The 54,695-nt window shown below is 69.4% G+C and carries 60 protein-coding genes (2 of these 60 only partly in view); 40 read left to right on the forward strand and 20 right to left on the reverse strand.

Going from position 1 to position 54,695, the window contains the following annotated elements; translation table 11 throughout:
* Both AB0I81_RS11305 and AB0I81_RS11310 read right to left on the reverse strand, forming a co-directional pair.
* Nucleotides 1-2,623, reverse strand: partial view of a LamG-like jellyroll fold domain-containing protein gene (locus AB0I81_RS11305; protein ID WP_360653729.1) — the 5' portion only. It extends 209 nt beyond the left edge of the window; the window shows 2,623 of its 2,832 coding nt (coding positions 1-2,623); its start codon is at nt 2,621-2,623; its stop codon lies beyond the left edge, outside the window.
* 162 nt (nt 2,624-2,785) lie between these two features.
* The gene (locus AB0I81_RS11310; protein WP_360653732.1) at nt 2,786-3,232 is read right to left on the reverse strand and encodes a hypothetical protein; all 447 of its coding nucleotides are present in this window, start codon (nt 3,230-3,232) and stop codon (nt 2,786-2,788) included.
* A 62-nt stretch (nt 3,233-3,294) separates the two neighbouring features.
* Here AB0I81_RS11310 and AB0I81_RS11315 point away from each other — a divergent pair, with 62 nt between their 5' ends.
* Both AB0I81_RS11315 and proC read left to right on the forward strand, forming a co-directional pair.
* Nucleotides 3,295-4,176 (forward strand): proline dehydrogenase family protein, encoded by an 882-nt coding sequence (locus tag AB0I81_RS11315; protein WP_360653735.1) that lies wholly within the window; start codon nt 3,295-3,297, stop codon nt 4,174-4,176.
* A gap of 60 nt (nt 4,177-4,236) precedes the next feature.
* Entirely contained in the window at nt 4,237-5,031 is a 795-nt protein-coding gene (proC, locus tag AB0I81_RS11320; protein WP_360653738.1) for a pyrroline-5-carboxylate reductase, read from the forward strand.
* Nucleotides 5,032-5,226: 195 nt separating this feature from the next.
* Here proC and AB0I81_RS11325 read toward each other — a convergent pair whose 3' ends face one another.
* Nucleotides 5,227-5,871, reverse strand: coding sequence for a hypothetical protein (locus AB0I81_RS11325; RefSeq protein ID WP_360653741.1), 645 nt, complete (start codon nt 5,869-5,871; stop codon nt 5,227-5,229).
* Nucleotides 5,868-6,515: an ATP-binding protein gene (locus AB0I81_RS11330; protein WP_360653744.1), complete on the reverse strand. Its 648-nt coding sequence runs from the start codon at nt 6,513-6,515 to the stop codon at nt 5,868-5,870. Before AB0I81_RS11330 ends, AB0I81_RS11325 begins: the two co-directional genes overlap by 4 nt.
* Before the next feature lie 213 nt (nt 6,516-6,728).
* Between AB0I81_RS11330 and AB0I81_RS11335 the strand changes: the two genes are divergently transcribed.
* The 3 genes from AB0I81_RS11335 to AB0I81_RS11345 are packed head-to-tail and all read left to right on the forward strand — an operon-like array spanning nt 6,729 to nt 8,570.
* Nucleotides 6,729-7,475 (forward strand): GntR family transcriptional regulator, encoded by a 747-nt coding sequence (locus AB0I81_RS11335; protein WP_360653747.1) that lies wholly within the window; start codon nt 6,729-6,731, stop codon nt 7,473-7,475.
* A gap of 10 nt (nt 7,476-7,485) precedes the next feature.
* Nucleotides 7,486-8,322 carry a phosphoribosylaminoimidazolesuccinocarboxamide synthase gene (locus AB0I81_RS11340; protein ID WP_360653750.1) on the forward strand — a complete coding sequence of 279 codons (837 nt, stop codon included), beginning with the start codon at nt 7,486-7,488 and terminating at the stop codon, nt 8,320-8,322.
* Entirely contained in the window at nt 8,319-8,570 is a 252-nt protein-coding gene (locus AB0I81_RS11345; protein WP_360653753.1) for a hypothetical protein, read from the forward strand. The genes AB0I81_RS11340 and AB0I81_RS11345 overlap by 4 nt, the downstream gene beginning before the upstream one ends.
* Before the next feature lie 184 nt (nt 8,571-8,754).
* Here the strand turns inward: AB0I81_RS11345 and AB0I81_RS11350 are convergent, their stop codons facing one another.
* From AB0I81_RS11350 to AB0I81_RS11370, 5 genes are all read right to left on the reverse strand, one after another.
* Nucleotides 8,755-9,003, reverse strand: a complete 249-nt coding sequence (locus tag AB0I81_RS11350; protein WP_360653756.1) for a hypothetical protein — start codon at nt 9,001-9,003, stop codon at nt 8,755-8,757.
* Nucleotides 9,004-9,041: 38 nt separating this feature from the next.
* Nucleotides 9,042-9,785 (reverse strand): ABC transporter permease subunit, encoded by a 744-nt coding sequence (locus AB0I81_RS11355; protein WP_360653759.1) that lies wholly within the window; start codon nt 9,783-9,785, stop codon nt 9,042-9,044.
* Nucleotides 9,782-10,672: an ABC transporter ATP-binding protein gene (locus tag AB0I81_RS11360; protein ID WP_360653762.1), complete on the reverse strand. Its 891-nt coding sequence runs from the start codon at nt 10,670-10,672 to the stop codon at nt 9,782-9,784. Before AB0I81_RS11360 ends, AB0I81_RS11355 begins: the two co-directional genes overlap by 4 nt.
* Nucleotides 10,673-10,752: 80 nt before the next feature.
* A complete protein-coding gene (locus AB0I81_RS11365) occupies nt 10,753-11,415 on the reverse strand; it encodes a response regulator transcription factor (protein WP_360653765.1) in 663 nt (220 codons plus the stop codon).
* Entirely contained in the window at nt 11,412-12,548 is a 1,137-nt protein-coding gene (locus AB0I81_RS11370) for a histidine kinase (RefSeq protein ID WP_360653768.1), read from the reverse strand. Before AB0I81_RS11370 ends, AB0I81_RS11365 begins: the two co-directional genes overlap by 4 nt.
* Nucleotides 12,549-12,675: 127 nt before the next feature.
* On the opposite strand from AB0I81_RS11370, the gene AB0I81_RS11375 reads away from it, so the two are divergent.
* From AB0I81_RS11375 to AB0I81_RS11415, 9 genes are all read left to right on the forward strand, one after another.
* Nucleotides 12,676-13,839: an acetoin utilization protein AcuC gene (locus AB0I81_RS11375; RefSeq protein WP_360653771.1), complete on the forward strand. Its 1,164-nt coding sequence runs from the start codon at nt 12,676-12,678 to the stop codon at nt 13,837-13,839.
* 13 nt (nt 13,840-13,852) lie between these two features.
* Nucleotides 13,853-14,641 carry a phosphatase gene (locus AB0I81_RS11380; protein WP_360653774.1) on the forward strand — a complete coding sequence of 263 codons (789 nt, stop codon included), beginning with the start codon at nt 13,853-13,855 and terminating at the stop codon, nt 14,639-14,641.
* 306 nt (nt 14,642-14,947) lie between these two features.
* Entirely contained in the window at nt 14,948-15,151 is a 204-nt protein-coding gene (locus tag AB0I81_RS11385; RefSeq protein WP_026214222.1) for a helix-turn-helix domain-containing protein, read from the forward strand.
* Nucleotides 15,152-15,322: 171 nt separating this feature from the next.
* Nucleotides 15,323-15,421 carry an AURKAIP1/COX24 domain-containing protein gene (locus AB0I81_RS11390; RefSeq protein ID WP_018654693.1) on the forward strand — a complete coding sequence of 33 codons (99 nt, stop codon included), beginning with the start codon at nt 15,323-15,325 and terminating at the stop codon, nt 15,419-15,421.
* 22 nt (nt 15,422-15,443) lie between these two features.
* Nucleotides 15,444-16,439: an NAD-dependent epimerase/dehydratase family protein gene (locus tag AB0I81_RS11395; protein ID WP_360653780.1), complete on the forward strand. Its 996-nt coding sequence runs from the start codon at nt 15,444-15,446 to the stop codon at nt 16,437-16,439.
* A 29-nt stretch (nt 16,440-16,468) separates the two neighbouring features.
* On the forward strand, nt 16,469-17,353 hold the full coding sequence (locus AB0I81_RS11400) for a lysophospholipid acyltransferase family protein (RefSeq protein ID WP_360653933.1): 885 nt from the start codon (nt 16,469-16,471) through the stop codon (nt 17,351-17,353).
* 70 nt (nt 17,354-17,423) lie between these two features.
* Nucleotides 17,424-18,218, forward strand: coding sequence for an SDR family NAD(P)-dependent oxidoreductase (locus tag AB0I81_RS11405; RefSeq protein ID WP_360653783.1), 795 nt, complete (start codon nt 17,424-17,426; stop codon nt 18,216-18,218).
* 59 nt (nt 18,219-18,277) lie between these two features.
* Nucleotides 18,278-18,856 (forward strand): RNA polymerase sigma factor, encoded by a 579-nt coding sequence (locus AB0I81_RS11410; protein ID WP_360653786.1) that lies wholly within the window; start codon nt 18,278-18,280, stop codon nt 18,854-18,856.
* A gap of 2 nt (nt 18,857-18,858) precedes the next feature.
* On the forward strand, nt 18,859-19,857 hold the full coding sequence (locus AB0I81_RS11415; RefSeq protein WP_360653789.1) for an LCP family protein: 999 nt from the start codon (nt 18,859-18,861) through the stop codon (nt 19,855-19,857).
* 129 nt (nt 19,858-19,986) lie between these two features.
* Here the strand turns inward: AB0I81_RS11415 and AB0I81_RS11420 are convergent, their stop codons facing one another.
* From AB0I81_RS11420 to AB0I81_RS11430, 3 genes are read right to left on the reverse strand one after another with little or no spacing between them, the layout of a single operon-like run.
* Complete coding sequence (locus AB0I81_RS11420) at nt 19,987-20,850, reverse strand: HAD-IB family hydrolase (RefSeq protein ID WP_360653792.1); 864 nt, start codon at nt 20,848-20,850, stop codon at nt 19,987-19,989.
* Nucleotides 20,851-20,880: 30 nt separating this feature from the next.
* Complete coding sequence (locus AB0I81_RS11425; protein WP_360653795.1) at nt 20,881-21,564, reverse strand: DUF5667 domain-containing protein; 684 nt, start codon at nt 21,562-21,564, stop codon at nt 20,881-20,883.
* A gap of 59 nt (nt 21,565-21,623) precedes the next feature.
* Entirely contained in the window at nt 21,624-22,262 is a 639-nt protein-coding gene (locus AB0I81_RS11430; protein ID WP_360653798.1) for a sigma-70 family RNA polymerase sigma factor, read from the reverse strand.
* Nucleotides 22,263-22,441: 179 nt separating this feature from the next.
* On the opposite strand from AB0I81_RS11430, the gene AB0I81_RS11435 reads away from it, so the two are divergent.
* Nucleotides 22,442-23,905, forward strand: coding sequence for an antibiotic biosynthesis monooxygenase (locus AB0I81_RS11435; RefSeq protein ID WP_360653801.1), 1,464 nt, complete (start codon nt 22,442-22,444; stop codon nt 23,903-23,905).
* Between the two features lie 21 nt (nt 23,906-23,926).
* Here AB0I81_RS11435 and AB0I81_RS11440 read toward each other — a convergent pair whose 3' ends face one another.
* A complete protein-coding gene (locus AB0I81_RS11440; protein WP_360653804.1) occupies nt 23,927-24,163 on the reverse strand; it encodes a glutaredoxin family protein in 237 nt (78 codons plus the stop codon).
* A 115-nt stretch (nt 24,164-24,278) separates the two neighbouring features.
* Here AB0I81_RS11440 and AB0I81_RS11445 point away from each other — a divergent pair, with 115 nt between their 5' ends.
* The 6 genes from AB0I81_RS11445 to AB0I81_RS11470 all read left to right on the forward strand — a co-directional run bounded on the left by AB0I81_RS11445 (nt 24,279) and on the right by AB0I81_RS11470 (nt 30,450).
* Entirely contained in the window at nt 24,279-24,956 is a 678-nt protein-coding gene (locus AB0I81_RS11445) for a redox-sensing transcriptional repressor Rex (RefSeq protein ID WP_360653807.1), read from the forward strand.
* Nucleotides 24,953-26,209 carry a glutamyl-tRNA reductase gene (locus tag AB0I81_RS11450; protein ID WP_360653809.1) on the forward strand — a complete coding sequence of 419 codons (1,257 nt, stop codon included), beginning with the start codon at nt 24,953-24,955 and terminating at the stop codon, nt 26,207-26,209. Before AB0I81_RS11445 ends, AB0I81_RS11450 begins: the two co-directional genes overlap by 4 nt.
* Entirely contained in the window at nt 26,209-27,126 is a 918-nt protein-coding gene (gene hemC, locus AB0I81_RS11455; protein WP_360653813.1) for a hydroxymethylbilane synthase, read from the forward strand. The genes AB0I81_RS11450 and hemC overlap by 1 nt, the downstream gene beginning before the upstream one ends.
* Nucleotides 27,123-28,679 (forward strand): bifunctional uroporphyrinogen-III C-methyltransferase/uroporphyrinogen-III synthase, encoded by a 1,557-nt coding sequence (locus AB0I81_RS11460; protein ID WP_360653815.1) that lies wholly within the window; start codon nt 27,123-27,125, stop codon nt 28,677-28,679. The genes hemC and AB0I81_RS11460 overlap by 4 nt, the downstream gene beginning before the upstream one ends.
* Nucleotides 28,680-28,707: 28 nt before the next feature.
* Complete coding sequence (hemB, locus tag AB0I81_RS11465) at nt 28,708-29,691, forward strand: porphobilinogen synthase (protein ID WP_360653818.1); 984 nt, start codon at nt 28,708-28,710, stop codon at nt 29,689-29,691.
* 129 nt (nt 29,692-29,820) lie between these two features.
* Nucleotides 29,821-30,450 carry a bifunctional DNA primase/polymerase gene (locus tag AB0I81_RS11470; protein ID WP_360653821.1) on the forward strand — a complete coding sequence of 210 codons (630 nt, stop codon included), beginning with the start codon at nt 29,821-29,823 and terminating at the stop codon, nt 30,448-30,450.
* Between the two features lie 2 nt (nt 30,451-30,452).
* Here AB0I81_RS11470 and AB0I81_RS11475 read toward each other — a convergent pair whose 3' ends face one another.
* Both AB0I81_RS11475 and AB0I81_RS11480 read right to left on the reverse strand, forming a co-directional pair.
* Complete coding sequence (locus tag AB0I81_RS11475) at nt 30,453-30,860, reverse strand: PIN domain nuclease (RefSeq protein WP_360653823.1); 408 nt, start codon at nt 30,858-30,860, stop codon at nt 30,453-30,455.
* Nucleotides 30,860-31,093 carry a type II toxin-antitoxin system VapB family antitoxin gene (locus tag AB0I81_RS11480; RefSeq protein ID WP_360653825.1) on the reverse strand — a complete coding sequence of 78 codons (234 nt, stop codon included), beginning with the start codon at nt 31,091-31,093 and terminating at the stop codon, nt 30,860-30,862. Before AB0I81_RS11480 ends, AB0I81_RS11475 begins: the two co-directional genes overlap by 1 nt.
* Before the next feature lie 264 nt (nt 31,094-31,357).
* Here AB0I81_RS11480 and hemL point away from each other — a divergent pair, with 264 nt between their 5' ends.
* On the forward strand, nt 31,358-32,647 hold the full coding sequence (hemL, locus tag AB0I81_RS11485; protein ID WP_360653828.1) for a glutamate-1-semialdehyde 2,1-aminomutase: 1,290 nt from the start codon (nt 31,358-31,360) through the stop codon (nt 32,645-32,647).
* Nucleotides 32,648-32,650: 3 nt separating this feature from the next.
* Here hemL and AB0I81_RS11490 read toward each other — a convergent pair whose 3' ends face one another.
* Nucleotides 32,651-33,937: an ATP-binding protein gene (locus AB0I81_RS11490; protein WP_360653831.1), complete on the reverse strand. Its 1,287-nt coding sequence runs from the start codon at nt 33,935-33,937 to the stop codon at nt 32,651-32,653.
* A 144-nt stretch (nt 33,938-34,081) separates the two neighbouring features.
* On the reverse strand, nt 34,082-34,960 hold the full coding sequence (locus AB0I81_RS11495; RefSeq protein ID WP_360653834.1) for an EamA family transporter: 879 nt from the start codon (nt 34,958-34,960) through the stop codon (nt 34,082-34,084).
* 197 nt (nt 34,961-35,157) lie between these two features.
* Between AB0I81_RS11495 and AB0I81_RS11500 the strand changes: the two genes are divergently transcribed.
* The 6 genes from AB0I81_RS11500 (at nt 35,158) to ccsB (ending at nt 40,808) form a co-directional block, all read left to right on the forward strand.
* Nucleotides 35,158-36,078 carry a LysR family transcriptional regulator gene (locus AB0I81_RS11500; protein ID WP_360653837.1) on the forward strand — a complete coding sequence of 307 codons (921 nt, stop codon included), beginning with the start codon at nt 35,158-35,160 and terminating at the stop codon, nt 36,076-36,078.
* Nucleotides 36,079-36,182: 104 nt separating this feature from the next.
* Nucleotides 36,183-36,821 carry a histidine phosphatase family protein gene (locus AB0I81_RS11505; RefSeq protein ID WP_360653840.1) on the forward strand — a complete coding sequence of 213 codons (639 nt, stop codon included), beginning with the start codon at nt 36,183-36,185 and terminating at the stop codon, nt 36,819-36,821.
* 71 nt (nt 36,822-36,892) lie between these two features.
* Nucleotides 36,893-37,459 carry a TlpA disulfide reductase family protein gene (locus AB0I81_RS11510; protein WP_360653843.1) on the forward strand — a complete coding sequence of 189 codons (567 nt, stop codon included), beginning with the start codon at nt 36,893-36,895 and terminating at the stop codon, nt 37,457-37,459.
* Nucleotides 37,452-38,174, forward strand: a complete 723-nt coding sequence (locus tag AB0I81_RS11515; protein WP_360653846.1) for a cytochrome c biogenesis protein CcdA — start codon at nt 37,452-37,454, stop codon at nt 38,172-38,174. The genes AB0I81_RS11510 and AB0I81_RS11515 overlap by 8 nt, the downstream gene beginning before the upstream one ends.
* A complete protein-coding gene (locus AB0I81_RS11520; RefSeq protein WP_360653849.1) occupies nt 38,174-39,736 on the forward strand; it encodes a cytochrome c biogenesis protein ResB in 1,563 nt (520 codons plus the stop codon). Before AB0I81_RS11515 ends, AB0I81_RS11520 begins: the two co-directional genes overlap by 1 nt.
* Nucleotides 39,726-40,808, forward strand: a complete 1,083-nt coding sequence (ccsB, locus tag AB0I81_RS11525; RefSeq protein WP_360653852.1) for a c-type cytochrome biogenesis protein CcsB — start codon at nt 39,726-39,728, stop codon at nt 40,806-40,808. The genes AB0I81_RS11520 and ccsB overlap by 11 nt, the downstream gene beginning before the upstream one ends.
* On the opposite strand, the gene AB0I81_RS11530 is transcribed toward ccsB, so the two are convergent.
* Nucleotides 40,805-41,110, reverse strand: a complete 306-nt coding sequence (locus AB0I81_RS11530; RefSeq protein WP_360653855.1) for a PLD nuclease N-terminal domain-containing protein — start codon at nt 41,108-41,110, stop codon at nt 40,805-40,807. The genes ccsB and AB0I81_RS11530 overlap by 4 nt on opposite strands.
* 564 nt (nt 41,111-41,674) lie before the next feature.
* Between AB0I81_RS11530 and AB0I81_RS11535 the strand changes: the two genes are divergently transcribed.
* Together AB0I81_RS11535 and AB0I81_RS11540 are read left to right on the forward strand one after the other, a co-directional pair.
* The gene (locus AB0I81_RS11535) at nt 41,675-42,463 is read left to right on the forward strand and encodes a hypothetical protein (RefSeq protein ID WP_360653858.1); all 789 of its coding nucleotides are present in this window, start codon (nt 41,675-41,677) and stop codon (nt 42,461-42,463) included.
* Nucleotides 42,464-42,473: 10 nt separating this feature from the next.
* Nucleotides 42,474-42,716: a hypothetical protein gene (locus AB0I81_RS11540; RefSeq protein ID WP_360653860.1), complete on the forward strand. Its 243-nt coding sequence runs from the start codon at nt 42,474-42,476 to the stop codon at nt 42,714-42,716.
* A 412-nt stretch (nt 42,717-43,128) separates the two neighbouring features.
* On the opposite strand, the gene AB0I81_RS11545 is transcribed toward AB0I81_RS11540, so the two are convergent.
* A complete protein-coding gene (locus AB0I81_RS11545; RefSeq protein ID WP_026214226.1) occupies nt 43,129-43,350 on the reverse strand; it encodes a BldC family transcriptional regulator in 222 nt (73 codons plus the stop codon).
* 257 nt (nt 43,351-43,607) lie between these two features.
* Here AB0I81_RS11545 and AB0I81_RS11550 point away from each other — a divergent pair, with 257 nt between their 5' ends.
* The gene (locus AB0I81_RS11550) at nt 43,608-43,826 is read left to right on the forward strand and encodes a DUF4229 domain-containing protein (protein ID WP_360653864.1); all 219 of its coding nucleotides are present in this window, start codon (nt 43,608-43,610) and stop codon (nt 43,824-43,826) included.
* Here the strand turns inward: AB0I81_RS11550 and AB0I81_RS11555 are convergent.
* Nucleotides 43,823-44,932, reverse strand: a complete 1,110-nt coding sequence (locus tag AB0I81_RS11555) for a hypothetical protein (RefSeq protein ID WP_360653867.1) — start codon at nt 44,930-44,932, stop codon at nt 43,823-43,825. The two genes, AB0I81_RS11550 and AB0I81_RS11555, sit on opposite strands and share 4 nt — an antisense overlap.
* A gap of 202 nt (nt 44,933-45,134) precedes the next feature.
* Here AB0I81_RS11555 and AB0I81_RS11560 point away from each other — a divergent pair, with 202 nt between their 5' ends.
* From AB0I81_RS11560 to AB0I81_RS11600, 9 genes are all read left to right on the forward strand, one after another.
* Complete coding sequence (locus AB0I81_RS11560) at nt 45,135-45,851, forward strand: demethylmenaquinone methyltransferase (protein ID WP_360653870.1); 717 nt, start codon at nt 45,135-45,137, stop codon at nt 45,849-45,851.
* 326 nt (nt 45,852-46,177) lie between these two features.
* Entirely contained in the window at nt 46,178-47,434 is a 1,257-nt protein-coding gene (locus AB0I81_RS11565; RefSeq protein ID WP_360653873.1) for a geranylgeranyl reductase family protein, read from the forward strand.
* 64 nt (nt 47,435-47,498) lie between these two features.
* Nucleotides 47,499-47,894: an NADH-quinone oxidoreductase subunit A gene (locus tag AB0I81_RS11570; protein ID WP_360653876.1), complete on the forward strand. Its 396-nt coding sequence runs from the start codon at nt 47,499-47,501 to the stop codon at nt 47,892-47,894.
* A 2-nt stretch (nt 47,895-47,896) separates the two neighbouring features.
* Entirely contained in the window at nt 47,897-48,448 is a 552-nt protein-coding gene (locus tag AB0I81_RS11575) for an NADH-quinone oxidoreductase subunit B family protein (RefSeq protein ID WP_360653879.1), read from the forward strand.
* A gap of 95 nt (nt 48,449-48,543) precedes the next feature.
* Nucleotides 48,544-49,149 carry an NADH-quinone oxidoreductase subunit C gene (locus tag AB0I81_RS11580; RefSeq protein WP_360653936.1) on the forward strand — a complete coding sequence of 202 codons (606 nt, stop codon included), beginning with the start codon at nt 48,544-48,546 and terminating at the stop codon, nt 49,147-49,149.
* A complete protein-coding gene (locus AB0I81_RS11585) occupies nt 49,146-50,471 on the forward strand; it encodes an NADH-quinone oxidoreductase subunit D (protein WP_360653881.1) in 1,326 nt (441 codons plus the stop codon). The genes AB0I81_RS11580 and AB0I81_RS11585 overlap by 4 nt, the downstream gene beginning before the upstream one ends.
* A complete protein-coding gene (gene nuoE, locus AB0I81_RS11590; protein WP_360653884.1) occupies nt 50,468-51,124 on the forward strand; it encodes an NADH-quinone oxidoreductase subunit NuoE in 657 nt (218 codons plus the stop codon). Before AB0I81_RS11585 ends, nuoE begins: the two co-directional genes overlap by 4 nt.
* Complete coding sequence (gene nuoF / locus AB0I81_RS11595; protein ID WP_360653887.1) at nt 51,121-52,410, forward strand: NADH-quinone oxidoreductase subunit NuoF; 1,290 nt, start codon at nt 51,121-51,123, stop codon at nt 52,408-52,410. The genes nuoE and nuoF overlap by 4 nt, the downstream gene beginning before the upstream one ends.
* A 17-nt stretch (nt 52,411-52,427) precedes the next feature.
* Nucleotides 52,428-54,695 carry the 5' portion of an NADH-quinone oxidoreductase subunit G gene (locus tag AB0I81_RS11600; protein ID WP_360653890.1) on the forward strand. It continues 87 nt past the right edge of the window, so only the first 2,268 of its 2,355 coding nucleotides appear in the window; the start codon lies at nt 52,428-52,430; its stop codon lies beyond the right edge, outside the window.

Consider the following 54,695-nt stretch of genomic DNA (forward strand, 5'->3'; position numbering starts at 1 on the left):
CGTAGGTGGCGGCCAGATGGCTCCAGGTGTTGAGCGGCAGCGAGGCGGTGCCGCCGATGTCGGCGTCGCCGGTGGTGTGGATGGCGGTGTGCGGGCGGTTGCTGTCGCTGCCGGCGGTCAGGACGTAGGCCAGGCCGTCCTCGTGTTGTTTCATGACGACGGTCCGCCAGCTCGTGACGGCGGCGGGCCTGACCCAGGCTTCCACGGTCATGCCGGTGGTCAGGCGGAGGGCGGCGGCGTCGGGGACGGTGACCCAGCTCGATGAGCCGTTGAAGGACAGCGCCGGGCCGTACCTGCCGGTGGCCGACCAGGTGGTGTCGGTGAGCGTGCCGGTGTTGCCGTCGACGGAGTCGGCAGTGGTGGTGCCGGTGTTCTCGTTCATGGGGTAGGCGGCCACCAGGCCGGGCGGATGCGGCGACTGCTCGAACGTCGCCGTGTACGTCGTGGCCGTCGCCGGCGCGTGGAAGTTGTGCGTCGCCGCGCCGCCGTCCGACCAGGAGCCGAACGCGTAGGTGTCCTGCGGGGACGGCGCCGTGATCGCGTTGCTGGAGTTGGCGATCACCGTCCTGGTGAACGGCGTCTGCGTCACCTCCTGGTTGAACCCGAGTTGCAGACCCGGCGGATCGCTCTGGAAGGTGAGGTTCACGGTCTTCGGCTGCAGCAGCACGCTCGCGGTGTCGCTCAGCCCGAACTCGTCCGTCACGGTCAGGCGCAGCTCCAGATGCGAGGGGTACTCGTGGTCGGGCGCCTGGAAGGAGCCGGACGCGCCGGTGTACCTGGTGATCTCGTGCGTGTGGCAGGCGCCGGGGCAGTGGTGCATGATCAGGGTCCACTCCATGCGGGACCCCGGGACCGTGCCCTCCTCCGGGTCGGCGCCCGTGCCGGAGAAGTTGATCGTGTCTCCCACCGCCCAGGTGAGGGTGGCCGCGGGGGAGCCGATCGTCGCCGTCGGCGCGGTGTTGCCCACGTTGATGGTGACCGTGGTGTCGTCCTGGCCGCCCTTGTCGTCGCGTACGCGCAGCGTGACGACGTACGAGCCGATCTGCGTGTACGTGCGCGAAGGAGTCGCCGAGGCGGAGTCGTCGAGTTCGCCGTCGCCGTCGAGGTCCCAGGCGTAGGTCATCGGGTCGCCGTCGGCGTCGGTCGAGCCGGTGGCCGAGAAGTCCACGCTCAGCGGGACGCCGCCGGACGTGGGCGTGGCATCGATCACGGCGTTGGGCGGGGCGTTGTTGTAGATGTAGCGGACGATCGTGCCGTTGTCGTAGTCCACCGCGAACAGGTCGCCGTTCGGGCCGGTCTCCAGCTCCACCGTGCCGATGCCGGTGTCGAACGTGCTCAGCGTGGCCGGGTCCGGCTGGCCGTTCGCGCCCTCGGTCATCACCCAGACGCACCTGCGGCTGTAGTCGGAGAAGAACAGGGCCCCGTCGTAGGACTCCGGGTAGGTGCCTTCCTCGTAGAAGGCGACGCCGCTGGAGGAGGACTGGTTGCCGGGGGCGCAGGTGTCGCCGGTGTAGAGGCGCCGGCCGTGGTTCCAGGCGTAGAACGGCTGCGTGTGCGCCGAGGCGCCGGCGGCGTAGAGGTTCTCGCAGATCGTCAGGTTCAGGGCGTCGTAGCTGACGTCCCTGCCCTGGCCCTCGTAGCAGGGCCAGCCGAAGTTGGCCACGCCGGCGGTGGGGTCGGCGATCCGGTTGATCTCCTCGTACGCGCCCCAGCCGACATCGCCGGACCAGATCTCGTCCGTGCCGGGACGGGTGGCGAAGCGGAACGGGTTGCGCAGGCCGTTGGCGACGATCCTGGCCACGTTGGGATCTGAGCTGCCGGCGTTCGGGTTCCCGGCCGCAGCCGCCCCCGTATCCGGATTTATCCGGATGATGGTGCCGTCGAGGCCGGCCGGGTCGCCGCTCGTCCGCACGTCCTGGGACCGCAGCGCCCCGCCCTCGGCGTTCGGCGGGCTCAGCGCCGTGCCCACCGCGTTCGGCGGGTCGCCGCACGGATTGTCCGGCACCACGTCCGAGCTGGTCAGGTGGTCCTGGCCGTAGTCGGGGAACTCGAAGCTGGCGCCGTCACCGGCGGAGGCGTACAACATGCCGTCGCGGCCGAAGCGCAGGTCGCCGACCGAGTGGCTGGGGTACTGCTGGCACCAGTCGGTGATCAGCGGCGTCTCAGCGCCGGTGGGGGAGATGACGGACAGGCGGCCGGTGATGCGGCAGCCGTCCTCGGTCGGCCCGGGAGGGGAGGCGCAGCCGTCGAAGTCGTCGTCCGGCAGACCCCAGCGGGGCGCGCCGCCGCCGGGCTCGGCGTCGTGCGAGTAGAGCACGTAGACGCGCTGGTCGGCGGGGAAGTTCGGATGCAGCGCCAGGCCCAGCAGGCCGCGGTCCCAGAAGTCGTGCACGCGGGTGCGCAGGTCGGCGTACACGGTGGGGGTGGTGTCCGTGAGTGAGTCGAAGACCTTGATGTAGCCGCCCTTCTCCGCCACGAAGACCCGCCCGTCGGGGGCGAACTCGACGTTGGTCGGGGCGACCAGGCCGCTGAAGACGGTCTGTTTCTGGAAACGTTGCGGCAGCGCCGCCGCCTGCGGGGCGAGCACCGCGAGGCCGGTCAGGATCAGGGCAGCAGAAACCAAGCAGCGTAAGAGCCGTCTCAAGGGTTCCCCCATTGGAGCGTGACATCACCTTCGGCGCCCCCACGCCACGGTGTCTTGATCGATGTATCGCAAGCAATCGATCATTTGTCACTGGGGTTGTCCGCAAGTGGACAGATCACGTCTTGACGCTCGGCAGACGGCTCAGGTCTTGGCGCCATCCACGATCTTCCGCTTGCCCAGGGCCTTCTTGAGCTTGACCGTCGTGGTCTTCTCGACCGCGATCATGATGCACGACATGTTCTTCGCCTTGGGCGCGGTGCCTTCGTACAGGGTGACCGTGACCTTCTTGCCGGTCTCCTTCACCTTGACCCGGTCGAGCACCGTGCACGGCTCCACCCCCGACCACCAGGTGAGCTGGAGCTTCTTGCCCTTCGAGACGGCCTTGGCCTTCTCGAAGCGGATCTTGCGCACGTTGATCGCGTTGCCCGTCGCCTTGACGTGCTTGGGGCCCTTGGGAGGCTCGCTGGTGACCGGGTTCGATACGACCGGAGGCTTCGCCGGGGTCACGGAGGAGGCCTGCTGCACGGGTTGGGCCGTACCGCAGCCCGTGGCGAGGGCCAGGCATCCGGCCACGAGAGTCGCTGTCATAGTCCGCATATCCCTACGACGGATCACGCCCGCCGATGGTTCAGTTGTTTAGTGTGGGTCACGTGCTCCGTCAGGCCATGCTCGCCCTCTCCAGGAGTCCGCGCGCCGAGCGGCTCGTCACCATCTCGCCGCTGACGGCGGACGTGGTCAGGCGCTACGTCGCCGACGACATCGGCGCGGTGATCGGCGAGCTGACCCGGGGCGGTCTGCTCGTCAGCGTCGACCACCTCGGCGAGGAGGTCGCGGACGCGGCGCAGGCCGAGGCCGCCGTCGCCACCTACCTGTCGCTGCTCGACCTGCTGCCCGCCGGCGCCGACGTGTCGGTCAAGCTCACCGCGCTCGGGTTGCGGCAGTCGCAGCGGCTCGCGCTCGGCAACGCCGCCGCCATCTGCGCCGCCGCCGCGGACAGGGGTGTCACGGTGACGCTCGACGCCGAGGAGCACGACACGATCCCCGGGCTGCACGCCGTGCACGCCGCGCTGCGCAGGGATCATCCCGACGTGGGGGTGGTGGTGCAGGCGTACCTGCCGGACTCGCTGGAGCGCTGCGAGCGGCTCGGCGGTGCCCGGGTACGGCTGTGCAAGGGCGCCTACACCGCTCCCGGCGCCTACACCAGGCCGGTCGACATCGATCGTGCCTTCGTACGGTGCCTGAAGATCCTCATGGCCGGCACCGGCTACCCCATGGTCGCCACGCACGACCCCAGGCTGCTGCGCATCGCCGCCACGCTCGCCGTGCTCGACGGCCGCGACGTGACCGGCCTGGAATACCAGATGTTGTATGGCGTGCGCCCCGACGAACAGGCCCGCCTGGCCGGACTCGGCTCACGCATGCGCGTCTACGTCCCCTACGGCGCCGACTGGTACGCCTACCTCATGCGCCGCCTGGCGGAACGCCCCCGCAACCTGGCCTTCTTCCTGCGCTCCCTGCTCTCGCGCCGATAACGGGCGCAGGTGCCGCGATAAGCTGCAGGGTCAGCGTCTGTCTTTCTTTGAGGGGTCGAAATGATCGCGATTCTGGGCACGGGCAAGATGGGCGAGGCCCTGCTGTCCGGGTTGTTGCGGGCCGGGTTCAAGCCCGGCGACATCATGGCGACCACCCGCAGGGCCGAACGGGCCCAGGCGCTGCGCGAGACCTATGGCGTGCGGACCGTGTCCAACGCCGAGGCCGCCAAGTCCGCCGACACCCTCATCCTGGCCGTCAAGCCGCAGGACATGGGCACGCTGCTGGCCGAGATCGCCTCCTACGTGCCCGCCGAGCGCCTGGTGATCAGCGCCGCGGCCGGCATCACCACCGCTTTCGTGGAGCAGCGGCTCGGCGTCGAGGTGCCGGTGGTGCGGGTGATGTCCAACACGCCGATCAGGTTCGACGAGGCGATGAGCGTGATCTCGGCCGGGGCGTACGCGGGCGAGGAACACCTCAAACTCGCCGAGGGCCTGCTGCAGCCGGTCGGCAAGGTCCTGCGCATCCCCGAGTCGCAACAGGACGCCGCCACGGCCCTGTCCGGCAGCGGCCCCGCCTACTTCTTCTACCTGGTCGAGGCCATGGTGGACGCGGGCATCCTGCTCGGCATGCCCCGCGCCGCCGCCCTCGACATGGTCACCCAGTCGATCGTCGGGGCCGCCGTGATGCTGCGCGACTCGGGCGAACACCCGGTGATCCTCCGCGAGGCCGTCACCTCCCCGGGCGGCACCACGATCGCGGCCATCGCGGAGCTGGAACGCCACAGCGTGCGCGCGGCTTTCCTGGCCGCCATCGAGGCCGCCCGCGACCGCGGCCGCCAACTCGCCTCCGGCTGAAAGACATCCATCCTTTACGGCACAGCCAACGACACCGCCACCCACCGCACGTGGCTGATGGCCTCCAGGAAAACGCCCGCTGACCCCGCACGGGGCCGGCCGCCGCCACGTGCGCACACTTGACCACCTAAGTGGTTCGAGGGCGCTGTGGTGTCATGCGCCTTGGCAGGAGCCGCCCCAACACCTCGCTCCGGGCTAAGGGATCTTCACCGGCCCTCGTGGAAGGGGACGAGGGGCGGGTTCCAGATCATCCAGCGTGACGAGAAGCTGCACGGCGAGCGCGTACTCCAGGCGGTGGAAGGCATCCAGCGGGATCACGGACTGGCTCTCCGTGGTGATGATCGTGCCGTGGGACGGGCGCAGGAGGTTGCCGAGGACGCCGTAGGGCTCCGTGTGGCCAACCATGTGGACACTCGCACCTCGCCGCAGGCGCGGGCAGGTGGACACCGCCTCCGGGATGCAGTCGGCGCACGTCGGTGGGGCGTTGGTGTACCCCTTGCGGGCAGGATCGTTGTCCGGATCGTCAGCCGGCAACCACGAGACGCGGCCGTCCGGCCCCGTCGCCGACCGGGCGCACACCTGGCACAACAAGCGAGTCATGCAGCGGCGCTGCCTGAAGCAGTTGACCGCCTTCCACTCCGGCCGGCCACCCCGTTGCTGTCCCTGACGTGCCCACAGCACGCCAAAGTGGAAGTCCTCCGGTATGGCGTCGGCGTAGCTGAGCCGCATCCCGTCCGTAGCGCCCGGATCCGGGACGAACGCCAGTGGCAGCGACACCGTTTCCTCGCTGCACGCGGTGATGTACGGTACCCGCAGCCGGGGCGGCGCGACACCGGTCATGACGTCCCGTCATCCGACTGACGGCGGCGTGCGGCGGCACACAAAACCTCATACAGGGACACTGCGGGGGCTCTTCCATTCGTTCCGGCCACGGCATCCGCCATATGTCCACCACTCCCGGCGCTCCTCCGTTCCCGGCCAGGTCGATCCTTCGTCGTCCTATACCTGAGGCCTCCCGTGTCTGCCTTCTCCGATGCGGGCAACTCTATGAGCGCCCACACCACGCAACCCCGTCCGGGCCAGCGCACGCCCCACTCCTTGGCGAGGCTCCCGACCAGATGGAGCCCACGCCCGTCGTTCTGGATTGCCGCTGTCGGTGTCCGCGGATGGGGCACCTTCGCCGATCCCTGATCGATCACCTTGACGAGCAGCCTCGTGGGACCGTCCAACTCGAACTCCACCCGCACCCGACCGCCCGGCAAGCCGGACCGGGTGTGTGTGATCGCATTCGCTGTCAACTCGGTGAGCACCAGCAACACGTCGTCGATTTCATCGCCGACCGGCACGCGCAACACGACGCGCGCGCAATGCCGCGCCACCGGCACCGACGCCGGAAGGCCTGGCAACCAGAAGCCGCCCACGGCCTGCTTGGCGTCCCAGACAGGAACCCCAGTCCAGGCGGCCAAGTCGGTGGGAACCGACATCCCTCCTCCTCTCGCTGCAAGGCTTGCACTAGTTCAAAGTTAGCTACGCACTAGTTCAATGTCCAGAGCTTCGGCCGTACAACATGAGGCGCGGCATCGTGGCCTTGGTCTTCCGCCGACTTCTCGGCATGCGGGGGCGATGCTGGGACATTTGGACTAGTGCATTACAATGCGTTGCACTAGTCCAAATGTTGTCGCTTGGAGTATGCACTCATGGCACCCGAGTTGAACCGCCCTGACCCTCCTTACCTCCAGATCGTGAAGCACTACCGCGACAAGATCATGTCGGGGTCGCTGCGTGAGGGTGACCGGCTGCCCACTGGGCGCCAGATCTCGGAGGAGTGGGGCGTCGCGATCGCCACCGCCACCAAGGTCATCACCACGTTGCGCGGTGAGGGCCTTGTGGAGGCGACGCCTGGCCGTGGAACCATTGTGAAGACTCAGGCGGCCTCCCATTCCCCCACCGATCGAGCGTTTGCGATCCGCCGTACCGGAAGGATTTACCCGCCGAACGAGCGCGCCAGGATCGAGACGGCTGAGCTTGTCCAGGCGGACGGGCGCGTCGCTGACGCCCTGGGCGTCGAGGTGGACAGCTCTGTGATCCGCCGTCAGCGGGTGACGTACCGCGATGGCCAGCCGGTGTCGGCGTCCACTTCCTGGTTCGCCGGCCAGTTGGCCGACGTGGCTCCCCGCCTGCTGGAAACCGACCGCATCGTGCAGGGGACCTTCGGCTACATCGCGGAGACCACCGGGCGCGTCATCAAGTACACACGTGACCAGCACGCGGCCGACAACGCCACCCAACAGGATGCCCACGATCTGGGCATTCCTGAAGGATCACCAGTCCTACGCGGCCGCAACTGGGTGTACGACGGTGACGGCGTCGTCATCGAGTACGGCGAGTACGTGAACACGGCGGGGCGCTGGCAGACCTACGAGTTCGAAATCCCGGACAACTGAGAGGAACACTGTGGAACTGGTTCACTCCGGCAAGGTGCGTGACGTTTACGCGGATGGCGACGATCTGATCCTGGTGGCGTCGGATCGCGTCTCCGTCTACGACGTCGTGCTGCCCACGCCGATCCCCGGCAAGGGGAAGATCTTGACTCAGTTGTCGCTGTGGTGGTTCGACCAGCTCGCCGACGTCTGCCCTAACCACGTGCTCAGCACGGACGTCCCTGACGAGTGGGCCGGCCGCGCCGTACGAGTCCGCCGCCTGCAGATGCTGCCTGTCGAGTGGATTGCCCGCGGCTACCTGGCCGGCCTGGGCCTGGAGGAGTACCGCAAGACCGGCGCGGTGAGCGGGGTGCCGCTTCCTGCCGGGCTGCTGGAAGGGTCACGGCTGCCCGAGCCGATCTTCACGCCGACGACCAAGGCCACGGTCGGGCACGATGAGTTCATCACCTTCGACGACGTCGCCGGCGAGCTCGGCGAGAACACCACCGCGCACCTGCGGGACGTCACCCTGGAGATCTACCGGCGCGGGGCCGAGATCGCCGCCGAGCGCGGCATTGTCATCGCCGACACCAAGCTCGAGTTCGGCCGCACGCCGGACGGCCAGTTGGTCCTGGCGGACGAGGTGCTCACCTCCGATTCCTCCCGATTCTGGCCGGCCGACTCCTGGGAGCCGGGCCGTACACAGCACGCGCTGGACAAGCAGTTCGTCCGCGACTGGTCCTCCACCCTCGACTGGGATCGCACTCCGCCGGGGCCGGCGATCCCCGACCACATCGTGGAGGCCACCCGGGCACGGTACATCGAGGTCTACGAGCGAATCACCGGGACCAAGTGGGAGGACAGCAAGTGAGCACCATGCGGTACTACGACCCCGCGCACCTGGTGCGCGAAGTGCGCGAGCTGCTGCACCTGCAGGGCATCGACACCGACCGGCCAGGCGACGAACGCCTGGCCGCCGCCGGAGCGTCGATGCTGCTGCGCGGCCTGGGTGTCACACCCGCCATGGACGGCGCCGACGCACTGACCCGGGCCATGGATAAACCGTGGGTGGAAACCGATGACCAGGCGGCTGCACCTCGAGCCGCCTCGACGTCCTGACCGCACGTTTCTCCAGGTCTGTCGCCGCTCTGGCAAGAACGCAACCGAGCCTTCTCCCCGCACTTCGGCAGGTGGGAAAGAAGGCTCGGTTGACGTTAGGCGGTCCATCGCGACGGCGAGGACCAGGACCAGTTCGTGATACCGCTGATCGAGGCATGCCCGAGAGGTCGGGTGTCGCAGATGATCACCCGGTGTTCCCACCTGGCTCGTTGCGGATGATGTCTTCCGAACGGGCAGCCAGGTCGTGTTCAGCGTGCATCGTCTTGGCGAACGGGAAGCGCCGGACACAGCCGTCTTCGAGCGGAGGAGCCTTATCGGGCAGCTGGCTCGGAACGAGCCGCAGAACGACCGCACGCACCGCCCGCGCCTGGTCCGGGGTGAGCCGGTCAACCAAGCGGTGAAGATCTTCGTAGTCCTCATAGGCCACGCTCATGGTGTCGAATCTATGCCAGCTCCCATCACCGCGCGGTGTCAGGCGTCGCGGCGGCGCAGAAGTATTGCTCCCATGATCGTGGCGACGGCGATCCAGATCAGGTAGACGCCGAACCCGCTCCACGGCCCCAGCGAGCCGCGCTGCGGCGACAGGCTGACCAGCAGCATGCCGGCGTTGGTGGTGAAGTACTCGGCCACGGTCTGGCCCCATTGGCCCGGCAACTGGTTGGCCACCTGGGGCAGCACCAGCATGAGTGCGATGGCCGACACGACCGCGCCGGGCGTGTGCCGGATGAGTGTGCCCAGGCCCAGGCCGAAGACGCCGCAGGCGGTCAGGTAGAGGGTGGCGCCGAGCACGGCCCGCAGGGCGTCGGTCAGCGTGATCGCCGGAGGCTGCGTGATGAGCAGGCCGACGCCGATCGCGACGGCCGAGGCGATCGCGCAGACGACCAGCGAGGTCGCGGTGAACACGACGAGCTTGCCGGTCAGCAGGCGCATTCGCTTGGGCACGGCCATCAGGGAGGTGCGGATGCCGCCGGTGCGGTACTCGCTGGAGATCACCAGCACACCCAGCGTGGCCATGGAGAGCTGGGCCAGCATGACGCCGGCCAGGCTCACCGCGAGTGCCTGGTCGATGCGGATGGGACCGTCGGCGTTGGACTTGACGGCGGCGGCGAGCAGCCCGGAAAGGCCCACCATCAGTACGGCGGTGACGGCCAGCGTCCACACCGTCGAACGCACCGAGCGGATCTTGGTCCATTCGGACCGGAAAATGTCGATCATGCGGAGAACTCCAGGCTGTCTTTGGTCAGCTCCATGTAGGCCGCTTCGAGCGAGGGCTGCACGAACGTCAGCTCCTCCAGCGGGATGCCGGCCCGCGCCGTCAGGGTGCCGATCTCCAGGGTGCTCATCGCGGTCACCCGCAGGTGGTCGGAGTGCAGTTCGGCCACCTTGACCAGGTCGGCGACCTCGGCCAGCCGGGGGGAGCGCACGCGTACGTAGCCCTGGGAGCTGCGCCCGATGAACTCCTCCACGCTGGTGTCGGCGATGAGCCGCCCCCTGCCGATCACGATCAGGTGGTCGGCGGTCTGCGCCATCTCGCTCATCAGGTGGCTGGAGACGAACACCGCCCGCCCCTCCGCCGCCAGCTTGCGCATGAACGTGCGGATCCACAGAATGCCGTCGGGGTCGAGGCCGTTGACGGGCTCGTCGAACAGCAGGATCTCCGGGTCGCCGAGCAGTGCGGCGGCGATGCCGAGCCGTTGCGCCATGCCCAGCGAGAAGCCGCCGACCCGCCGCTTGGCCACCTCGCGCAGGCCCACGATCTCCAGCACCTCGCTCACCCTGCTCGCGGGGATGCCGTTGCTCTGCGCGATGGCCATCAGGTGGTTGCGCGCGTTGCGCCCGCCGTGCACGGCCTTGGCGTCCAGCAGCGCGCCCACCTTGCGCAGCGGGTGCTTCAGCTCCGCGTACGGCCGGCCGTCCACGACCACCGAACCGCCCGAGGGGTGGTCGAGACCGAGGATCATGCGCATGGTGGTGGACTTGCCCGCGCCGTTCGGGCCGAGGAAACCGGTCACCTGGCCCGGCTCGACGTCGAACGACAGGTCCGCCACGGCGGTGGTGCCGCCGTAGCGCTTGCTCAGGTTCCTTGCCCGAATCGCGGTCATGATCCAAGCGTGCCGTCGCGCGCGCCGGGTTTCTTCCTGCCCGGGAACCGTTTGCGCGGCGGCGCGGTAGGACCGTGGTCCTACTCTCCTGGGTGGATCAAGGCGGCCTCGTAGGCCACGATCACAGCCTGCGCCCGGTCCCTGACGCCGATCTTGGCGAACAGGCTCGTCACGTGGTTCTTGACGGTCGAGGGGGAGACCGACAGCTCGGCGGCTATCTCCGCGTTCGACCGGCCGCGGGCGATCAGCACCAGGATCTCCCGTTCGCGGTCGGTGAGCCCGGTCAGCTCGGCGGGGGCGGAGCGCGGGGGCGTGGCGCGTACGAAGGAGCCGATGAGCCTGGTCAGCAGGCGGGGGGCGACGGCCGACTCGCCGCGGTGCACCACGCGTACACCCTCGACGAGCTCCTCGGGGGAGATGTCCTTGGGCAGGAAGCCGTCGGCGCCCGCGCGCAGCGCCGCGATCACGTTCTCGTCCAGGTCGAACGTGCTCAGCGCGAGCACCCGCACGCCGGGCAGCTCGCCCGTGATCAGCTCGGTCGCGCGTACCCCGTCCATGCCGGGCATGTGCAGGTCCATCAGCACCACGTCCGGCCGCAGCCGCCTGCTCAGCTCCACCGCCTGCTCGCCGTCCGCCGCCTCGCCGACCACGCCGAGGTCGGGCTGTGCGTCGAGCATGAGCTTGAAGCCCTTGCGCACCAGCTCGTGGTCGTCGGCCAGTAACACCTTGATGGTCTCGGTCATACGTTCTCCAGCGGGATGCGGGCGTGCACGCGGAATCCTCCCTCGGGACGTGGACCGGTGGACAGCTGGCCACCGCACAGAGCTACTCTCTCGGCCATGCCGCCGAGTCCGAAACCCGGCGCGGAGCCCGCGCCGGCGGCCACGCCGTCGTCGAGCACCTCGACCTCGATGGCCGCCGGCGCGTAGGCCAGGCGCACGCTCGCCTTGGCGCTGACCGCGTGCTTGCGCGTGTTGGTCAGCGACTCCTGCACGATGCGGTAGACCGCGTGGTCCACGGCGGCGGGCAGTTCGGCGGGTTGTCCCGTCACGGTCAGGCTGGCCGGCAGCCCCGCCGACCTGGCCTCGTCGATCAGCGCGGGCAGCCGGTCCGCGCCCACCCCCGTCGCCGCGTCGGGGCCTTCGTTGCCATCGGCCCGCAGCACGTCGAGCAGGTGGCGCATCTCCGACATCGCCTGGCGGGCGGTCAGCTCGGCGCTCTCCAGGGCGCTCCTGCCGGCCTCCTGCTCGGGCGGGAGCGTGGCGCGCGCGCCGCCGACCAGCGCGTTGATCACGGTGATGTGGTGCGCGACCACGTCGTGCAGCTCCCTGGCGATGCGCCGCCGCTCCGCTCGTACGGCGGCGTCGGCGGCCTCGCGCCGGCCGCGTTCCTTGAGCTCGGACCTGAGCCTTTCGAACTGCCCGAGACCGATGGCGGCGCCTACCGCGAACAGGGCCGCGACCCAGCCGCCCCCCGACGGAGAGCCCAGCTCCATGGCGACGGCGTAGACGGGGTACAGCGCCGCCGCGGAGATGGCGGCCATGCGGCCGGCGGTGTAGCGGCCCAGGCTGTACAAGGCGATACCGGTGGAGATGTTGGAGAACATCACGCCTTGCGACACCATGAACGCCGCGTCCACGGCGCAGACCAGCGCGGCCGTCAGGATCGGCCGGCGGCGGCGCATGAGCAGGAACCCCACGGTGGCCAGATGGTGCAGGGTGCCCAGCTCAGCGATCACCACGGTCTGGCCCGCCCAGACCGCGAGGGGCAGGGCGATGAACGGCGGGAAGGCGAGGACGATCACCAGCGTCCGGTCGAAGACCTCGGGACGCCGGAAGAACCGCACCACCCTCTGGAAGATCCGCGCCACGCGCACGCTGCAACCCTAAATCAGGAAATGTCGATATTGCTGCGATGTTTCCTGCGCTGCACCTGGGCTACAAGGAGGGGTCGGCGCTGCGGTAACGTCGGCGCAAGGCGAGCAGGCGCGTGGAGGAGTTGGCATGAGCCGGTCGGCACGGGTGATCTGGGACGACGCTCTCACCTCCTACAACTTCGGCCCGAGCCATCCACTCGCGCCCGTGCGGGTGGAGCTGACCATGGCGCTCGCGCGTGAGCTGGGCGTGCTGGACAAGGTCGAGATGGCCGGCTGCGCCCCGGCGAGCGACGAAGAGTTGTCCCTGGTGCACGACCGCGGTTACATCGAGGCCGTCAAGCGGGTGTCCGCCACGGGCCGGCCCGACTTCACCGCCGGGCTCGGCACCACCGACAACCCCGCGTTCGCGGGCGTGCACGAGGCCTCCGCGCTGATCGCCGGAGCCTCGATCGCCGCCGCCCGCGCGGTGTGGGAGGGCTCGGCCGAGCACGCGATCAACGTCGCGGGCGGGCTGCACCACGCGATGCCGTCCATGGCCAGCGGGTTCTGCGTCTACAACGACCCCGCGCTGGCCATCGCCTGGCTGCTGGAGCGGGGGGTGGGCCGCATCGCGTACGTGGACGTGGACGTGCACCACGGCGACGGCGTGCAGACGGCGTTCTACGACGACCCCAGAGTTCTGACGATCAGCCTGCACGAGAGCCCGCGCACGTTGTTCCCCGGCACGGGCTTTCCCGAGGAGACCGGCGCCGAGGGCACGGCCGTCAACGTCGCGCTCCCGGCGGGCTGCGGCGACGCCGGCTGGTTGCGGGCCTTCGACGCGGTCGTGCCGCCGCTGCTGCGGGAGTTCGGGCCGGAGATCCTGGTGACCCAGCACGGTTGCGACAGCCACGCGCTCGACCCCCTGGCCAATTTGATGCTCAGCGTGGACGGCCAGCGGGCCGCGTACGCCGCCCTGCACCGCCTGGCCCACGAGACGGCGGGCGGCCGGTGGATCGCGGTGGGCGGGGGCGGTTACGAGCTGGTGCAGGTGGTGCCGCGGGCCTGGACGCACCTGATCGCCGAGGTGGCCGGGCATCCCATCGATCCGGCCACGCCGACGGGCCCGGAATGGCGGCGGCTGGCCAGGGAGCGTACGGGCGAGACACCCCCGCTGACCATGACGGACGGCCGAAATCCGGAATTTCGTGACCTGTCCGGTGGTTATGATCCAGCGGACCCCATTGACCGTGCGGTCATGGCGACCCGAAACGCGGTGTTCCCCCTGCACGGCCTCGATCCAATGCCCTGACGAGGAAGATGCAGTGCTGAGCCGCGACGAATTCCGTGAGCACCTGATCCGCTGCCGGATAGCCGGCGATGTCGCGACCTCCCGCGAGAACAACCTGGACCACTACAGCTCGCTGGCCAACGGCGACCCGTACTACGCGCTGGGCCTGACCTTCGAGCAGCCGTGGCCCTACCGCGACATCCTGGCGCTGATGGCCAAGTCCGCGGGCGTGGTCTCCGACCCCGGCCACCGCTGGGGCCAGGACACCATCGACCCCGACCTGACGATTGACGCGATCGACGCGATGGGCGAGCGCATCGCCGCGGTGTTGTCGCGGCCCCGGCCGCGCGTGCTGTTCGCCACCGGCCATCCCACCGGCCTGCTGGCCGTCCACCTGCCGCTGGCCGCCTTCTGCGCGGCGAAGGGCGCGCAGTTGTTGTCGCCCGCCGAGGGCTGGACCTACGCGAACTCGGGCTTCGGCCGGCCGCGCAGGATCCGCTACCTCCAGGACGTGGCCATGCTCGACGACCGGGGCGCGCTGGTGCACACCCACGACGCCGCCCCGATGCAGCGCATGTTGCACGAGCTGAACGGCGATCTGCCCGACCTCGTGGTCGCCGACCACGGCTGGGCGGGAGCGGCCGGCGAGGCCGGTGTCCCGACGGTGGCCTTCGCCGATTGCAACGACCCGGGACTGTTCGTCGGTGAGGCTGAGGGGAAGATTGAAGTTGTTGTGCCACTTGACGACAATGTGCTACCCCGCTACTACGCTCCGTTGACCGAGAGACTGGTCACAGCAGTCACACGAGCCCTTCCAGTCTAATTCGGTCATCCGCATACCGTCTTTTCGCGCCTGCATTCCAAGCGGCTCGCTGTCACTTTGCCAACTTTTGATGGGGCGTCGGAGACTCTAATGTGTGGCAACTTGGACAGTTCCAGCGTCCAGGTGAGGTGCTCGGACCGGCTGTTGGCCTGGCTTTTTGCGTGTTCGGCTGACAGACGGCTCGGTTGACTGAGAAACTAGGGGGTTTGCGCACTCGGAGTCCCGACTTACGCTGACGGCAGTACACGTGCGTGAGCAATGGCACCAGTGGGGATAACCCGGAAACACGTGCGGAAGAGGCGTCCGATGGGTGCAGGCGAAAGACCTCTCAGTGAGGTGAAGTTCCTGACTGTGGCTGAAGTGGCGACGGTCATGAGGGTGTCCAAGATGACGGTGTACCGGCTCGTCCACTCCGGCGAGCTGCCGGCCATCCGAGTCGGCCGCTCGTTCAGGGTGCCTGAGCAGGCGGTACACGATTATCTTCGGGAGGCCTACATCGAGGCAGGTTGACGTAGCGACACGCCAGATCGTGTCGTGAGTGCAGTCTCGGGAGAGGCCCGGCCGCCGCTGCTGCGGCCGGGCTCTCACCCCCCAGGGGGCGATCTACCACGGATCGCCGGTAGTCTGTGACCCGGTGTGCGCTCGCACATCGTTTCAAACTTGCTATCGCATGGGGGTCCCGTGGGCTCTGTTATCAAGAAGCGCCGCAAGCGGATGGCTAAGAAGAAGCACCGCAAGCTGCTCAAGAAGACGCGCATCCAGCGGCGTAACAAGAAGTAACCGACGCAGCTGCGAGGCGCTGATGACCCACACCGTGCTTGTCACCGGGGTCTCGCGCCACATAGGCGCCCGGGTGGCGAGCGTTCTCGCGGCTGACCCGGACATCAGCCGTGTCATAGGAGTGGACACCGTGCCGCCCCCCTCGTTGACGCGAGAAGGCGGCATCTCTCTCGGCCGGACGGAGTTCGTCCGGGTCGATCTGCGCAGCCCCGACATCGCCCAGGTGATCGCGGCGGCGGATATCGACACCGTTGTGCACATGAGCCTCGTCAGCGCTCCGCCGAGGAGCGGTGGCAGGGCGGCCATGAAGGAGCACAACGTGATAGGCACCATGCAGTTGCTCGGTGCCTGCCAGCGGTCGGCGACCGTGCGACGTGTGGTGGTGCGCTCCACCACCGCCGTCTACGGCTCGTCGCCCCGCGATCCCGCGGTGTTCACCGAGGATCTGGAGCCGCACGAGGGCCCCATCCACGGATATGCCAAAGACGCGGCCGAGGTCGAGGGCTACGTGCGTGGCTTCGCGCGGCGCCGTCCCGACGTGACGGTGTCGCTGCTGCGCTTCGCCAACTTCATGGGTCCCGGCGTCGACTCGCCGCTGACGCGTTACTTCACCCAGCCGGTGTTGCCGAGCGTGTTCGGCTTCGATCCGCGGCTGCAGTTCGTCCATGAGGACGACGCGGTCGAGGTGCTGCGCCGGATGGCGACCGAGGATCACCCCGGCACGTACAACGTGGCCGGGGCGGGCGTGTTGCTGCTCTCACAGTGCGCGAGGAGGGCGGGACGGCCGTCGTTGCCGCTGTTCTCGCCCGCGTTCAAGGTGCTCGGCGGAGCCGTGCGCCGCTTCGGGCTGGTCGAATACTCGCCGGAGCAGGTCAGGCTGATGAGCCACGGCCGCGCCGTGGACAGCTCCAGGCTGGAGGCCGAGCTGGGCTGGAAGCCCAAGTTCACCACCGGGGCGGCCTTCGACGACTTTCTGCGTTCCCGCCACCTGCACCCGGTCGGAGGTGGCCGCGCGTGAGCGTTCCCCACGAGGAGGAGGGCCGCGTGATCCCGATCAGCGCGGCGCCGTCCTTCGAGGAGTCCGAGAAGGTCCCGGACCCGGAACCCATGGCGAAACTGCTGGCCTTCCTGCGCAGGCGCATGACGGGCGACTACGAGGTCGACGAGTTCGGCTACGACGCCGAGCTGACCGACAAGGTCGTGCTCGAACTGATGAGACCGCTCTACAACCACTGGTTCAGGGTGGAGACGGTCGAGCTCAAGAACATCCCTGAGGACAGCGGCGCGCTGGTCGTCGCCAACCACTCGGGCACGCTGCCGCTGGACGCGCTGATGTTGCAGGTGGCGCTGCACGACGAGGCCCGCAGGCCGCTGCGGCTGCTCGGCGCCGACCTGGTCTACCAGCTTCCGCTGCTCAGCCATCTGGCCCGCAAGACCGGCCACACCCTGGCCTGCCGTGAGGACGCCGACCGGCTGCTGCGCAAGGGCGAGCTGGTCGGGGTGTTCCCCGAGGGCTTCAAGGGCGTCGGCAAGCCGTTCTCCGAGCGGTACAAGCTGCAGCGCTTCGGCCGCGGCGGCTTCGTGGCCTCGGCCATCCGCGCCGGGGTGCCGATCGTGCCCACCGCGATCGTGGGGGCTGAGGAGATCTATCCCAAGATCGGCGACCTGAAGTTCCTGGCCAGGACGCTGGGGCTGCCCTATCTGCCGATCACCCCGTTCTTCCCGCTGCTCGGGCCGCTCGGCCTGGTGCCGCTGCCGTCGAAGTGGATGATCGAGTTCGGCGAGCCGATCCGCACCGACGAGTACGCGCCCACGGACGCCGACGACCCCATGCTCGTCTTCAACATCACCGACCACGTGCGCGAGGTCATCCAGCAACTGCTCAACGAGCTGCGGCTGCGGCGGGGACACGCCTTCCCGCCTCTTCTCTGAGAACGGGTGCAACCGCCCGCGACCCGCCGGTGTTCTGCGAACGGAATTACGGAACACCGAAGGGAAACCCATGGATCTGCAGCTTTCCGGTCGCGTCGCCATCGTCACCGGCGGGAGCAAGGGCATCGGCCTGGCCGCCGCCCGTACGCTGGCCGAGGAGGGCGCCCACGTCGTGGTGGCCTCGCGCACCCGTACGGACGAGCTGCCCGACAAGGTCGTGCACGTGGCCGTCGACCTGATGGACCCCACGGCGGCCGAGCGGGTCGTGGCGCGCGCCGTGCAGGAGTTCGGCGGGGTGGACATCCTGGTCAACAACGCCGGTGGGCCTCCCCCCGGTACCGTCCTGCCGCGCGCCGGCTTCATGGCGCCCGGCGACGCGGACTGGGCGGCGATGTTCGAGTTCAACGTGTTCGCGACCGTCCGCATGATCCGCGCGGCCGTGCCCGTCATGCTGGAGCGGGGCGGCGGCTCGATCGTCAACCTGTCCTCCTCCATGGCCCGCCAGGCCGGCAACGTGAACGTGGACTACGCCGCCGCCAAGGCGTCCGTGCTCGCGTTGAGCAAGTCGTTGTCCGCCGAGTACGCCCCGCAGGGCATCAGGGTCAACACCGTCACGCCCGGGGCGACCCTGACGGACTGGTGGACCAAGGACGGCGGCGCGGCCGACGTCTTCGGCGGCATGGTCGGCGCGGACAAGGACAGCGTGATCGCCGAGGTGGCGCCCACCATGATGGGCCTGTCCACCGGGCGGCTGGTGTACCCGCAGGAGGTCGCGGACGCGATCGTCCTGCTCGCCTCGCCCCGCTCGGCCAGCACCACCGGCGCCGAGCTCGTCGTGGACGGGGGCCAGCTGAAGGAGATCTGAACCCAATAGGCGGGTTGTGGTGATACATCGTTGACCGTTCCCCCATAAGAAGGGCGGAGATGATCACACAACCCGCCGTCAGGGGTGTGGACGCGGATCTCGTACGGGCCTCGTGGAGCGACCCCGAGGCCTTCGCCGAGCTCTTCGACCGCTACTCCGCCATGCTCTACAGGTACGTCTCCAAACGCCTCGGCCCCGAGCCCGCCGAGGACCTGGTCGGTGAGACGTTCCTGGTCGCCTTCTCCCGCAGGAAGAGCTACGACCTGGCCTATCCCGACGCCAGGCCGTGGCTCTTCGGCATTCTCACCAAGCTCGTCTCCCGCCACCACCGCACCGAGGCCGCCCGCTACCGGGCCCTGCTGCGCGCCCCTGTCGACTCCGAGGTGGAGTCGCCCGCCGACCGCGTGGCCGCCGGCGTGACCGCCCAGGCCGCGCGTACGGAGCTGGCCGGCGCCCTGGCCGCGCTGCCCGCCAAGGACCGCGACGTCCTGCTGCTGATCGCCTGGGGAGATCTCACGTACGAGGAGGCCGCCAGGGCCCTCGGCATCCCCGTTGGCACCGTGCGCTCCCGCCTCAACAGGGGCAGGCGGAAGGTCCGTGCCGCGCTCGGCGACGCCAACCCCATGGAGGAGGAGTGACGATGGACGACCTCAAGCTGCTCCGTGACCTGGGAGACGAGCTGGAGCACCAGCCACCGGTGACACTCGTCCGCCAGCGGGACCGTTTCCTGCGGGCCCGCCCCCGCCGCAGGTGGCCGGGATGGTGGACGGCCGGGCTCGTGGCCGTCGCCACGGCCACCGCGGTCGCGGTGCCCACGGTGCTCATCGCCGACCGGCACAGCGCCACGCCGGCCACCGAGGCGGACCTGGTGGACATGAGCGGCACCAGGAACGTGCTGGTGATCGGCTCCGACACCCGCGAGGGCGAGGGCAACGCGCAGTACGGCCCCATGCAGGCCAGGGAGAACGTGGGCCAGCGGTCCGACACCATCATGATCATCCACCTGCCGGCGGACCGGAGCAGGTCCACCGCGGTCAGCGTCCCGCGCGACTCGATGGTGCGGATCCCCGCCTGCGGCTCCGAGCCGGCCAGGACCGACTTGATCAATTCGGCGTACGCCAAGGGCGGTGCCACCTGCCTCAGGTCCACGCTGGAGAAGCTGACGGGGCTGCGCCTGCACCACACGGTCGAGGTGGACTTCACTGGCTTCAAGAACATGGTGGACGCGATCGGCGGCGTGACGATCAAGGTGGCCGAGCCGGTGGACGACCGCATGTCGAAGCTGAAGCTGCCCGCCGGCCAGGTCACGCTGAACGGCGAGAAGGCCCTCGGCTACGTGCGGCTGCGCTACGTCGGCGACGGTTCCGACCTCGCGCGGATCAAGCGGCAGCAGGTGGTCGTGGTGGCGATGCTGAAGAAGGTGCAGCGGTCGGTCGCCGATCCGCCCAGGCTCAAGGCCTTTGTCGCCGAGATGCGCAAGGGGGTGAAGACCGATCTCGACGTGGAGGAGATGTTCGCGCTGGGCGAGCAGCTCGCGCGGACCAGGATGAACACCGTCTCGGTCCCCGCCGAGCCGGCCGAGCAGCGGCTCCGGTGGAAGCAGCCGGAGGCACGCAAGCTGTTCGAGTCGCTGAAGTAGGAGGTCGGGGGCGGCCGCGGTAGAGGCACGGGGTCAGGGCCGGCCGCGGTAGAAGGCGAGGGGCAGGGGTCAGGGGCGGACGCGGTGGAGGCGTGGGGTCAGGGGCGGACGCGGTAGGAGGCGCGGGGTTCAGGGGCGGCCGCGGTAGAGGCGGCGCAGGGCGATGCCCGCCGCCACGCCGCCCGCCACGGCCCCGACCCCGGCCGCGATGGGCAGGGCCGTCATCGTGGCCTTGCGCCCGGTGCGGAAGTCCTTGATCGGCCAGTCGTGCTTCCTGGCGTACTCGCGCAGCTCGCTGTCCGGGTTGATCGCCACGGCCCGCCCCACCAGCGACAACATCGGCAGGTCGTTGGCCGAGTCGCTGTAGGCCGTGCACCGCGTCAGGTCGAGCCCTTCCCTGCGGGCCAGCGCGCGCACCGCCTCGGCCTTGGCGGGCCCGTGCAGCAGGTCGCCGACCAGCCGGCCGGTGTAGACGCCGTTGCTGGACTCGGCGACCGTGCCGAGCGCGCCGGTCAGCCCGAGCCGCTGCGCGATCACCCTGGCCAGCTCGACCGGGGTGGCGGTGACCAGCCAGACGCGCTGGCCGGCGTCGAGGTGGCTCTGGGCCAGTGACCGGGTGCCGCCCCAGATGCGGTCGGCCATGACCTCGTCGTAGATCTCCTCGCCGAGCCGTACGACGTCGTCGACCTTGGCCCCGGCCACGAACGCCAGCGCCGTCTCCCTGGCCACCGCGATGTGCTCGGGGTTCTCGTTGCCGCGCAGCCGGAACACCGCCTGGCCGACGGCGAACTTCCACAGGTCGGACGTCGTGAACAGGCCACGGGTGGCCAGCCCTCTGGCGAAGTGGTAGATGGAGGCGCCGCGCATCATCGTGTTGTCCACGTCGAAGAAGGCCGCGGCAGGCAGGTCAGGCTCGACCGGCGGGACGGTGACCGCCGCCTGTGCCGCGACCTCGCCGGCGACCTCGGGCCGCACTTCGTCTCGTCGTCGCATTAGCCGCCACATGCGCTTCAGCTTACTTTCCTACTCAGGGGCGGCCAGACCTTCGATGTAGTCGAGATAGCCCTCCGCCTGGGCGAGTTGTTCCTGGTCGAGCGCCGGGAGCATCGGCTTGACGGCCTCCTCCTGATCCCGTGCGAATTTCTTGATCTTCGGTGAGCGCGGCTCGGCCCGTTCGAGCCTGCTGATGCCCGCCCGCGTCGACTCCTCCATGTCCTTGAGCGTCTTCTTGACCAGCGGGCCTTCCGCGGCGGAGCCGAGCAGACGGGCGACCTCCCTGGCGCGGGTCTTGGCGGAGTCGAGCTCGCGTGCGGCGCGTTCGGCGTCGGTGGAGCTGAGGCGGACGAGCGTGGTCTCGGCGGCGCGCTTGAGCGGGTAGAGCGAGTCCCCCGGCACCGCGCGGTAGGTCGCGAAGGAGGAGATCATCATCGCCGCGACCAGCCCCACGGCGGCGAGCTGGGACAACAGCGGGCGGCGGCGTCGCGGGCGGCGCCGGCGGCCGGCGGGCCTGGCAGGTGCGCGCTCCGGGGTCTCGGTGGCAGCCGCTTCGGCCGGCGCGCGCTCCAGGGTCCTGGTGGCGACCGTCCCGGCCAGCAGGTCGGCGCGCAGCCGGTCCCTGAAGTCCTGCCCCGGGCCGCCGAGCGGCAGCTCGCGCAGCTCGGTGAGCTGCTCCAGCACGCGTTCCCGCCGTCTGCGCCCCCTACTCATGCCAGCTCCCCGACCGACGCGGCCATGACACCTGCTTAACGAGGGGCGGATGGTGGAGGTTACGCCAGGTCGTGCTTGAGGGCCCTGGCCAGCGCCCGTACGGCACGGAACTGCAGCGCTTTGATCGCTCCACTCTTCTTCCCCATGATCAACGCGGTTTCCGCGAGCGAGAGGCCGTGCAGGAAGCGCAGGACGACGCATTCCTGTTGTTCGGGATTGAGATCTCGTACGGCCCGCAGCACCCGGTCGTTGATGATGGCCGTGACCACCGCGTTCTCGGGAATGTGGGAGCCGTCTAACGGGACGTCCATCACTTCGCCGGTCGGGATCTCTAACCGGTAGCGCCCCGACTTGAAGTGGTCGGTGACCAGGTTTCTCGCGATGGTCACGAGCCAGGCGCCGAAGTCACGGCCCTGCCAGGTGAAGTCGCCGATCCTGCGCAGCGCGCGCAGGAAGGTCTCGCTGGTGAGGTCCTCGGCCAGGGGGTGGGAGCCCACCCGGAAGTAGATGTAGCGATAGACGAGGTCCACGTAGCGGTCATAGAGCGTGCCAAACGACTGCGTGCATCCGTTCTTGGCGTGCAGCACCAGCGTACGGAGGTCGTCGGGCACGTCTTCGCGCACGGCGAGCTCGCCCGTCCGGGCAGCACCAGCGACCGCTGGAGCGAGCAGCCCGGCGAACGGCGACGAGTCAGGCATCCGGTATCCCTACGGGTAAGGGGTGCGGCGTGCTCGAACACTCTAGAAATCAACCAGAAAAACCACAATCCACGGCATGCATGCATGACTAGGCGTAATCGGCAGATACCGTGGTGGACCGACCCGTTCCCTCTTCGGCTACCGGCTGGGAGGCATCGTCCGGCAGCATTGGAGTCACCATGGAGATCCTCGTTGCTGTCATAGCTTTCGCCGGTGCGATCCTGGCCGCCATCGCGGCCGGTGCCCTGATTCAACGATTGCGCGACGAGCCTGAGGGGTGGTTGGTCGCCTGGACCGTTGCAGTCGTCGCCCTGTGCCTGTCACTCGGTGTGATCGGCCTCGGCTACCTCATGGGCTTCGGCGGCGTCACGTTCCGCATCTTCCAGGTCACCGGATCGTTGCTGGCGCCGCTCTGGCTGGCCGTCGGACTGGTGCAACTACTGTCCGAGAAGGCGCCGCCCAGGTTCCTGGCGTGGTTGCTCGGCATCGCGCTCACCTTCGTGTCCGTGGTCATCATGCTCTGGGACCCGCTGAAGACCGAGGAGATGGGCAAGACCCTGCCCGCCGCCGCCAACCACTGGAACCTCTTCCCAAGCTACCTGCTGGTCGGCGTGCACGTGGTGGACCTGCTCGTCATGCTGGCGATGCTGGTGGTGGCGGGGGTCAAGTGGCGCAACGGGGACGAGTACGACACCGACAACCTGCACGCGACCGTGGTCATCGTCCCGTCGGGGCTGGCGCTCGTGGGCGCGATGAGGTTCTCGGTGCCGGCGTTGTTCGCCACGGCACTGCTCGCCGTGGCCGCGGCGGCGGTCTGGTACACCGTGCTGCGGCCGCTGGCGCCGTACGAGGACGACGAAGACGACGACTTCGGTCCCGACCGCGACGAGGGGCCCTCGCGCCGGGAGGAGCGCTCTCAGCGCCGCGAGGAGCCCGCCCGGCATCGCGAGGGGCGGCCCATGGCCCTCGACGAGCGCCAGATGTCGCCCGAGGAGCGCCCGATGTTCCGCGACGAGGCGCCCAGGGGCGGGCACAGGGGCATGCCGGAGCCGGTGCCCGCCGCCGAGCCGCCGCCCGCGCCGCCGCGCAGGTCGCCGGGGCTCGGCGACCTGGTCGCCGAGTACCGGGCGGGCGACACCGGCGACTACGGCGCCCGCATGACCCCGCCGCCCGACTCGGGCCCCTCGACCGGCTACATCATGAACGGGGTCCCGTCCCCGCGGCCCGACCAGGCCATGCCGGGCACCGGCGCGGTCTACCCTGGCGCCGACCTGTTCGCGCCCGCGCCGCAGCAGTCCGGCTCCAGCAAACCCTCGCCGAACATCTACGGCCTGCTCACCGTCTTCACGATCGTGGACGGCGCGGGGGACGCCTTCGACCGCCTGGCCGAGGCGACCGTCGAGGCCGTGCGCCGCGGCGAGCCCGACACGCTCGTCTACGCCTGCCACGCGGTGAAGTCCGCGCCGTTGCAGCGCATCGTGTACGAGCTCTACCGCGACGAGGTCGCCTACCGCGACCACCAGCGGCAGCCGCACGTGGAGAGGTTCGTCAACGACCGGCAGGCGATGGTGCTGGCCACCAACGTCATCGAGCTGAGCGTCAGCGCCGCGAAGGTGGTGCCGCTGCCCAGCGCCGTCTTCTGAGCCCGGACAGCTTGGCCCCGGTTACTCGGACAGCGCCGTCCGCAGCCGGGTCTCGTCCACGCGCCAGAAGTCGTGCTGCACGCCGTCGATCAGCGTCACCGGGATCATCTCCCAGTATTTCTCCTGCAACTCGGCGGAGGATTCGATGCTGACCTCCTCCCACGGCACGCCGAGCTCGCCCGCGACCTTGGTGATGACCTCGCGCGCGTCGTCACACAAGTGACAGCCGGGTTTGCTGAGCAACGTGATGCGATGCATATCGCAACCGTACCCCGCTGACTTTGTGCATCGGTTCACAAAGGGATTAACCTGAAAGACGGTTCGATTCCGATCACGCGGCCGTCAGGCCGCCCGTTCCCTGGAGCACCGGCACGTGAAGAGCCCGTCCCAGCCCCGTGACCGCGGCATTCCCGAGGCGACGGTCGCCAGGCTTCCGTTGTACCTGCGGGCGCTTCACGGGATGGCGGAGCGGGGCGTCGCGACCGTCAGTTCGGAGGATCTGGCCGCGGCCGCCGGGGTCAACTCGGCCAAGCTGCGCAAGGATCTGTCACATCTCGGCTCGTACGGCACTCGGGGCGTAGGCTATGAGGTCGAGTACCTCGTCTACCAGATCTCCCGTGAACTCGGCCTGACGCAGGACTGGGCGGTCGCGATCGTCGGAGTCGGAAACCTCGGCCGCGCGCTGGCCAACTACGGCGGATTCGTCTCCAGGGGGTTCCGGGTCGCGGCGCTCGTGGACGCCGACCCCGAAGTGGTGGGCGACACCATAGCGGGGTTGAATGTGGAGCACATCGACGAGCTGGAAGCCGTGATCAAACGGCGCGGGGTCTCGATCGTGGTTCTGGCGACACCGGCGGCAGCGGCGCAGGAAGTGTGTGAACGTGTGATCGCCGTCGGGGTCACCAGCATCCTGAACTTCGCCCCTGTCGTGCTTTCCGTGCCGGACGGCGTCGATGTCCGTAAAGTCGACCTATCAATTGAATTGCAGATTCTCGCGTTCCACGAGCAACGCAAGGCTGGGGGGCCACTCATGGCGGTGGACAGTCAGTGAGTGTTCTGGCTATCGGACTCAGCCACCGGACGGCGCCGGTGGCCATGCTGGAGCGCGTCTCGGTGACGGGTGACGCGCTCGTCAAACTCCTGCACGACGTTCAGCAGGATGCCTGCGTCGCGGAGGCCATGGTGGTCTCGACCTGCAACCGGGTCGAGGTCTACGTCACGGTCGACCGCTTCCACGCCGCCGTCACCGCCATCAGCGACCTGCTGGCCCTGCACTCCGGTGTCCCGGTCAGCGAGCTGACGCCGCACTTCTACGTGCACTACGAGGAGCGCGCGGTCGAGCACCTGTTCTCCGTGGTGGGCGGGCTCGACTCCATGGTCGTCGGCGAGGGCCAGATCCTCGGCCAGGTACGCCAGGCGCTCAAGCTGGCCCAGCGCCAGGGCACCGTCGGCGCCACGCTCAACGAACTCGTGCAGCAGGCGCTGCGGGTCGGCAAGCGGGCCCACCACGAGACCGGCATCGACCAGCACGGCGCCTCCCTCGTCTCCGCGGGGCTCGCCCTGGCGGGCGACCTGGCCGGGCGGCGCGCCCTGGTGGTCGGCGCGGGCTCGATGAGCTCGCTGGCCGCCGTCACGCTGGCGCGCGCCGGGGTCACCGACATCGTCGTGGCCAACCGTACGTACGAGCGGGGCGCCCGGCTGGCCGAGTCCGTCGGCGGGCGGGCGGTCGAGTTCGCCGCCGTGGCCGACGAACTGGCCGGCGCCGACATCGTCATCACCTGCACCGGGGCGGGCCGCCACGTCATCACCCCCGGCATGCTGAGCCGGCCGGCGTTCCTGCTGGACCTGGCGCTGACGCACGACATCGACCCGGCGGTGCGCGCCGTGCCCGGCGTCACGCTGGTGGACCTGGAGACGATCCAGGAGTCCGGCATCGGCTCGCGCGAGGGCGACGCCGTACAGGCCGTGCGCGCCCTCGTCGCCGGGGAGCTGCGCGCCTACCTCGACGCTGAGCGGGCCGCCAAGGTCACCCCGACCGTGGTGGCGCTGCGCAGCAAGGCGGCCACCGTGGTCGAGTCGGAGCTCGGGCGGCTGCTCATGCGCGTACCCGATCTCGACGAGCGGGCGCGGGACGAGGTCGCCATGACCGTCCAGCGCGTCGTCGACAAACTGCTTCACGAGCCGACTGTGCGTGTCAAGCAGCTCGCCACCTGCCCAGGGGGCGATCATTATGCGGAAGCTCTGCGTGAGCTGTTCGACCTGGACCCGAAGGTGCCAGAAGCCGTGAGAGAGGTGGAGCTGTGATGTCCCGGCCCGGAGCCCTGCGACTGGGGACCCGCCGCAGCCTCATGGCGACCACGCAGTCCCAGATGGTGGCCGACGCCTACGTCCAGCGCACCGGGCGGGCGGTCGAGCTCGTCGGCGTCACGACGTTCGGCGACGTGACCAAGGCGCACCTGGCGCAGCTCGGCGGCACCGGCGTGTTCGTCAACGCGCTGCGCGACAAGCTCGCCGAGGACGAGGTCGACTTCGCCGTCCACTCGCTGAAGGACCTGCCGACCAAGCAGGACCCGCGCTTCACGCTGGCCGCCATCCCGGCCCGGCACGACCACCGCGACGCGCTGGTCGGCCTGCACAAGTTCGCCGACCTGCGCCCCGGCGCCAGGGTCGGCACCGGCTCGCCGCGGCGTGTCGCGATGCTGAGCGCGCTGCGCCCCGACCTGGAGTACGTCGCCATCCGCGGCAACGCCGACACGCGCATCGGCAAGGTCAACTCCGGCGAGCTCGACGCGGTCGTGCTGGCCGCGGCCGGGCTGACCAGGATCGGCCGCAGCGCCGACATCGCCCAGATCTTCGAGGTCGAGGAGCTGCTGCCGGCGCCCGGCCAGGGCGCGCTGGCCGTGGAGTGCCGCGCCGACCGGGCCGACCTGGTCGAATTCCTCGGCGTGCTCGACGACCCCGCCACGCGCTCCGCGGTGATCGCCGAGCGCTCCGTGCTGAACGCGCTGGAGGCCGGCTGCTCCGCTCCGGTGGGTGCGTTCGCGGTCGATGACGGGCACACTCTGAACCTGACCGCTGTGGTCGTCTCCGTCGACGGCCGCGAAGCGGTCCGCAAGTCCGCCGCCGGCTCTCCTTCGGAGGCAGCGAATCTGGGCCGCCTCCTGGCGGCAGAGATGATCGCCGAAGGGGCCGACAGATTGATGGGGGAGCATTCTCATTGAGCTCCGATAGTCCAACCTCCGGTTTCGTCGCGTTCGTGGGCGCGGGTCCCGGCGATCCCAACCTGCTCACGCTCCGTGCCGCCGAGCTGCTCGCCAAGGCCGACGCCGTGGTGCTCGACGCCGAAACGCAATCCCCGCTGCTGCGCCACTGCCGTGAAGGCGTCGAGGTCACCGAGACCTCCGGCTTCGCGAACGCCGTCAAGAGCGCCGCACGGGGACAGCTCGTGGTCCGCCTGTGCGAGGGCGACCCGATGCTGTTCTCCTCGATCACCGAGGAGGTCGCGGCCTGCGCCGCGGCGGAGGTGGACTTCGAGATCGTGCCCGGCGTGCCGCCCGCGACCGCGGTGCTCACCTACGCGGGCATCCCGCCGGCCACCGGCGTGCCCGAGTTCCGGGTCGTCGACGCAGCCCAGGAGCAGGACTGGGCCGCCCACGCCGCCTGCCGCGGCACGCTGGTCGTCTACAACGGCATCGGCGACGCCGTGGCCATCGGCAAGGCGCTGATCTCCGGCGGCAAGCCCGACACCACGCCCGTCGCGGTCAGCAGCGGCGGCACCACCACCGAGCAGTACACCGTCGTGTCCTCGCTCGGCCGGCTGCACGCCGACCTCAAGCACGCCGGGTTCACCGAGCCCGCGCTGATCGTGGTCGGTGAGGCCGTGGGGCAGCGCGACAAGTTGTCGTGGTTCGAGACCAAGCCGCTGTTCGGGTGGCGGGTGCTGGTGCCGCGTACCAAGGAGCAGTCGCGCAGCCTGTCCGAGCAGCTCGTCTCCTACGGCGCGGTGCCCGAGGAGGTGCCGACCATCTCGGTCGAGCCGCCCCGCACGCCGCAGCAGATGGACCGAGCGATCAAGGGCCTGGTCACCGGCCGCTACGAGTGGGTGGCCTTCACCAGCGCGAACGCGGTCAAGGCGGTACGCGAGAAGTTCGAGGAGTACGGCCTCGACGCCCGCGCCTTCGCCGGGCTCAAGGTGGCCGCCGTGGGCGACGCCACCGCGCGGGCCCTGGTCGAGTTCGGCGTCAAGCCGGACCTGCTGCCCTCCGGCGAGCAGTCGTCCGAGGGCCTGGTGGCCGAGTGGCCGCCCTACGACTCGATGCTCGACCCGATCAACCGGGTGCTGCTGCCGCGGGCCGACATCTCCACCGACACGCTCGTCGCCGGGCTCACCGAGCTGGGCTGGGAGTGCGACGACGTCACCGCCTACCGCACCGTACGGGCCGCCCCGCCGCCCGCGCCGATCCGTGAGGCCATCAAGGGCGGCGGCTTCGACGCCGTGCTCTTCACCTCCTCCTCCACCGTGCGCAACCTGGTGGGCATCGCGGGCAAGCCGCACAACGTCACCGTCATCGCGGTCATCGGGCCGCAGACGGCCAAGACGGCCGAGGAGTTCGGGCTCCGGGTCGACGTCATGGCCGACAAACCGTCAGCCTCCGCCCTGGCCGCCGCCGTGGCCGAGTTCGGAGCCAAGCAGCGCCAGGCGGCCCTGGCCGCGGGTGACACCCCGCGCAGGCCCTCCCAGAACCGCCGGGGCGCCAGGAGGAGAGCCAAATGAGCACGCGACGCCCCTGGAGGAGAGCCGTATGAGCGCGCGATTCCCCGTCGCCAGGCCCAGGCGGCTGCGGCGCAACCCGGCGCTGCGCCGGATGGTGGCGGGCACCAGGCTGCACGCGGCCGACCTGATCCTGCCCCTGTTCGCCAAGGAAGGGATCACCGAGGCGCAGCCCGTGGCCTCGATGCCGGGCGTCATGCAGCACACCCGCGACTCGCTGCGCAAGGCCGCCCACGAGGCGGCCGAGGCCGGCGTGGGCGGCATCATCCTGTTCGGCGTGCCCGCGGTGAAGGACGCTCGCGGCTCGGCGGCCGACGACCCCGACGGGGTCCTGCAGGTGGCGCTGCGCGACGTGGTGGCCGAGGTCGGCGACTCGCTCGTGGTGATGGCCGACACCTGCCTGGACGAGTTCACCGACCACGGGCACTGCGGGATCCTCACCCCGTCCGGCGACGTGGACAACGACGCCACCCTGGAGCGGTACGCCTCGGTGGCGCTGGCCCAGGTCGAGGCCGGCTCGCAGATGGTGGCGCCGAGCGGCATGATGGACGGCCAGGTGGGCGCGATCCGCGCGGCCCTCGACGGAGCCGGGCACGGCAACGTGCCGATCCTGGCCTACTCCGTCAAGTACGCCTCCGCCTTCTTCGGCCCCTTCCGCGAGGCCGCCGAGTGCGCGCCGCAGTTCGGCGACCGCAGCACCCACCAGCAGGACCCGGCCGGGCCGCTGGATGAGGCGCTGCGCGAGGTCCGCCTGGACCTGGCCGAGGGCGCCGACGCGGTCATGGTCAAGCCCGCCCTGGCCTACCTCGACATCATCGCCCAGATCCGCGCCGAGGTGGACGTGCCGGTGGCCGCCTACCAGGTGAGCGGCGAGTACGCGATGGTCGAGGCCGCCGCGGCCAACGGCTGGGTGGACCGGGAGCGGATGATCATGGAGTCGCTGGTCGGGATCAAGCGCGCCGGCGCCGACCTGATCTTGACGTACTGGGCGACGGAAGTGGCCCGACGGCTCTAACCAAGGGGTTTCCCGTCAACTCATGAGGCCCGTGGGTTAGAGTTGCATGACAAGTGCTGGTGTGTCCCGCGTGTGCGATCCGCCCGGTGACGGGGCCTCCTCAGGCGCTGTTACATGACGGGAGACACCATGGTGGGGGTACCACTGGCTCGGCGTACCAAAAAGCGGTCGAGGCCGACACGCATCTCGACGGTTCTCGAATACGCCGCCATGGGCTGGTCCGTCGTGCCGGGCGCCTTTCCGCTGCGGCAGGGGCCGCGCGCCTGTTCCTGCGACCGCCTCGGCTGTCCCGACCCGGGTGCCCATCCGCTCTCGCCCGCCTGGCACCTGCAGGCCACGACGGACGCCGCCCTGCTCACGCGGTGGTGGCAGGCCGAGCCCGAGGCCAATGTGATTCTGCCCACGGGCCGCGTGTTCGACGTCTTCGACGTACCGCTCGCCGCCGGCCTGTCGGCCCTCACCCGGATCGACGCCGCCGACGCCCACCCAGGCCCGGTCGCCGCCAACGGCGACCGGGTCTTGTTCTATGTGGCCACCAGGGGCAATCCGGAGGACGAGGACGAGTGGTGGTCGTGCCAGCTCGACTGCGACCCCGCCACCATCGACGACACACCGGGGCTGCGCTGGCACTGCCGCGACAGCTACGTCCTGGCACCCCCTTCGACCCTGCCCAGCGGCCACCCCGTCACCTGGCTGCGCCCCCCGGACGGCCGCCCCCTGCCCGACCCGCTGCGCGTCCTGGAGTGGCTGGCCGACTGAGCTCAGAACCGGCGGATGTCGCGCTGGTCCAGCTCCGTCATGACCTTGGCCACCGTGGCGAAGTCGTCGTCGACATGCAGCACCGTCAGCCCATGATGTACGGCGGTGGCGCAGAGCAGGAGGTCCACGACCCCGGCGGAGCGGTGCTGTCCCTTCTGCGTGAGCTTGTACTGCGCGTTCTCCACCCACCGCCAAGCCGATTTGGGAACGGGCGCAAGCTCGCAGAGCGTGCCCAGCTCCTCCTCCAGCTCATCCCTGTGCGCGGGGCCCGTGGCCGAATAGAGGAATTCGGTCCTGGTCGGCTCACAGATCCGCAGCGGTTGTGTGGTGATGCGATCGCCCCACGCCTCGAGAACCTCGGCGTTTCGCAGGAGATACCACAAGGCGGAGGCGTCGATGAGGTGGGGCATCAGGTGATGGTCTCTTTCCACGCGCGTCTCGCTGCCTCGTGCGCGGCGGATGCTTCGTCGAATTCCCCCCGCTGGGCACGGGCTGCCAGCTTCTCCAGCGCTTCGATGCGTTTGACCCGCGCGACGTACTCGCGCAGGGCGAGGTTGACGGTTTCCTTCTTGGTCGTCGTGCCCATCATGCGCATGGCTTCCTTGAGGGCGTCATCGTCCAGGTCGATTTGAGTTACCGACACCCGTCCTCCTGATGTTGGTTGCCACTATGGCTCACATACATAACCACTATAGATCGGTCGGCCGAGTCTGACCATGGAGCCGGGCAACCTGGGCTCGCGTTACGGTGGGTCACCGGTGAAGGGTCAGAGGGCGTTTCCTGGAGGGCCGTCAGCCGGAGTGTGGCGGGTGGCGGGCCATGGCAGCGCGTAACAGATGGTGGTGGTTGCGGTGTGCGGCGGGTGGGCGGGCACGGCCCCGCCGTGAAGACTGATTAGGCTTGTCGGGTGAGCCGTACACAGAGATCTGAGGACCTGTTCGCCCGAGCCAAGGAGATCGTGCCGGGAGGGGTCAACTCGCCGGTACGCGCGTTCGGGGCGGTGGGCGGCACGCCGCGGTTCATGGCCGCGGGCCAGGGCCCCTACATCACCGACGTAGACGGCAACCGCTACGTCGACCTCGTCTGCTCCTGGGGCCCCATGATCCTCGGGCACCGTCACCCCGCGGTCGTCGAAGCGGTCGAGCGCGCGATGGCCGGCGGGTTCTCCTACGGCACCGCCACCCAGGGCGAGGTCGAGCTGGCCGAGGAGCTCGTCGCGCGGGTCGCGCCCGTCGAGAAGGTACGCCTGGTCAGCTCGGGCACCGAGGCGACGATGAGCGCGGTGCGCCTGGCCAGGGGGTTCACCGGGCGGTCGAAGGTGATCAAGTTCGCGGGCTGCTACCACGGCCACGTGGACGCGCTGCTGGCCGCGGCCGGCTCCGGCGTCGCGACCTTCGGCCTCCCCGACACGCCGGGCGTGACGGGCGCGTCGGCGGCGGACACGATCGTGTTGCCCTACAACGACCTCGCGGCCGTCGAGGCGGCCTTCGCCGCGGCGGACATCGCATGCGTGATCACCGAGGCGTGCCCCGCGAACATGGGCGTCGTCCCGCCGCGCGACGGCTTCAACGCGCGCCTGCGCGAGCTGTGCACCGCCAACGGCGCGCTGCTCATCGTGGACGAGGTGCTGACGGGCTTCCGGGTCTCCGCCGCCGGCTGGTACGGCCTGGACCCGGTGGACGCCGACCTGATGACCTTCGGCAAGGTCATGGGCGGCGGCCTGCCCGCGGCGGCGTTCGGTGGCCGGGCGGACGTCATGGCCAACCTCGCCCCCGAGGGCCCCGTCTACCAGGCGGGCACGCTGTCGGGCAACCCGCTGGCCTGCGCGGCCGGCCTGGCCACGCTGCGCGCCCTGGACGCCGACGCGTACGCCCGGGTGGACGCGGCCGCGCTCAAGGTCGGCGACCTGGCCGCCGAGGCGCTGGGCAAGGCCGGGGTGCCGCACCGGCTGCAGCGGGCGGGCAGCCTGTTCTCGATCTTCTTCACGGACGCCGAGGTGACGGACTTCGCCCAGGCCAAGACCCAGAACACCGCCGCCTTCACCGCGTTCTTCCACGCGATGCTCGACCAGGGCGTCTACCTGCCGCCGTCGGCGTACGAGGCGTGGTTCCTGTCGGCCTCACACGACGACGAGGCGATCGGCCGCGTGGCCGAGGCCCTCCCCGCCGCGGCGAAGGCAGCCGCCGCCGTCCTGTGAGACTCAGCGATCGGGTAGCCGGGGGACGAGTTCCTCCGGCGCCCTGTGATCCCACAGGGCGGACAGTGGCGAGAAGAAGATACGATCGCCCGACCCCAAATTAGTGGTCCCCAGGTGGAGGACGTACCCGGCCACGAACCGGTCGCCCAGCCTGTCCCTCAGCCAGCGCAGGTGCTTGGCGTCCTCGCTCTTGGGCGTGGCCGAGGATTTCACCTCTATGCCCACCACGCTGCCGTCACGGCGTTCCAGGATGAAGTCGATCTCGCGCTTCTCCCTGTCACGGTAGTGGCGCACGGTCACCTGCCGCCGCGCGAAAGTGGCGAGCTTGACGAGTTCGGCGAAGACGAAGGTCTCCAGGAGCCCGCCGAGGGCGGGATGGCCCGGCGCGAGGAGCGACTCGGCGTCCAGGTCCATCAGGTGCGCGGCCAGCCCGCTGTCGGTCACGTAGGTCTTGGGCGCGTGGGTCACCCGGGAAGAGAGGTTGTTGGACCAGGCCGGCGCCGAGCCGACCAGGAAGACGGTCTCCAGATATGAGAGGTACGTGCGTACGGTCGTGACATCGAGCCCGAGCCCGTCCGCGAGATGGGCGAGCACCAGCTGGCCGCCAGCCCGCGCCGCCACCAGCGAGATCAGGTCCGGAATCGCCTGGGCCTTGTTGACGTGGGCGAATTCACGGATGTCGCGGGAGATCACGGTGTCGAGGTAACCGCTGAACCAGGCTTCGATCGCGGCCGGCGACTTCAGGCGCAGGGCCTCCGGGTAGCTTCCCCGGCTGATCAGGCGAATGTAGTCCTCGCGTCTCCAGGGCGATTCCCGGCCGGTCACGGCCTCTGGCGAGGTGAAGGCACGATCACAGAACTCGCCGGTGTCTCCCACCCGCTCGCTGACCGCGAAAGGCCACAGGTCGACGAAGGCCACCCGGCCTGCGAGCGACTCCGACACCGTGGGGATGCCGAGGAACCGGGTCGATCCGGATAGCACGAACTGGCCAGGAGTCCAGTCCTCGTCGACCACCTGCTTGATCGCCAGAATGAGCGGATCGCCGGCCCGCTGGATCTCGTCGATGATCACCGGTTGCGGTCGTCTGCGAGCGAAGGTGAGTGGGTCGTCCTTGGCGATGGCGAGCTCGGACGGGTTGTCGAGGGTGACGAACGTGGCCTCTCCGAAGCGTCGGCAGGACTGCAGGAGTGTCGTCTTGCCGGACTGTCGTGGCCCGTTGACCATGACGACTCGAAGCTCTGCCAGGAGTTCCTTGAGCGAGCCTGCCGCGAGCCGAGGTAGTAGATTCATGCCGCCCCTGAGCTGGTCCCGGATGGTCGAGCCTAACCCGTTCGCAGTTTCGCGGGCGAAGTTTTCCCTGTTTCGCGGGAAGAGTTTTCCCAGATTCGCGGACGATGTTTTCCCTGTTTCGCGGCTCCGGCTTTCCCTGTTTCGTCAGAGGCGCTGGGGGGACGGCGCGGTCAGCGGAGGGTGGCGGCGGGGTTTGGTGCCGGCGTACAGGACGCCGCAGACGATGAGGGTCGCGGCGAGGAGTTTGGGCCAGGACAGGGGTTCGCCTGTGATGAGTGCCGCTGAGGACATGCCGAATACCGGCACGAGCAGCGTGTACGGCGCCACCGTCGAAGCGTCGTAACGTCGCAGCAGCCAGCCCCATACGCCGAAGCCGCCCAGTGTGGACAGGAAGGCCACGTACACGAGGGACAGCCAGCCCTCAGCCGCCGAGCCGAGTACGGGTGGGCCCTCGACGATCAGTGACAGGAGCAGGAGTGGTGGGGCGGAGAAGGCGCTGACCCAGACCATGAAGCGCAGGGAGTCGGGTGGGGCGGCGCGGCGCTGGACGACGTTGCCCAGGCCCCACGCGGCAGCGGCGGCCACGCACAGGGCGAAGGCGCCGAACGGGCCAGAAAGGCCGAAGTCGTAGGCGACCAGCGCCAGACCGCCGAAGGCGACGGCCAGGCCCAGTACACGGCGGGCGGTGAGCCGCTCCCCGAGCAGCGTCACCGCGAACAACACGGTGAACAGCGCCTGCATCTGCAGGACGAGAGAGGTGAGCCCGGCCGGCATGCCCGCCCGCATCCCCACGAGCAGCAGTCCGAACTGACCCGCCCCGATGGTGGCCGCCACCCCGGCGACCCAGCGCCAGGGCACCCCGGGCCGGCCCACGAACAGCAGGGCGGGGAAGGCGGCCATGGTGAACCGGAGGCCGGCGTACAGCAGGGGCGGGAAGTGGCGCAGGCCGACCTGCATGACCACGAAGTTGAAGCCCCAGATGGCTGCGAGGCCGACGGCGAGGGCGAGGTGGCGGGGGGTCACTGAGGGGTGAGGCTCAGCGAGCGGGCTTCTGGTAGCGGATGCGCTGGTCGCGGGCCTGCTCGGCGAGGGTCTTGAGGTAGGAGACGGAGGTGGTCTGCTGCTGCTTCGGCTTAATGATTCGCATGCATCTATTTTCGTCCACTACACAATCAACCACAAGCGAGACTTTCTACGCTAAACCATTTAGACTGGCTTACATGTTGGACCTGAACCGGCTCAAGGCTCTACACGCGGTGCACGTCTATGGGTCGGTCGGCGCGGCGGCCGACGCGCTCATGGTCACGCCCTCGGCGGTCTCCCAGCAGATCGCCAAGCTGGAGCGGGAGACCGGCGCCCGCCTGATGGAACGCAACGGGCGCGGCGTACGGCTGACGGACGCGGCAGGGCTGCTGGCCGAGCACGCCGAGCGCATCCTCGCCCTGGTCGAGACCGCCGAGGCCGACTTCGAGGCGCTGCGCGGCGAGGTCGTCGGCCGCCTCAACGTGGCCGCCTTCCCCACGGCGGTGCGCGGCCTCATGCCCGGCGCGCTGGTCACGCTCCGGCAGCGCCATCCCGACCTGTGGGTGCAGCTCAACGAGCGCGAGCCCGAGCGGGTGGTACGCGAGGTCGCCAGGGGCGAGCTGGACCTGGGCGTGATCCAGGACTGGATGAACCGTCCGATGCCCGTCCCCGAGGGCCTGTCCAAGGCCACGCTGCTCGACGACGTGGCCGACGTGGCCCTGCCCGCCGATCATCCGCTGGCGGGTGGGCGGGAGGTGGAGCTTGCCGCGCTGCACGGCGAGCAGTGGATCAGCTCCACGCCGGGCACGGTCTGCCACGACTGGCTGGTGTTCACGCTGCGCAGCGCCTCGCTGGAGCCGGTGATCGCCTGCATGGCCGACGAGTACCCGACCCAGCTCGCCCTGGTGGCGGCCGGTCTGGGCTGTGCGATCGTGCCGAGGCTGGGCCGTGACTGCGTGCCCGACGGCGCGCGCATCGTGCCGCTGCGCCCGCGCCAGTCGCGGCGCATCTACGCGGTGTGGCGTACGGACGCGGCGCGTCGTCCCGCGATCAGGGCCATGGTCGACGCGCTGGTCGAGTCGAGCAGGCAGCAGGAGAACGGCTGGGCCTCGGAGTAGGCAGCGGGAGGACGGCTGGGGCTCGGAGTGAGCGGCGGGGTGGGTGAACTGGGCCGCGTACCCTGCGCCGTACGGCTCGGGCGAGCGGATAGGCTGTGCGCACCATGGCTGAAACCACCGTCGTTCACCTATTGCGTCACGGTGAGGTGCACAACCCCAAGGGCGTCCTGTATGGCAGGTTGCCCGACTTCCACCTGTCCGAGACGGGTCAGCTCATGGCCGAGACGGTCGCCAAGGCCGTCGGCGGCCGGGACATCGTCGCGATCTTCAGCTCACCGCTCGAACGCGCGCTGGAGACGGCGGCCCCGCTCGCGGACAAGCTCGGCCTCGAGGTCGGCCAGGACCCGCGCCTGATCGAGGCGGGCAACCTGCTGCAGGGACGGGTGATCGGGCAGGGGCTGGCGGTGCTGCGCAACCCGCGCAACTACCGCTATTTCTGGAACCCGCTGCGCCCGTCGTGGGGGGAGCCGTACCCGGTTATCGTCAAGCGCATGAAGTCCATGATCGACGAGGCCAGGGCGGCGGTGCGCGGGCACGAGACCGTGCTCGTCAGCCACCAGCTCCCGATCTGGGCGATCAGGTCGGCCGCGGAGGGCCGCAGGCTCTGGCACGATCCGCGGCGCCGGCAGTGCGCCCTGGCCAGCCTGACCACGCTCACGTTCGACGGAAACCGCCTGATCAGCATCGGCTACAGCGAGCCGGCCGGATCACTGGACCCCGGGCCGTCCATCCCCGGGGCCTGATGTCCGGGGCGCGCGGGGTCCCCGGTAGAGTTGCAAGCTCTACCGGTTGTAGTACAAGGAGATCTTCCTCCGTGCGCGCCAAGTCCATCCCTCTTCTCCTCCTCGCCGCGCTCGTCGCCGGCTGCGCGGGCAACCAGGGCGGTCAGCCACAGGCGGGTGACACCCGCTTCGTCGCAGGCGACGGGAAGATGCAGGTGTTCGAGGCCGCCGAGCGCAAGGCCGCGCCCGCGGTCGAGGGGCCGACCCTCGAAGGCGGCACCGCCTCGCTCGCCGAGCACAAGGGCAAGGTCGTGGTGATCAACTTCTGGGCCTCGTGGTGTGGCCCGTGCCGGGCCGAGGCGCCGGTGCTCAAGGAGGTCGCCACCAAGACCAAGGACAGCGGCGTGCAGTTCCTCGGCATCGACTTCAAGGACCGCCAGGCCGACGCCAAGGCGTTCGAGCGTACCGAGCAGACCGGTTACCCCCACATCTTCGACCAGCCCGGCAAGGTCGCGCTGGCCTTCCAGGGCACGGTGCCGCCCGCGGCCATCCCGTCCACGCTGATCATCGACAAGCAGGGCAGGATCGCGGCCAGGGCGCTGGGCGCCGTCAAGTACACCGACCTGATGAACGCGGTGACCAAGGTGCGCGATGAGTGAGGTGGTCGCCTCGGGGTCGCTGCTGCTGGCCGTGCCGATCGCGGTGCTGGCCGGGGTGGTGTCCTTCCTGTCGCCGTGCGTGCTGCCGCTGGTGCCCGGCTACCTGTCCTACGTCACCGGCATGAGCGCCGACCCCAAGAGGGGGCGGCTGGTGCTCGGCACGGTGTTGTTCGTGGCCGGGTTCGCGCTGGTGTTCGTGCTCAGCGGGGCGTTGTTCGGCGGCCTCGGCTCGATCATGCTGGGCAACGCGGAGATCATCACGCGGGTGCTCGGCGTGCTCACCATCCTGCTCGGGCTGGCCTTCCTCGGGGTGCTGCCCGGGATGATGCGCGACGTGCGCATCAACCGCAGGCCCGCCGCCGGGCTGGCGGGCGCGCCGCTGCTCGGAGTGGTGTTCGGGCTGGGCTGGACGCCCTGCATCGGGCCCACACTCGCCGTGGTGCTGACGCTCGGACTCAACGAGGGCAGCGCGAGCCGGGGCGCCCTGCTGGCCGTCGCGTACGCGCTGGGTCTCGGCCTGCCCTTCGTGGGCGCGGCGCTGGCCTACAGCAGGGCCCTGCGCACGTTCCGGGCCATCCGCAAGCATTCGCGCCTGATCACCAGGATCGGCGGCGGCATGATGGTGGCCGTCGGCGTGCTGCTCGTGACCGGGCTTTGGGGAGAGATGATCGCCGCCATGCAGGGCCTGATCGGCTCGTTCGAGCCGGTGATCTGATGAGCGTCCAGGAACTGGAGAAGAAGCAGCCGCCGCCCAAGCAGGGCTCGTTCGGCCTGGTGGCCTGGCTGCGCTGGATCTGGCGCACGCTCACCTCGATGAAGACGGCGCTGATCCTGCTGTTCCTGCTGGCGCTGGGCTCGGTGCCCGGCTCGCTGGTGCCGCAGCGCGGCGTCGAGCCCGACAAGGTCGCCGCCCTGTACGAGGCGAATCCGACACTCGCCGAGTGGTACGACAGGTTCCAGCTCTTCGAGGTGTTCACCTCGGTCTGGTTCGCGGCCGTCTACCTGCTGCTGTTCACCTCGCTCATCGGCTGCGTCCTCCCGCGCACCGCGACCTACGTGCGGGAGTTGCGCCGCAAACCGCCCGCCGCGCCCAGGAACCTGTCCCGCCTGCCGCACGCCGCCTCCTTCGAGACCGGCATGGACGTCAATGAGGCCGCCGGGCGGCTGCGTAAGCTGCGCTTCCGCGTCGTGACGGGCGACGGCTGGGTGTCGGCGGAGAAGGGCTACCTGCGCGAGACCGGCAACCTGCTCTTCCACGTCGCCCTGCTCGGCATCCTGCTCGCGATCGGCGCCGGTTCGTTGTTCGGCTATCGGGGCAACGTGCTGGTCGTCGAGGGCGACGGGTTCGCCAACACCGTGGCCACCTACGACCGGTTCATGCCCGGCAGTCAGGTCTCGGCCGAGTCGCTGGAGCCGTTCTACTTCCAGCTCGCCGAGTTCAAGGTGGCCTACCAGGTCGAGGGGGAAAAGCGGGGGCAGGCGCTCGACTACTCGGCCCACCTCAAGGTCAACGACACGCCCGGCGCGCCCACCCGCGACTTCGAGCTGAAGGTCAACGAGCCGCTTGAGACCAACGGCACCCAGACGTACCTGATCGGCAACGGCTACGCGCCCACGTTCAAGGTCACCGACGGGAAGGGGCAGGTGGCCTTCGAGGGCGCGGTGCCCTGCCTGATCGAGCAGAAGACCACGATGACCTCGGGCTGCGTGGTCAAGGTGCCCGACTCGCAGCCGTCGCAGCTCGGGTTCCTGCTGCAGTTCATGCCGACCAGCGTGCCGCTGACCAACGGCGACCACGCCTCGGCCTTCCCCGGCGAGCTCAACCCCGAGGTGAAGGTGCTCGGCGCGTTCTCCGGCGACCTGGGCATGAACTCGGGCAAGCCGCAGTCGGTCTACGAACTGGCCGAGCCCGAGGTGATGAAGAAGCTCAAGCCGCTGGTCATGGGCACCAGCGCGCCCAAGCCGCTGGCGGTGGGGCAGTCGATGGAACTGCCCGACGGGCTGGGCACGCTCGAGTTCACCGGCGTCAAGGAGTGGATCACACTCCAGACCAACTACGACCCCGGGCGCTGGCCGGCCCTGGTCTTCGCCGCCACGGCCGTGATCGCCATCGGGCTCTCGCTCATGATCCGCCGCCGCAGGGTGTTCGTACGGATCGCGGACGGCAAGGCCGAGGTGGGCGGCCTGACCCGTACCGAGGGCTCCGCGGCGGGCTTCACCGAGGAGTTCGCCGACATCGTGAAGGTTCTATCAGCAGGAGAAAAGGATGTCCGCTGAGCAACTCGCCGAGCTGAGCGACCTTTTCGTCGTCGCAGCCGTCCTGCTCTACGTCGTCGCCATGGTCGGCTTCGCGATGGAGCTGGCCTTCGGCAGACTCCGGTCAGGCAAGGCGGAGGTCGCAGCCGCCGGAGCCGTCAAGATCAAGCAGCCGGTCGCGGTGGGAGCCGTGAGCGGGGAGGCGGCGCCGGACTCGGCGTCGGCTGCCGTGTCGGAGCCGGGGGAGGCGTCCGACGCCGTCACGGTGCCGGACGGGCCGTCCGACGGTGAGAAGGCCCCTGCCGGCACGACGGCGGCGGGTGGTTCCGGCTCCGGCGTGGGAGTCAACGCCGGAGCTTCCGGCTCCGGCGTGGGAGTCAAGGCCGGGACGGTGGCCCTCGTGCTCGCCTGGCTCGGCTGGGCGGCCAACGGCGCCGCCATCGTCACCCGCGGCCTGGCCGTGGAGCGGTGGCCGTGGGGCAACATGTACGAGTTCGTGGTCGCGATCTGCTTCGCCGCCGTGAGCGCGTTCATCTTCACCCAGATCCGCCACAACGTGCGGTTCCTGGGCGGGTTCGTCATGGTCACGGCCGCGCTCGGGCTCGGGCTGGCGGTCAAGGTCTTCTACACCGCCGCCGGGCCTGTCGTGCCGGCGCTGGACTCGTACTGGATCGCGATCCACGTCTCCGCCGCGATCATCTCCAGCGGTCTGCTGACCCTGGCCGGCGTCGCCGGCGTGCTCTACCTGGTGCGCGGCGACGGGATGTCCCGTCTGCCGTCCCGCGCCGACCTGGAGAAGGTGGCGCACCGGGCGATCGTCTTCGCCTTCCCGCTGTGGACGTTCGCCGTCATCGCGGGCGCGCTGTGGGCGGACCGGGCCTGGGGCCGGTACTGGGGCTGGGACCCCAAGGAGGTGTGGTCGTTCATCACGTGGGTGGCCTACGCCGCCTACCTGCACGCCAAGGCGACGGCGGGCTGGAAGGGGAGGGCCTCCACGATCGTGCAGCTCGTGGCGTTCGGGTGCCTGCTGTTCAACCTGATCGGGGTCAACATCTTCATCGACGGCCTGCACAGCTACGCCGACGTGCCCTAATTAACGTCGTCTCCGCGCATCCGGCGGTCGAGGTCACGAAGGAAGTCGGGGTCGTCGTCGGGGCCCTTCGGCATGCCCGGAGCCGGGGAGACTGGCCACGTCGTCGGTCGCGGGGCCTGCGCGGCGCGCGGGCGTCCGCGCGCCATCCAGATGAGGCCGCCGAGCAGCGGGATGAGCACGACTATCAGGATCCAGAGGGGTTTTGGTACGTTCCTCACCTCATCTTCCGGTGTGGTCACCACGTCGAAGAGCGAGAAGAGCCAGAAGGCCAGCAGCGCCAGGCCGATCAGAACACCTGCCATGTCCCGAACTGTAAGCCATGATTCGGCGTGATCGGGCTGCCTGATGTCCCATTTCGGGTGACTAGGGGAAGATCGGCGTCGTACGGTGGAATCCGATGCGACGGTGTCCACGGGGCTCCACGGGCGTTGAGGGGTGCGATGGCCTTCACTTTCGACAGGGCTCTTGGTACTTCTGACAAGGGTTCCCGCGACAAGGGGCGGCATCGGCGCGGCCGTTGGTGGCGGCGCGGCTCGTACCTGTTCTCGCGCCGCGGCGAAGCCCCCGCCGAAGCCGAACGCTCCTTCTGGTCCGACGCCCAGAAGCCCCAGGAGCGCCGCGAGACGGGCCGAGGCGTGGGCGGTACGGAAAGCCGCCGCGGCTTCGGAGACGGCGGACACAGCGGCGGACACAGCGGCGGGCTCAGCGGCAGGACCGGGCAGGCGGCGTGGCCGGGCGGTGGCGGGCGCGCAGAGCACACCGAGCGCGCGACCCAGCCGGAAGCGCACAGCCCCGAAGCGCACAGCCCCGAAGCGCACAGGCCCGACGCTCACAGGCCCGACGCTCACAGGCCGGAAGCGCATCGGATGGCCTGGCCGATCTCGGACGCGCCGCACTTCCCGCAGACCGGCAGGGACGCCTACGCGGTACGCGAGCGCGGCGAGCGCCTCCCCGCCGCCGTCGTGGTCGATCGCCCCCGCTACACCTGGTACGACTTCGAGCTGACCGACCAGCCGCTCAGAGCCCAGCCCAACCGCCCCGACGTGCCCTCGATGGGCGACGGCCTGCGGCACTGCGGCAGGCTGGAGTCGATCCTGCACCGCCAGTGGGACGCCAGGCAGGGCCCGCCGCCCGCGGACATCGTCCGGGCCATCGAAAGCCTGGCCAGGTTGCCCGAGCGGTTGAAGGAACTGCTCGCGGGCGGCCTCGAAGGGATCTACATCGGCCCCGGCGGGGTGCCCGACCTCGACGACATGGCTTACTTGCGCGGCGCCCCGTTACCTTCCGGCCGCGCGACCTGGGACATCTGCGCGGGCGCGTACGGGGATCGCAAGATCGTCGTCGGCGACCGCCCCTCGCCCACCCCCGACGTGATGATGCACGAGGCCGGGCACGCCATCGACGACATCGATTCGGCGTACGGCGACTGGGTGTCGGACTCGCCGGAGTTCGTCCGCCTGCACGACACGGCCGTACCGCTGCTGACCTCGACCTTCCACCGTCAGGAAGGCGGGCTCGGCCGCAAAGAGTTCTTCGCCGACGCCTTCGCCGCCATCGCCTCGCGCCAGCGTCCCGCCCTCGTCGACATGCTCGGCGGGGACACGCGGCTGGCGCTCGACATCATGCTGTTCTTCAACCGGCGCTACGGAATCTAGGTGATCGGCCATGTACGTCATCCGGCTCGCGGACGGGACCTTGCGCGTACCGCAGAGCCTGACCAGCCCGGACGGGCGTCTGATCGGCAACGCCTACGTGGAGGTGCGGCCCGGTGACCCCGACTACGAGCAGTGGCTGCCGGAGTCGGTGACCGAGGAAGAGGCCGAGGTGCGCCGCCGGCGCTGGGAAGAGGAGAACGACGACCTTGAACGCGAGTTCCTGGCGTTCAAGGCGCGGCAGGAAGACGCCTGAGAAGGCACGGCGGTAAGACGCCTGCGAAGGCGGGGCAGGAAGGCGCCTGAGAGGGCGCGGCAGGAAGGCGCCTGAGAGGGCGCGGCAGGAAAGCGCCTGAGAGGGCGCGGCAGGAAAGCGCCTGAGAGGGCGCGGCAGGAAGAGGCGGGGCAGGAAGAGGCGGGGCAGAAAAAGACGCCTGAAGCAGGCGGGGCCTGTTCCAGGCGGCAGGTGGCAGGTGTCGGGGGAGACGGCCGGTTCGGTTCAACGGACAGGCGCCAGCCGCGGTCGGCGGTTGGCGCCGCCCCGTGCTCCCCCTACGGAAGTGTGGCGGGAAAGCACGCGAAACAGTGGGTTCCGCCAGCGGTGATCCTGGCGGGCAGGACCGCTGTTAAGGCGGCCCGTCGTGCAGGATCACCGACTAGACGGAACGTCAGACGCGCGGGGACTCACCTGCAGGCCTGTCGGCCGTAAGAACGTCCTCGCCTCGGAGAAGGGCGTGGACTTCCGACTCGCGGAAGCGCCGGTGCCCTCCGGGGGTGCGGATACTGCTGATGCGGCCTGCCGCAGCCCAGCGCGTAACCGTCTTTGGGTCTACCCGGAAGAGGGCGGCAACCTCTCCTGGGGTCAGCAGACGCTCGCTGCTACTCTCCACCAATCTCTCCCCCTCGCATCCCGCTTCCTGCCAGCGGGCGGACAGGTAACCAGTGTGTCGAGCGAAGCCTGATTTATCCGTGGTTTTCTACAAAGATCACGGGTTGTTATCAGCTGACTGCCCGATTGTTATATGATAGAGCCTCTTTGGGGCTCTCGTGGGTGTTTCTTTACGAAACTCCCTAACTGGGAACAGTAGCAGTGCTCGCGTCCGATGCGAAGAGCGACCGCTACGCAGGTCCGAGTAACCTCGAACCTGTGCGTCCCGTTCTCGTTTACACCGCGTCGCGGATCGGCCTGTTCATCGTGACCCTCGGTGTCCTCTGGCTGCTAGGACTGCAAAACTGGCTGTTCCTGATCGCCGCGTCTTTCTTGATCAGCGGCATAGCCAGCTACGTCTTGCTCTCCAAGCAGCGTGACGCCGTGAGCGAGCGTCTTACCGACAGGATCGACCGGCCGAAGCCGCAGGACGACTAGGGCAGGGGGAACATGCCAATCCGGGCATGGTACTCCCGTCCGAGTCTCGTTGTGTCGCTACCGACAAGTAGTCCACTGCCGTGTGCGTAAAACGCCTTCACGCCGATGCCGCGCTCCCGCGTGGGATTCCAACTGAGGGCCTTTCCGGTGCGTGGATGAATGGCGCCGATCCCCGGCCGTGGCACCGCGCCCGGACCGGCCGAGTCGCGGCCCTGGGGATTGTCCAGCCAGCGCTGATGCCCGCCGACGTAGACCGCGGACCCGGTGACCGCGACCGCGTAGAGCGAATCGCCGCCGGTGGCGTTGACCCAGGTGGGCCTGATCGCCGTGCCCTTGGCATAGGTCTCGAATCTCGCGGCCGTGTCGCAGATCCCGCCTCTGGCGCCTCCCGTGGTGACGACCGCGAAATAGCTGCCGTCGGGAGAGAAATCCAGCCCCCGTACGTACGAGGGAAAGTTGGGGCTGCATCTGCGCGCGTAGACGTCGGTGCGCCACGCGGCCACCCGCGCGGTGCGCCCGCCGACGTCGATCAGCCCGAGTTGCGGCCTGGAGTGGCCGTCGAGCGTGGTGAACGAGCCGTCCACGGCGAGCCTGCGGCCGGCCACGGCCAGCGAGTAGACCTTCACCTGCGTGGTCAGCGGCGTGCCGGGCTCGATGTCGAAGCCGGCGTCGGGCGTGCCGGTCTCCGCGTCGAGCCCGGCCAGCGCGGTACGCGGGCTGACGAAGTCGCCGCCCACGTACAGCCGGGGGCCCTGCCTGGCCAGTGCGGTCACCATGCCGCCGCCGATGCGCGGCGCGAAGCCCGGCACCAGCGCGCCGTCGGCCAGCCGGAGCCTGGCCAGGGCGCGGGAGCCGCGGTTGTTGACGCCGTGGAACGCTCCACCGACGTAGACGGTGTCGCGGTCGCCGGCCACCAGTCCGTAGACCGGGCCGGTCACGCTCGGCGCGAAATCCGGTAGCACCTGGCCGGTCACCAGGTCGTACGCGAACAGGTTGTCGCGTGCGTAAACGGTGGTGCGCGCGGCGTCGCTGACCTCGCCGAAGGAGCCGCCGACCACTACGGTGCGCCCGACGACGGCGATGGCGTTGACGATGCCGTCGAGCACATGGGGAGTGCTGTCTATCGGGTCGGCGGAGACGACCCGCGGATGCGGGACTGGTGCCGATGCGATGATCGCCGCAAGGGCGACACGGGCAAGCATTCCCCAACAACTAGCAGACGTTGGGTAGTCATGAGGCTACTTTCCGTTGATTGTCCCGGATGGGCATGGCCGCGGAAGTGGCGGTCGCCCGCAATAAGGTGGGGACATGACGCGCGCTCAGTTGGACAAACAGCCGGACGAAGTGGCCGCGATGTTCGATCGCACCGCCCGGCGCTACGACCTGGTCAACGACGTGATCTCGCTCGGGCAGGTCAGGCTCTGGCGCAAGGCGGTGGCCGCCGCCGTTGACGCGGGGCCCGGGGAGGTCGTCCTGGATCTGGGGGCGGGCACGGGCACCTCCACCGACGCGTTCACCATGCTGGGCGCGCGGGCGATCGCCTCGGACTTCTCGCTCGGCATGTTGCGCACCGGGGTGGCGCGGCACGGCGGCAACGCGCTGTCGGGTCCCGGAGTGCCGTTCGTCGCGGGTGACGCGATGCGGCTGCCGTTCGCCGATTCGGTTTTCGACGCGGTGACGATCTCGGTGGCGCTGCGCAACGTGCACGACACCGGCAAGGCGCTGCGGGAGATGGCGCGGGTGACCAAGCCGGGCGGCCGGCTGGTGGTGCTGGAGTTCTCGCACGTGACGTTCGGCGCGTTCGATCTGGTCTATCGCGAATATCTGATGCGGATGTTGCCGAAGGTGGCCAAGGTGTTCGGCTCCAACGACGACTCCTACGAATACCTGGCCGAGTCGATCAGGGACTGGCCCGACCAGCCGACGCTGGCCCGGACTATCCAGCGGGCCGGTTGGGAACGTGTGGCCTGGCGCAATCTCACGATGGGGATCGTCGCTATCCACAGAGGGTTCAAGCCGGCCTGAGCGCGCGCCGCCGAATATCGCCATTCACGCTTTTCAGAGTTCGACGATGCTCGAAATTTCTTTTCACCGCGATGCGCTCATCTCAAGACCGCATCGGCTGACCGGCCGGGCTCGGAGCGCCGCGAAGCCTGCTGCTAGCGTGACGATCATGACTGCGCGGCCTCAGGCGACACGCCGTCCTCCTGGATCACAGAACAGCACCCCGACTGCCACTATGTGTACGAAAAGCAGTAGACTGCGGGCCGGTAAGTTTGTGAAGGGGTTCACAAAGGAACGAAGGCGCGACACCCCACGGCCTTCGAGCGTGTAGGGACAGGATCAGTCCAGTGACCGTGCCAGCAGCCGCCATACAGGCTGACGCTGACGTTATCGTGGTCGGCGCCGGTCCCGCCGGTTCCACGACCGCCTTCTACCTCGCTCGGGCCGGGCTTGACGTGCTGCTCCTGGAGAAGACCAGGTTCCCCCGCGAGAAGGTCTGCGGCGACGGCCTGACCCCCCGCGCCGTCAAGCAGCTGCAGAACATGAGCGTGGACATCGACGCCCCCGGCTGGGTCAGGAACAAGGGCCTGCGCGTCGTCGGCGGCGGGCTGCGGTTCGAGCTCGACTGGCCGCAGCTTGAGCGCTTCCCCGACTTCGGCCTCGTACGCACCCGCCAGGACTTCGACGAGATCCTCGCCGCCAACGCGGTCAAGAACGGCGTACGCCTCATGGAGGGCGTCACCGTCACCGGCCCCATCCTGGACGACCGCAGCGGCCACATCGTGGGCGTGACCGCCAAGGACGGCCGGCAGTTCCGCGGCCGGCTGGTGGTGGCCGCCGACGGCAACAGCACCCGCCTGGCGCTGGGCATGGGCCTGCACAAGCGGGAGGACCGCCCGATGGGCGTGGCGGTGCGGACGTACTTCGAGAGCCCGCGCCACGACGACGACTACCTGGAGACCTGGCTGGAGTTGTGGGACGGCGACACGCTGCTGCCCGGCTACGGCTGGGTGTTCGGCGTGGGCGACGGCACCTCGAACGTGGGCCTCGGTCTGCTCAACACCAGCTCACAGTTCGGCAACATCGACTACCGCGATCTGCTGCGTCGCTGGTGCCGCTCGATGCCCGAAGAATGGGGCTTCAACGAGGAGAACATGACGGCCCCGATCCGTGGCGCCGCGCTCCCGATGGCCTTCAACAGGCAGCCCCACTACACGCGCGGCCTGCTCCTCGTGGGAGACTCCGGCGGGTCGATCAACCCGTTCAACGGCGAGGGCATCGCCTACGCCATGGAGACCGGGGAGATCGCCGCCGAGGTCATCGCCAAGGCCCTGCGGGACACCACCCCCGCGCAACGCGAGCGGATCCTGCGGACCTATCCTCAGGTGCTGAAGGACGTCTATGGCGGCTACTTCACGCTCGGCAGGTACTTCGTCGAGGCGATCGGGAAGCCGGGTGTGATGAGCTTCGGCACCAGGCACGGGTTGCCGCACCCGAGGCTGATGCGCTTCGCGCTCAAACTCCTTGGTAATCTCACCGACCGGCGAGGCGATGCGTCCGACATGATCATCAACGCACTCTCGAAGGTCGCGCCATCAGCATGAATCTCGCAATCAACAGATCCGGCTGCGCGCCCGCGCGCGCGGCGACTCCAGAGGAGGCGTAGCGATGGACCTTTACGTGCCCATCCTGGTGCTCGCCGTTCTCGCGGGGGGCTTCGCGATCTTCTCGGTCGCCATCGCTCCCTTCACCGGTCCCAAGCGCTGGAACCGTGCGAAGCTCGACGCCTACGAATGCGGTATCGAGCCCACGCCCCAGCCTGTCGGTGGCGGACGGTTCCCGCTCAAATACATGATCACGGCGATGCTCTTCATCGTCTTCGACATCGAGATCATCTTCCTCTACCCGTGGGCCGTCTCGTTCGCCCCTGAGACGGACGATCTCGGCCGCGTGCTCTCGTCGGGCCTCGGCCTGTTCGCGCTCGTCGAGATGCTGCTGTTCATCGTCACCGTGCTCGTCGCCTACGCGTACGTGTGGCGCCGCAAGGGACTGGACTGGGACTGAAAATGGGACTTGAAGAGAAACTCCCCAGCGGGTTCATCCTCAGCACGGTCGAAGCGGCCGCGGGATGGGCGCGGAAGAACTCCGTATGGCCGGCCACGTTCGGCCTCGCGTGTTGCGCCATCGAGCTGATGGCCACCGGTGGCCCCCACTATGACCTGGCGCGCTTCGGTATGGAGCGCGCTTCGGCGTCTCCCCGCCAGGCCGACCTGATGATCGTGGCCGGGCGCGTGTCGCAGAAGATGGCCCCCGTCCTGCGGCAGATCTACGACCAGATGGCCGAGCCCAAGTGGGTCATCTCCATGGGCGTGTGCGCCTCCAGCGGCGGCATGTTCAACAACTACGCCATCGTGCAGGGCGTTGACCACGTCGTGCCCGTCGACATCTACCTGCCGGGCTGCCCGCCGCGGCCCGAGATGCTCATCGACGCGATCGTGAAGCTGCACGACAAGATCCAGAACACGAAGTTCGGCGCGCACCGCGCCAAGCAGATCGAGGACCTCGAACTGCAGGCGCTGCGCACGCTGCCGCTGATCGACCAGGGGGCCGCGAAGTGACCTCGCCCGACAACCTCCCCGGGAGCCCGGACAGCGGGGAGACTCCCGCGGCCGCGGTCCCGGCCGTGCCCGAGGCGCCCGTCGCCCGCCAGGGCATGTTCGGCGCCCAGGACACCGGCGACACCTCCGGCTACGGCGGCCTCGTCGTGCGCAGGGCGCCGCTGATCTCGACGCCCCGCCCGTACGGGGGCTACTTCGACGAGCTGGTCGACACCCTGGCGCTCGACGACGCGATCGAGCGCGTGGTCGTGGACCGCGGCGAGCTGACCCTGCACGTCAAGCGGGAGCGGCTGGTCGAGGTCTGCCAGAAGCTGCGCGACGACCCGGCGCTGCGCTTCGAGCTGTCGCTCGGCGTGTCGGGCGTGCACTACCCGCACCAGGCGGGCGAGGAGCTGCACGCGGTCATCCACCTGTGCTCCATCACCCACAACCGGCGCGTACGGGTCGAGGTCAGCGCTCCTGACGCCGATCCGCACATCCCATCGACGGTCAGCGTTTACCCTGGTCACGACTGGCACGAGCGCGAGGCGTACGACTTCTTCGGAATCATCTTCGACGGGCACCCCGGGCTCACCCGGATCATGATGCCGGACGACTGGGACGGTTTCCCGCAGCGCAAGGACTACCCGCTCGGCGGCATCCCGGTGGAATACCGCGGCGCCACCATCCCCTCGCCGGACCAGAGAAGGAGTTACTCATGAGCACCGCTTATGACGAGGCGACCGAGGGCACGGTCTACTCGGTCAACGGTGCCGACTGGGATCAGGTTGTCAGCGGCGTGCGTGACTCGGAAGACGAGCGCCTGGTCATCAACATGGGCCCGCAGCACCCGTCCACGCACGGCGTGCTCCGGCTGGTACTGACGCTCGACGGCGAGACGGTCACCGAGGCGCGCGGCGTCATCGGCTACCTGCACACCGGCATCGAGAAGAACATGGAGTACCGGACGTGGACCCAGGGGACCACGTTCGTGACCCGCATGGACTACCTGTCGCCGATCTTCAACGAGACGGCGTACTGCCTGGGTGTGGAGAAGCTGCTCGGCATCGAGGACCGCATCCCCGACCGGGCGCAGGCCATCCGCGTGATGATGATGGAGCTCAACCGCATCGCCTCGCACCTGGTCGCGATGGGAACGTTCGGCATGGAGCTGGGCGCGACCACGCCGTTCCTGTTCGGGTACCGCGATCGTGAAATGATCATGGACCTGTTCGAGTACATCACCGGCCTGCGCATGAACCACGCCTACATCCGCCCCGGCGGGGTCAGCGTGGACCTGCCCGCGGGCGCGGTGGACAAGGTCGGCGAGTTCCTCAAGGAGATGCCCAAGCGGATCAAGGACATCCGCAAGCTCCTGGACGAGAACCCCGTCTACCTGCGCCGTACGAAGGACGTGGCCTACCTCGACCTGACCGGCTGCATGGCGCTGGGCATCACCGGGCCCATCCTGCGCGCCGCCGGCCTGCCATGGGACCTGCGCAAGTCGCAGCCCTACTGCGGTTACGAGACCTACGAGTTCGACGTGGCCACCGAGCGTGGTTGTGACGTGTTCTCGCGCTACCTCGTCCGCATGCGGGAGATGGAGGAGTCCCTCAAGATCATCGAGCAGGCGCTGGACCGCATCGCCGGTCCGCTCAAGGGCGACCCGGTGATGATCGAGGACAAGAAGATCGGCTGGCCCGCGCAGCTCGCGCTCGGCCCCGACGGGTTCGGCAACTCGCCCGACCACATCGCCCACATCATGGGCACCTCCATGGAGGCCCTCATCCACCACTTCAAGCTGGTGACCGAGGGCTTCAGGGTGCCGGCCGGGCAGGCGTACGCCAGCATCGAGTCGCCCAAGGGCGAACTCGGCGCCCACGTGGTCAGCGACGGCGGCACCCGGCCGTACCGCGTGCACTTCCGCGAGCCGTCCTTCTGCAACCTGCAGAGCTTCCCCGCCATGGCGGAGGGCGGCCAGATCGCCGACGTGATCGCCGCGGTGGCTTCTATCGACCCCGTCATGGGAGGTGTGGACCGGTGACATACTCACCGGAAGTTCGCGAGCGTCTGGAGCTGGACGCCAAGGAGATCATCGGGCGGTACCCGAAGACGCGCTCCGCTCTGCTGCCGCTGCTCCACCTCGTGCAGTCCGAGGACGGCTACGTCTCCGACGACGGGCAGGAGTTCTGCGCGGAGATCCTCGGCATCAGCAAGGCCGAGGTCACGGGCGTGGCGACCTTCTACACCATGTACAAGCGCAAGCCCGTCGGCGACTACCACGTCGGCGTGTGCATCAACGCGTTGTGCGCGGTCATGGGCGGCGACCAGATCTGGGACGAGCTGTCCGAGCACGTCGGCGTCGGTCACGACGAGGCGACCCCGGACGGCAAGGTCTCGCTGGAGCGCCTGGAGTGCAACGCGGCCTGCGACTTCGCGCCGGTCATGATGGTCAACTGGGAGTTCTTCGACAACCAGACGCCCGAGTCGGCCAAGCAGCTCGTGGACGACCTGCGGGACGGCAAGGACGTGCGGCCCACGCGTGGCCCGAAGAAGCTGTGCACGTTCAAGGAGGCCTCGCGGGTGCTCTCCGGGCTGCCCGACGACCTCGCGGGCGACGGCCCGTCGGCCGCCGGCGCCTCCCTTGAGGGCCTGAAGGTCGCCAAGGCCAAGGGATGGAAGGCCCCCGAAGCATGAGCACCACTTTGACACCGATCCTGACCGCGAACTGGGATCAGCCGAACTCCTTCACCCTCGACGTCTACGGCGAGTACAAGGCGGCCAAGAAGGCGCTGGGCATGGACCCCGACGCCGTCATCCAGGCCGTCAAGGACTCGGGCCTGCGCGGCCGCGGCGGCGCGGGCTTCCCGACCGGCATGAAGTGGGGCTTCATCCCGCAGGGCGACGGCAAGCCGCACTACCTCGTCGTCAACGCCGACGAGTCGGAGCCGGGCACCTGCAAGGACATCCCGCTGATGATGGCCAACCCGCACTCGCTGGTCGAGGGCATCATCATCACGGCGTTCGCGATCAGGGCCAACCACGCCTTCATCTACGTGCGCGGCGAGGTGCTGCACGTCATCCGGCGGCTGCACGCGGCCGTGCGGGAGGCGTACCAGAAGGGTTACCTCGGCAAGGACGTCTTCGGCTCCGGCTACGACCTGGAGCTCGTCGTGCACAGCGGCGCGGGCGCCTACATCTGCGGCGAGGAGACGGCGCTGCTCGACTCGCTCGAAGGCTTCAGAGGTCAACCGCGGCTCAAGCCCCCGTTCCCGGCCGTGGCGGGCCTGTACGCCTCGCCTACTGTGGTGAACAACGTCGAGTCGATCGCGAGTGTTCCCTCGATCATCGCCAACGGCGCCGACTGGTTCGCCGGGATGGGCACCGAGAAGTCCAAGGGCTTCGGCATCTTCTCCCTCAGCGGCCATGTCACCAGGCCCGGCCAGTACGAGGCCCCGCTCGGCATCACGCTGCGCGAACTGCTCGACATGGCCGGCGGCATCCGCGAGGGGCACCAGCTCAAGTTCTGGACCCCGGGCGGCTCCTCCACGCCGATCTTCACCGACGAGCACCTCGACGTGCCGCTCGACTTCGAGGCGGTCGGCGCGAAGGGCTCCATGCTCGGCACCCGCGCGCTGCAGATCTTCGACGAGACCACCTGCGTGGTCCGCACGGTGCTGCGCTGGACCGAGTTCTACGCCCACGAGTCCTGCGGCAAGTGCACGCCCTGCCGCGAGGGCACGTACTGGCTCAAGCAGGTGCTCAAGCGCCTGGACAAGGGCCAGGGCACCGAGGAGGACCTGGCCACGATCACCGACATCGCGGACAACATCCTCGGCCGCTCGTTCTGCGCGCTGGGCGACGGCGCGACGAGCCCGATCCACTCCTCGGTGAAGTACTTCCGCGAGGAGTACCTCAAGCACTTCGAGATCGGCGGTTGTCCGTTCGACCCGAAGAAGTCCACTCTCTGGGGTGAGCAGTGACCGTCGTAGAGACCGAAGTGAACCTGATTACCCTGACCATCGACGGGTTTCAGGTCAGTGTCCCCAAGGGCACCTTGATCATCAGGGCCGCCGAGCTGCTGGGCATCCAGATCCCCAGGTTCTGCGACCACCCGCTGCTCGACCCGGCGGCCAACTGCCGCCAGTGCCTGGTCGACATCCCCGACGCGGGCAACGGCCGCGGCTTTCCCAAGCCGCAGCCGTCGTGCGCGATCGAGGTCGCCGAGGGCATGGTCGTGCAGACCCAGCTCACCTCGCCGGTCGCCGAGAAGGCGCAGCGCGGGGCCATGGAACTGCTGCTGATGAACCACCCGCTGGACTGCCCGGTCTGCGACAAGGGCGGCGAGTGCCCCCTGCAGAACCAGGCCATGTCCAACGGCCAGGGCGAGTCCAGGTTCCAGGAGCAGAAGCGCACCTTCCCCAAGCCGCTGGCGCTGTCCACGCAGGTGCTGCTCGACCGCGAGCGCTGCGTCCAGTGCGCGCGCTGCATCCGCTTCTCCGACCAGATCGCCGGTGACCCGCTCATCGAGTTCTTCGAGCGCGGGGCCAAGGAGCAGGTGCGTACGGCCGAAGGCAAGCCGTTCAACTCCTACTTCTCCGGCAACACGGTGCAGATCTGTCCGGTCGGCGCGCTCACCGGCGCCGCCTACCGCTTCCGCGCCCGCCCGTTCGACCTGGTCTCCACGCCCAGCTCGTGCGAGCACTGCGCCGGCGGCTGCGCGCTGCGCACCGACCACCGGCGCGGCCGGGTCACCCGCCGCCTGGCGGGCAACGACCCGCAGGTGAACGAGGAGTGGAACTGCGACAAGGGCCGCTGGGCGTTCACCTACGCGCAGCAGCCCGACCGCCTCAAGCAGCCGCTGGTCCGCAACGAGGAGGGCGTGCTCGTGCCGGCCTCGTGGCCGGAGGCGCTGATGGTGGCCGCCGAGGGCCTGGCCAAGGCCCGCGGCAAGGCCGGCGTGCTGGTCGGCGGCCGGGGCACGGTCGAGGACTCCTACGCCTACGCCAAGTTCGCCAGGCTCGCGCTCGGCACGAACGACATCGACTTCCGCGCCAGGCCGCACTCCGCCGAGGAGGCGCAGTTCCTGGCCCACGCGGTGGCCGGCAAGGGCATCGAGATCAACTACACCGAGCTTGAGAACGCCCCGCACGTGCTGCTGGTCGGGTTCGAGCCCGAGGACGAGTCGCCGAGCGTCTTCCTGCGCCTGCGCAAGGCGTGGATGAAGAAGGGACTCAAGGTCACCTCCATCGCGCCGTTCGCCTCCCTGGGCCTGGTGAAGATGGGCGGCACGCTCATCCGCACCGCGCCCGGCGCCGAGGCCGACGCGATCGGCGACCTGGTGGGCACGCTGGCCCCGGGCACGATCGTGCTGGCCGGCGAGCGGCTGGCCACCGTGCCGGGCGCGCTGTCCGCGCTCGTCCGGCTCGCCGCCGCCTCCGACGCCAGGATCGCCTGGATCCCGCGCAGGGCCGGTGAGCGCGGCGCCGTCGAGGCCGGCGCGCTGCCCAACCTGCTGCCGATCGGCCGCCCGGTGAGCGACGAGAGCGCCAGGGCCGAGGTCGCCAGGGCGTGGAACGTGGGCTCGCTGCCCGCCACGCCCGGCCGCGACACCGCCGGCATCCTCGCCGCCGCCCGCGACGGGGAGTTGGAGGCGCTGGTCGTCGCCGGAGTGGACCCCTACGACCTGCCGGACCCGGCGGCGGCGCTCGAAGCACTGGAGCACACGCCGTTCATCGTCAGCCTGGAGATCCGCGCCAGCGCCGTCACCGACCGCGCCGACGTGGTCCTGCCGGTCGCCGCGGTGCAGGAGAAGGCCGGCACGTTCGTCAACTGGGAGGGCAGGGGCCGCTCGTTCGAGGCCCCGCTCAGGGTGCCCGGACTGCAGTCCGACCTCGCCGTGATCGCCAACCTGGCCGACCGGATGGACGTGCACCTGGGCCTGCCGGACGCCAAGGCCGCCCGGCGCGAGCTGTCGAGCCTGGGCTCCTGGCGCGGCACCCGAGTCAGCGCGCCGAACGCCCTGACCCGCAGCCAGGAGGCGCCGGCCCAGGGCCAGGCCCTGCTGGCCACCTGGCACCTGCTGCTCGACGAGGGCAGGCTGCAGGACGGCGAGCCGTACCTCGCGGGCACCGCCCGCGCCGCCGAAGCGCTGGTCTCCGAGAGCACGGCCGCCGAGCTGGGCCTGGCCGACGGCGACAAGCTCGTCGTCGGCGCGAACGTCACCCTGCCGGTGCGCGTCGCGGACCTGCCGGACCGCGTGGTCTGG

This window comes from Nonomuraea sp. NPDC050404, assembly GCF_040655495.1.
Classification (GTDB): Bacteria; Actinomycetota; Actinomycetes; order Streptosporangiales; family Streptosporangiaceae; genus Nonomuraea.

What these genes read in the sequence shown, in the direction of transcription:
- AB0I81_RS11310 (WP_360653732.1), bottom strand. Translation starts at nt 3,232, where the DNA reads ATGACAGCGACTCTCGTGGCCGGATGCCTGGCCCTCGCCACGGGCTGC.
- proC (WP_360653738.1), top strand. Translation starts at nt 4,237, where the DNA reads ATGATCGCGATTCTGGGCACGGGCAAGATGGGCGAGGCCCTGCTGTCC.
- AB0I81_RS11325 (WP_360653741.1), bottom strand. Translation starts at nt 5,871, where the DNA reads ATGACCGGTGTCGCGCCGCCCCGGCTGCGGGTACCGTACATCACCGCG.
- AB0I81_RS11330 (WP_360653744.1), bottom strand. Translation starts at nt 6,515, where the DNA reads ATGTCGGTTCCCACCGACTTGGCCGCCTGGACTGGGGTTCCTGTCTGG.
- AB0I81_RS11335 (WP_360653747.1), top strand. Translation starts at nt 6,729, where the DNA reads ATGGCACCCGAGTTGAACCGCCCTGACCCTCCTTACCTCCAGATCGTG.
- AB0I81_RS11350 (WP_360653756.1), bottom strand. Translation starts at nt 9,003, where the DNA reads ATGAGCGTGGCCTATGAGGACTACGAAGATCTTCACCGCTTGGTTGAC.
- AB0I81_RS11355 (WP_360653759.1), bottom strand. Translation starts at nt 9,785, where the DNA reads ATGATCGACATTTTCCGGTCCGAATGGACCAAGATCCGCTCGGTGCGT.
- AB0I81_RS11360 (WP_360653762.1), bottom strand. Translation starts at nt 10,672, where the DNA reads ATGACCGCGATTCGGGCAAGGAACCTGAGCAAGCGCTACGGCGGCACC.
- AB0I81_RS11365 (WP_360653765.1), bottom strand. Translation starts at nt 11,415, where the DNA reads ATGACCGAGACCATCAAGGTGTTACTGGCCGACGACCACGAGCTGGTG.
- AB0I81_RS11375 (WP_360653771.1), top strand. Translation starts at nt 12,676, where the DNA reads ATGAGCCGGTCGGCACGGGTGATCTGGGACGACGCTCTCACCTCCTAC.
- AB0I81_RS11385 (WP_026214222.1), top strand. Translation starts at nt 14,948, where the DNA reads ATGGGTGCAGGCGAAAGACCTCTCAGTGAGGTGAAGTTCCTGACTGTG.
- AB0I81_RS11395 (WP_360653780.1), top strand. Translation starts at nt 15,444, where the DNA reads ATGACCCACACCGTGCTTGTCACCGGGGTCTCGCGCCACATAGGCGCC.
- AB0I81_RS11405 (WP_360653783.1), top strand. Translation starts at nt 17,424, where the DNA reads ATGGATCTGCAGCTTTCCGGTCGCGTCGCCATCGTCACCGGCGGGAGC.
- AB0I81_RS11410 (WP_360653786.1), top strand. Translation starts at nt 18,278, where the DNA reads ATGATCACACAACCCGCCGTCAGGGGTGTGGACGCGGATCTCGTACGG.
- AB0I81_RS11415 (WP_360653789.1), top strand. Translation starts at nt 18,859, where the DNA reads ATGGACGACCTCAAGCTGCTCCGTGACCTGGGAGACGAGCTGGAGCAC.
- AB0I81_RS11420 (WP_360653792.1), bottom strand. Translation starts at nt 20,850, where the DNA reads ATGCGACGACGAGACGAAGTGCGGCCCGAGGTCGCCGGCGAGGTCGCG.
- AB0I81_RS11425 (WP_360653795.1), bottom strand. Translation starts at nt 21,564, where the DNA reads ATGAGTAGGGGGCGCAGACGGCGGGAACGCGTGCTGGAGCAGCTCACC.
- AB0I81_RS11430 (WP_360653798.1), bottom strand. Translation starts at nt 22,262, where the DNA reads ATGCCTGACTCGTCGCCGTTCGCCGGGCTGCTCGCTCCAGCGGTCGCT.
- AB0I81_RS11435 (WP_360653801.1), top strand. Translation starts at nt 22,442, where the DNA reads ATGGAGATCCTCGTTGCTGTCATAGCTTTCGCCGGTGCGATCCTGGCC.
- AB0I81_RS11440 (WP_360653804.1), bottom strand. Translation starts at nt 24,163, where the DNA reads ATGCATCGCATCACGTTGCTCAGCAAACCCGGCTGTCACTTGTGTGAC.
- hemC (WP_360653813.1), top strand. Translation starts at nt 26,209, where the DNA reads ATGTCCCGGCCCGGAGCCCTGCGACTGGGGACCCGCCGCAGCCTCATG.
- hemB (WP_360653818.1), top strand. Translation starts at nt 28,708, where the DNA reads ATGAGCGCGCGATTCCCCGTCGCCAGGCCCAGGCGGCTGCGGCGCAAC.
- AB0I81_RS11470 (WP_360653821.1), top strand. Translation starts at nt 29,821, where the DNA reads ATGGTGGGGGTACCACTGGCTCGGCGTACCAAAAAGCGGTCGAGGCCG.
- AB0I81_RS11475 (WP_360653823.1), bottom strand. Translation starts at nt 30,860, where the DNA reads ATGCCCCACCTCATCGACGCCTCCGCCTTGTGGTATCTCCTGCGAAAC.
- AB0I81_RS11490 (WP_360653831.1), bottom strand. Translation starts at nt 33,937, where the DNA reads ATGAATCTACTACCTCGGCTCGCGGCAGGCTCGCTCAAGGAACTCCTG.
- AB0I81_RS11500 (WP_360653837.1), top strand. Translation starts at nt 35,158, where the DNA reads ATGTTGGACCTGAACCGGCTCAAGGCTCTACACGCGGTGCACGTCTAT.
- AB0I81_RS11505 (WP_360653840.1), top strand. Translation starts at nt 36,183, where the DNA reads ATGGCTGAAACCACCGTCGTTCACCTATTGCGTCACGGTGAGGTGCAC.
- AB0I81_RS11515 (WP_360653846.1), top strand. Translation starts at nt 37,452, where the DNA reads ATGAGTGAGGTGGTCGCCTCGGGGTCGCTGCTGCTGGCCGTGCCGATC.
- AB0I81_RS11520 (WP_360653849.1), top strand. Translation starts at nt 38,174, where the DNA reads ATGAGCGTCCAGGAACTGGAGAAGAAGCAGCCGCCGCCCAAGCAGGGC.
- ccsB (WP_360653852.1), top strand. Translation starts at nt 39,726, where the DNA reads ATGTCCGCTGAGCAACTCGCCGAGCTGAGCGACCTTTTCGTCGTCGCA.
- AB0I81_RS11530 (WP_360653855.1), bottom strand. Translation starts at nt 41,110, where the DNA reads ATGGCAGGTGTTCTGATCGGCCTGGCGCTGCTGGCCTTCTGGCTCTTC.
- AB0I81_RS11535 (WP_360653858.1), top strand. Translation starts at nt 41,675, where the DNA reads ATGGCCTGGCCGATCTCGGACGCGCCGCACTTCCCGCAGACCGGCAGG.
- AB0I81_RS11540 (WP_360653860.1), top strand. Translation starts at nt 42,474, where the DNA reads ATGTACGTCATCCGGCTCGCGGACGGGACCTTGCGCGTACCGCAGAGC.
- AB0I81_RS11560 (WP_360653870.1), top strand. Translation starts at nt 45,135, where the DNA reads ATGACGCGCGCTCAGTTGGACAAACAGCCGGACGAAGTGGCCGCGATG.
- AB0I81_RS11570 (WP_360653876.1), top strand. Translation starts at nt 47,499, where the DNA reads ATGGACCTTTACGTGCCCATCCTGGTGCTCGCCGTTCTCGCGGGGGGC.
- AB0I81_RS11575 (WP_360653879.1), top strand. Translation starts at nt 47,897, where the DNA reads ATGGGACTTGAAGAGAAACTCCCCAGCGGGTTCATCCTCAGCACGGTC.
- AB0I81_RS11580 (WP_360653936.1), top strand. Translation starts at nt 48,544, where the DNA reads ATGTTCGGCGCCCAGGACACCGGCGACACCTCCGGCTACGGCGGCCTC.
- AB0I81_RS11585 (WP_360653881.1), top strand. Translation starts at nt 49,146, where the DNA reads ATGAGCACCGCTTATGACGAGGCGACCGAGGGCACGGTCTACTCGGTC.
- nuoF (WP_360653887.1), top strand. Translation starts at nt 51,121, where the DNA reads ATGAGCACCACTTTGACACCGATCCTGACCGCGAACTGGGATCAGCCG.